This window comes from Phocaeicola dorei, from assembly GCF_013009555.1.
Taxonomy (GTDB): domain Bacteria; phylum Bacteroidota; class Bacteroidia; order Bacteroidales; family Bacteroidaceae; genus Phocaeicola; species Phocaeicola dorei.
The window spans coordinates 931,199-988,869 of sequence record NZ_CP046176.1 but is presented as its reverse complement, the minus strand read 5'-3'; the positions used below and the strand labels follow the sequence as shown (position 1 = coordinate 988,869).

General features: G+C 39.5%; 39 protein-coding genes, 2 tRNA genes and 3 rRNA genes (2 of these 44 running past the window's edge). 8 read left to right on the top strand and 36 right to left on the bottom strand.

What is annotated here, in order from left to right; genetic code table 11:
* From GKD17_RS03835 to GKD17_RS03765, 15 genes are all read right to left on the bottom strand, one after another.
* On the bottom strand, positions 1 to 720 hold the beginning of the coding sequence (locus GKD17_RS03835; protein WP_007836720.1) for a glycoside hydrolase family 127 protein. 1,716 nt of this gene lie to the left of the window's left edge; the window shows 720 of its 2,436 coding nt (coding positions 1-720); the start codon lies at positions 718 to 720; its stop codon lies beyond the left edge, outside the window.
* A gap of 43 nt (positions 721 to 763) precedes the next feature.
* A complete protein-coding gene (locus tag GKD17_RS03830; RefSeq protein WP_007836714.1) occupies positions 764 to 2,392 on the bottom strand; it encodes a RagB/SusD family nutrient uptake outer membrane protein in 1,629 nt (542 codons plus the stop codon).
* Between the two features lie 5 nt (positions 2,393 to 2,397).
* Positions 2,398 to 5,604: a SusC/RagA family TonB-linked outer membrane protein gene (locus GKD17_RS03825; RefSeq protein ID WP_007836712.1), complete on the bottom strand. Its 3,207-nt coding sequence runs from the start codon at positions 5,602 to 5,604 to the stop codon at positions 2,398 to 2,400.
* Between the two features lie 229 nt (positions 5,605 to 5,833).
* Positions 5,834 to 6,850, bottom strand: coding sequence for a FecR family protein (locus GKD17_RS03820; RefSeq protein ID WP_007836710.1), 1,017 nt, complete (start codon positions 6,848 to 6,850; stop codon positions 5,834 to 5,836).
* 71 nt (positions 6,851 to 6,921) lie between these two features.
* A complete protein-coding gene (locus tag GKD17_RS03815) occupies positions 6,922 to 7,512 on the bottom strand; it encodes an RNA polymerase sigma-70 factor (protein WP_007836709.1) in 591 nt (196 codons plus the stop codon).
* A gap of 175 nt (positions 7,513 to 7,687) precedes the next feature.
* On the bottom strand, positions 7,688 to 9,580 hold the full coding sequence (locus tag GKD17_RS03810) for a pectinesterase family protein (protein WP_007853279.1): 1,893 nt from the start codon (positions 9,578 to 9,580) through the stop codon (positions 7,688 to 7,690).
* Between the two features lie 277 nt (positions 9,581 to 9,857).
* Complete coding sequence (locus tag GKD17_RS03805) at positions 9,858 to 10,709, bottom strand: SGNH/GDSL hydrolase family protein (protein WP_007836707.1); 852 nt, start codon at positions 10,707 to 10,709, stop codon at positions 9,858 to 9,860.
* A gap of 600 nt (positions 10,710 to 11,309) precedes the next feature.
* Complete coding sequence (locus tag GKD17_RS03800) at positions 11,310 to 12,818, bottom strand: SusD/RagB family nutrient-binding outer membrane lipoprotein (RefSeq protein ID WP_007836705.1); 1,509 nt, start codon at positions 12,816 to 12,818, stop codon at positions 11,310 to 11,312.
* A 21-nt stretch (positions 12,819 to 12,839) separates the two neighbouring features.
* Complete coding sequence (locus GKD17_RS03795) at positions 12,840 to 16,061, bottom strand: SusC/RagA family TonB-linked outer membrane protein (RefSeq protein ID WP_007836703.1); 3,222 nt, start codon at positions 16,059 to 16,061, stop codon at positions 12,840 to 12,842.
* Positions 16,062 to 16,765: 704 nt separating this feature from the next.
* Positions 16,766 to 17,569 (bottom strand): DUF4373 domain-containing protein, encoded by an 804-nt coding sequence (locus GKD17_RS03790; RefSeq protein ID WP_007836702.1) that lies wholly within the window; start codon positions 17,567 to 17,569, stop codon positions 16,766 to 16,768.
* 300 nt (positions 17,570 to 17,869) lie between these two features.
* Positions 17,870 to 19,141 carry an adenylosuccinate synthase gene (locus GKD17_RS03785; protein ID WP_007836701.1) on the bottom strand — a complete coding sequence of 424 codons (1,272 nt, stop codon included), beginning with the start codon at positions 19,139 to 19,141 and terminating at the stop codon, positions 17,870 to 17,872.
* 16 nt (positions 19,142 to 19,157) lie between these two features.
* Positions 19,158 to 19,649 (bottom strand): Fur family transcriptional regulator, encoded by a 492-nt coding sequence (locus GKD17_RS03780; protein WP_005841116.1) that lies wholly within the window; start codon positions 19,647 to 19,649, stop codon positions 19,158 to 19,160.
* A gap of 30 nt (positions 19,650 to 19,679) precedes the next feature.
* Positions 19,680 to 20,348, bottom strand: coding sequence for a DNA alkylation repair protein (locus tag GKD17_RS03775; protein ID WP_007836698.1), 669 nt, complete (start codon positions 20,346 to 20,348; stop codon positions 19,680 to 19,682).
* An 8-nt stretch (positions 20,349 to 20,356) separates the two neighbouring features.
* The gene (locus tag GKD17_RS03770; protein ID WP_007836696.1) at positions 20,357 to 22,369 is read right to left on the bottom strand and encodes a dipeptidyl-peptidase 3 family protein; all 2,013 of its coding nucleotides are present in this window, start codon (positions 22,367 to 22,369) and stop codon (positions 20,357 to 20,359) included.
* 106 nt (positions 22,370 to 22,475) lie between these two features.
* Entirely contained in the window at positions 22,476 to 22,943 is a 468-nt protein-coding gene (locus GKD17_RS03765) for a helix-turn-helix domain-containing protein (RefSeq protein WP_005841109.1), read from the bottom strand.
* Positions 22,944 to 23,274: 331 nt separating this feature from the next.
* On the opposite strand from GKD17_RS03765, the gene recQ reads away from it, so the two are divergent.
* Positions 23,275 to 25,092 carry a DNA helicase RecQ gene (recQ, locus tag GKD17_RS03760; protein ID WP_007836693.1) on the top strand — a complete coding sequence of 606 codons (1,818 nt, stop codon included), beginning with the start codon at positions 23,275 to 23,277 and terminating at the stop codon, positions 25,090 to 25,092.
* 111 nt (positions 25,093 to 25,203) lie between these two features.
* On the opposite strand, the gene GKD17_RS03755 is transcribed toward recQ, so the two are convergent.
* A complete protein-coding gene (locus GKD17_RS03755; RefSeq protein ID WP_007842235.1) occupies positions 25,204 to 26,058 on the bottom strand; it encodes a tetratricopeptide repeat protein in 855 nt (284 codons plus the stop codon).
* Between the two features lie 117 nt (positions 26,059 to 26,175).
* Between GKD17_RS03755 and msrA the strand changes: the two genes are divergently transcribed.
* Positions 26,176 to 26,661, top strand: coding sequence for a peptide-methionine (S)-S-oxide reductase MsrA (gene msrA, locus GKD17_RS03750; RefSeq protein WP_007836691.1), 486 nt, complete (start codon positions 26,176 to 26,178; stop codon positions 26,659 to 26,661).
* Between the two features lie 68 nt (positions 26,662 to 26,729).
* On the opposite strand, the gene GKD17_RS03745 is transcribed toward msrA, so the two are convergent.
* The 17 genes from GKD17_RS03745 to GKD17_RS03665 all read right to left on the bottom strand — a co-directional run bounded on the left by GKD17_RS03745 (position 26,730) and on the right by GKD17_RS03665 (position 46,722).
* Complete coding sequence (locus tag GKD17_RS03745; RefSeq protein ID WP_007836690.1) at positions 26,730 to 27,875, bottom strand: TlpA disulfide reductase family protein; 1,146 nt, start codon at positions 27,873 to 27,875, stop codon at positions 26,730 to 26,732.
* Between the two features lie 131 nt (positions 27,876 to 28,006).
* The gene (leuB, locus tag GKD17_RS03740; RefSeq protein WP_007836689.1) at positions 28,007 to 29,068 is read right to left on the bottom strand and encodes a 3-isopropylmalate dehydrogenase; all 1,062 of its coding nucleotides are present in this window, start codon (positions 29,066 to 29,068) and stop codon (positions 28,007 to 28,009) included.
* 103 nt (positions 29,069 to 29,171) lie between these two features.
* Positions 29,172 to 30,707 (bottom strand): alpha-isopropylmalate synthase regulatory domain-containing protein, encoded by a 1,536-nt coding sequence (locus tag GKD17_RS03735; RefSeq protein WP_007836687.1) that lies wholly within the window; start codon positions 30,705 to 30,707, stop codon positions 29,172 to 29,174.
* Positions 30,686 to 31,282, bottom strand: coding sequence for a 3-isopropylmalate dehydratase small subunit (leuD, locus tag GKD17_RS03730; RefSeq protein WP_007836685.1), 597 nt, complete (start codon positions 31,280 to 31,282; stop codon positions 30,686 to 30,688). Before leuD ends, GKD17_RS03735 begins: the two co-directional genes overlap by 22 nt.
* Before the next feature lie 13 nt (positions 31,283 to 31,295).
* Positions 31,296 to 32,678: a 3-isopropylmalate dehydratase large subunit gene (gene leuC, locus GKD17_RS03725; RefSeq protein ID WP_007836683.1), complete on the bottom strand. Its 1,383-nt coding sequence runs from the start codon at positions 32,676 to 32,678 to the stop codon at positions 31,296 to 31,298.
* A gap of 11 nt (positions 32,679 to 32,689) precedes the next feature.
* Positions 32,690 to 34,186, bottom strand: a complete 1,497-nt coding sequence (locus tag GKD17_RS03720) for a 2-isopropylmalate synthase (RefSeq protein WP_005840837.1) — start codon at positions 34,184 to 34,186, stop codon at positions 32,690 to 32,692.
* A gap of 605 nt (positions 34,187 to 34,791) precedes the next feature.
* Positions 34,792 to 34,902, bottom strand: a 5S ribosomal RNA gene (rrf, locus tag GKD17_RS03715).
* A 78-nt stretch (positions 34,903 to 34,980) separates the two neighbouring features.
* Positions 34,981 to 37,869: ribosomal RNA gene (locus tag GKD17_RS03710) — 23S ribosomal RNA — on the bottom strand.
* A gap of 129 nt (positions 37,870 to 37,998) precedes the next feature.
* Positions 37,999 to 38,072: transfer RNA gene (locus tag GKD17_RS03705), tRNA-Ala, on the bottom strand.
* Positions 38,073 to 38,087: 15 nt separating this feature from the next.
* Positions 38,088 to 38,161 (bottom strand) — tRNA-Ile (locus GKD17_RS03700).
* A 131-nt stretch (positions 38,162 to 38,292) separates the two neighbouring features.
* Positions 38,293 to 39,824 (bottom strand): 16S ribosomal RNA (locus GKD17_RS03695).
* The 16S, 23S and 5S rRNA genes sit together here with 2 tRNA genes alongside, the layout of an rRNA operon.
* Positions 39,825 to 41,110: 1,286 nt before the next feature.
* Positions 41,111 to 42,667: a carboxypeptidase-like regulatory domain-containing protein gene (locus GKD17_RS03690; protein ID WP_032936366.1), complete on the bottom strand. Its 1,557-nt coding sequence runs from the start codon at positions 42,665 to 42,667 to the stop codon at positions 41,111 to 41,113.
* 9 nt (positions 42,668 to 42,676) lie between these two features.
* On the bottom strand, positions 42,677 to 43,531 hold the full coding sequence (locus GKD17_RS03685) for a FecR family protein (protein WP_007836083.1): 855 nt from the start codon (positions 43,529 to 43,531) through the stop codon (positions 42,677 to 42,679).
* Entirely contained in the window at positions 43,528 to 44,079 is a 552-nt protein-coding gene (locus tag GKD17_RS03680) for an RNA polymerase sigma-70 factor (RefSeq protein WP_007836084.1), read from the bottom strand. The genes GKD17_RS03685 and GKD17_RS03680 overlap by 4 nt, the downstream gene beginning before the upstream one ends.
* A gap of 51 nt (positions 44,080 to 44,130) precedes the next feature.
* Positions 44,131 to 45,408: a carboxypeptidase-like regulatory domain-containing protein gene (locus tag GKD17_RS03675; RefSeq protein ID WP_032936414.1), complete on the bottom strand. Its 1,278-nt coding sequence runs from the start codon at positions 45,406 to 45,408 to the stop codon at positions 44,131 to 44,133.
* 160 nt (positions 45,409 to 45,568) lie between these two features.
* Positions 45,569 to 45,763: a type II toxin-antitoxin system antitoxin gene (locus tag GKD17_RS03670; RefSeq protein WP_007836087.1), complete on the bottom strand. Its 195-nt coding sequence runs from the start codon at positions 45,761 to 45,763 to the stop codon at positions 45,569 to 45,571.
* 8 nt (positions 45,764 to 45,771) lie between these two features.
* Positions 45,772 to 46,722: an SPFH domain-containing protein gene (locus GKD17_RS03665; RefSeq protein WP_007836089.1), complete on the bottom strand. Its 951-nt coding sequence runs from the start codon at positions 46,720 to 46,722 to the stop codon at positions 45,772 to 45,774.
* A gap of 566 nt (positions 46,723 to 47,288) precedes the next feature.
* On the opposite strand from GKD17_RS03665, the gene GKD17_RS03660 reads away from it, so the two are divergent.
* The 3 genes from GKD17_RS03660 to GKD17_RS03650 are packed head-to-tail and all read left to right on the top strand — an operon-like array spanning position 47,289 to position 50,792.
* Positions 47,289 to 49,289: an AAA family ATPase gene (locus tag GKD17_RS03660; protein ID WP_007836100.1), complete on the top strand. Its 2,001-nt coding sequence runs from the start codon at positions 47,289 to 47,291 to the stop codon at positions 49,287 to 49,289.
* Between the two features lie 6 nt (positions 49,290 to 49,295).
* Positions 49,296 to 49,910, top strand: coding sequence for an L-threonylcarbamoyladenylate synthase (locus GKD17_RS03655; protein ID WP_007836102.1), 615 nt, complete (start codon positions 49,296 to 49,298; stop codon positions 49,908 to 49,910).
* 48 nt (positions 49,911 to 49,958) lie between these two features.
* Positions 49,959 to 50,792, top strand: coding sequence for a mechanosensitive ion channel family protein (locus tag GKD17_RS03650; protein ID WP_007836103.1), 834 nt, complete (start codon positions 49,959 to 49,961; stop codon positions 50,790 to 50,792).
* A gap of 95 nt (positions 50,793 to 50,887) precedes the next feature.
* Here the strand turns inward: GKD17_RS03650 and GKD17_RS03645 are convergent, their stop codons facing one another.
* Together GKD17_RS03645 and GKD17_RS03640 are read right to left on the bottom strand one after the other, a co-directional pair.
* Positions 50,888 to 52,075: an FprA family A-type flavoprotein gene (locus tag GKD17_RS03645; RefSeq protein WP_007836106.1), complete on the bottom strand. Its 1,188-nt coding sequence runs from the start codon at positions 52,073 to 52,075 to the stop codon at positions 50,888 to 50,890.
* Between the two features lie 15 nt (positions 52,076 to 52,090).
* The gene (locus tag GKD17_RS03640) at positions 52,091 to 53,017 is read right to left on the bottom strand and encodes a TIGR01212 family radical SAM protein (protein ID WP_007836114.1); all 927 of its coding nucleotides are present in this window, start codon (positions 53,015 to 53,017) and stop codon (positions 52,091 to 52,093) included.
* An 86-nt stretch (positions 53,018 to 53,103) separates the two neighbouring features.
* On the opposite strand from GKD17_RS03640, the gene GKD17_RS03635 reads away from it, so the two are divergent.
* The 3 genes from GKD17_RS03635 (at position 53,104) to GKD17_RS23530 (ending at position 57,304) form a co-directional block, all read left to right on the top strand.
* Complete coding sequence (locus GKD17_RS03635; RefSeq protein WP_007836116.1) at positions 53,104 to 55,305, top strand: S9 family peptidase; 2,202 nt, start codon at positions 53,104 to 53,106, stop codon at positions 55,303 to 55,305.
* A gap of 97 nt (positions 55,306 to 55,402) precedes the next feature.
* A complete protein-coding gene (lipA, locus tag GKD17_RS03630) occupies positions 55,403 to 56,257 on the top strand; it encodes a lipoyl synthase (protein ID WP_007836117.1) in 855 nt (284 codons plus the stop codon).
* Positions 56,258 to 56,314: 57 nt separating this feature from the next.
* Positions 56,315 to 57,304, top strand: coding sequence for a hypothetical protein (locus GKD17_RS23530; protein WP_007836118.1), 990 nt, complete (start codon positions 56,315 to 56,317; stop codon positions 57,302 to 57,304).
* A 15-nt stretch (positions 57,305 to 57,319) separates the two neighbouring features.
* Here GKD17_RS23530 and GKD17_RS03620 read toward each other — a convergent pair whose 3' ends face one another.
* Positions 57,320 to 57,671: the end of an SAM-dependent methyltransferase gene (locus tag GKD17_RS03620; RefSeq protein ID WP_008656313.1), read on the bottom strand. Its footprint extends 353 nt past the window's final position; the window shows 352 of its 705 coding nt (coding positions 354-705); the start codon falls outside the window, past its right edge; its stop codon occupies positions 57,320 to 57,322.

The window sequence follows — 57,671 nt, the reverse complement described above, 5'->3', positions numbered from 1 at the left end:
GTCTATATAAGATTCATTAATAGATCCATGTTCACATACCAACATTTTTTGAATGTTCTCATGATTCAATTTATCTAATACCTCATAACCAAACCAATCTGCCATTCCCATTAATATTCTTTTAGCATCTTGTATATGACATCGCTTATAAACTCCATAAAGTCCTAGCATAATTTTATTCATAATATACACAGGTTCCCAAGTTTGGTTGATTAGAGGATTGGATGTCGTAAAATCTCCATCAATCATATCTTCAAACACTTGCTTACCATTAACAGTAGCTAATAAATAACCATCTCCATGAGCTTTTTGACAAAGCAGTAACTCATTGACAATATAATTTAATCTATCAAGAATCATTTTATCATTTGTTGTCTGATACATCATAGACATGGAGGACATATAAAAACCAAGAATATGTCCAGCTAATGGTCCGCCTCCCCACACATCTTCTGATTCCCAAAAAGGATAGGGTTGAGCTTTAGGAGTCAATCCTGCCTCACGTCTAAACCAAGATAACAATCTATCTGGCTCCAACGTTAAAAGATATTGATGATCTAAATCCTGAATATGCTTAAAGTACTTGTCCGTAATTCGAACCTCACTCAATGAAAAAAGATCTATTCTATTTTTAGATAAAGGCTTAGTAGTTCCCCACATATAAACATTTGATATGCAGGACATCACAATTACAAACAATAATATTTTATATTTTTTCATGTCAATATTTATTATATATTTTCAAGTTGAGAACAAAAATCAATTACTTTTGCAAATAATTCGGATTTTGAGTTAATTTTGGATTTGAAGTTAAAACAACCTCTGGTATAGGGAAAACACTACGGTAATCTCCTTTAGGCTTATGTGACAACCAACTTTTTTTAGTAAACAAACCAAAACGAATCATGTCCCTTCTTCGGTGAGCCTCCCAAACAAATTCCCACCCCAACTCATCATACAATCGTCCGAACTCAACCGGGTCTTGATTACCTGGATCTACAATATGATATTTCTCTACATAACCATATTGATAAATAGAATTAGCTTTAAGTTGCTCATCCGTAACCATTATTTTTTCTGGATGATCTCTAAAAGCTCGTTCCCTAACCTGAGAAACCAAAGCACCAGCCCCCGGCTGCCCCGTTCGCAGTAAACACTCTGCTTTCATCATCAACACCTCAGCAAAACGGAAAAAAGGGAAATCAGTATCAGAAGAAGAAGGAGTCTGAGGAGCGACCTCAAATTTATTCATGCGCCACCCCTCAAATTCTTTTACATAACTAGCATCAGGTATCTCTTTTACAATGATAAAATCCTCACCTATATTATCATAAATCCCCTTTAGTATTTCACCGTTACTACTATATTGTGCTCCTCTAAGCCATGTATCATCTATACGACTATCATCTTCATCATAAGTATCAGCAAACTGAGTTATTGCCATTGTTGTTCCACTTCCCCAAGGAGTTGCTTCCAAATTAAATTTATCTTTTAACTGAGCTTGCCAAGAACGCATATGCATATCATTTCCTGTTGCAATAATTTTATCATAAGGTACTGCTAAAATAATTTCTTTTGAAGACTCAACTCCAGATGATCTGAATGAATCTTTAAAATTTTGAGAGAGCATACAAGGGCTATTATTGATTATATCGTTACATTGTACAATACAATCCTCCCAATGAGCCGTTCCTGTATACACTTCAGCGTTCAAATACACATTCGCCAACAATGTCTTTGCCGCCCATTTATTAAATCGTCCATACATAGCACCTCCTTGCTCCTCGCTTAAATAAGGTATAACTTCAATCAGTTCTTTTACTATAAAATCAAAGATTTCCTTACGAGAACTTTTTTCTGGCATTTCATCTGATGTAGTAATTACCAAAGGAGCATCTCCAAAATTATCACATATCAACCAATAATAAAAAGCTCTAGCTGCTCTTAGTTCCATTATTCCTTGTTCCTTTGCCTCCAAAGAAGGAGCGGGTACTTTACCACTCTCAATCAATTCTATAGAATAATTAGCAAATAAAGCTCCCCGATACATCCAATCCCAAAATTCTTTAATATTAGCCAGCTCAGAATTCCAATCATGATAATGAAAATGCATATATTGGCCACCATCATACCAACCTGTGGCAGTAGGAGGAGATACTATTGCATCTCCAGTCACTTCATTCGCTGTCCAAAATCCCGTATGGCTAAACACTCCACGTAAAGGTGAATATACACTTGAAACCACAGATTTAAAATCTTTTACCGTATATTCATAACTATCCTGTGTTATTGAAGAATATACTTTTTCTGTTAAATCATTACTACAACATGACATTATTCCCGCCAAGCTTATAGAAGTAACTATACCTACTATCTTATTTATTGTTTTCATAATATTTAGAATTTAAATGACATACCAATTGTATAAGTTCTAGCCGAAGGATATCTATAACGATTATCTATACCTGGATACATTCCGTTTACAGGAGTTTCCGGATCTATACCACTATATCCAGTAATAACAGCAAGATTAGAAACAGAACCAAAAAAACGAATATTTTTCAACCAATTCCATCTTGTATTCCAAGTATAGCCTAAAGTCAGATTATCAATCTTCCAATAGTCACCATTTTCAATATGATAACTTACGTAAGCCAGTGGTTGATCTACAGCAAGAGGACGTTTCCCAAAGACAGGATCAAAAGCTTTCTCCATTACATTCCATCCTGCAGTAAACATAGCAGGTACCCCATGAAAAGCAGCAGCCGAATTCCATATTTGAAAACCAAAAGCCCCACGCATTGTAAGACTTAAATCAAAATTTTTATATCCAAAAGTGTTATTCCAATTCACATAATGTTTCGGCAAGCCATTACCTAATACTTTTTTATCAGAAGGAAGCGCATCATTTATAGATTTTGGGGTTCCATCTTCACCCTCTATTATCCAATGCCCATCATCATCTATATCAATAGACTTATATCCCCAAAAATTACCGAAAGGTTGCCCCTCTTGTATTCTGTGTGTTGCCTGCCACATAGGAGATCCCGTTGTCCCCGTATCTAAATATGTACTTGCAACAAATTTACCAGAAAGTGTCACTAATTTATTTGCATTACTAGAATAGTTTATATTTGTTACCCATTGAAAATCTTTTGTTGAAACAGGCGTTACCTGTATAGAAACTTCTACCCCTGTATTACGTATAGACCCTCCGTTAGCTTGTATTGTAGGAAATAAATATGGAGGTGAAGGAACATTATATTCCCAAATCAAATCCTTAGTCGTTCTTCTATAAAAGTCAATGCTTCCGGTTAACCGATTATCAAAAAAGCCAACATCTAGGCCAACATTAAGTTCCTCTTTCTTTTCCCAACGGAGATCTGGATTCGTATTGGAACTAGGATGAACAGACTTAATCCAAGTGCCATCATAATATGCATAATCATTAAAATTAATCGAACGAAGAGACATATAAGGAGAATATGGTTCCGTACCTGTAATACCAAATCCCGCACGTATTTTCAATGCAGAAAGAGATGACACATCCTTTAGAAAATTCTCTTCCACTATATTCCATGCTACAGATACAGCTGGAAAAGTTCCCCACTTATAATTCTTACCAAATTTAGTAGATCCCTCCTGTCTTATACTAGCAGATAAAATGTATTTTCCTTTATAATTATAATTCAAACGAGCAAAATAAGCAATCAACAAATTCTCCCTTTTCTCCGAATCTTCATTAGCTTTTCCATCACGTAAAGCTTGACCTTCACTCATATTATTATATGTATAATCATCTGAAGGAAAATCCCAATTTTGCATCCAATAATCTTCATACCCACTTTTCATCCAACTATACCCTCCCAACAAAGTAAAATTATGATCTTTAAATAATGTCTTATTGTATTGAACTGTCAATTCAGATAATGTTTCATATGTAGATTGTGTACCACGAGATGCATATCCATTCTTACCATTTTTAGTAGTTGAAGAATGTTGCTTCGTTTCATAATATCCTCGGATCTGATTAAAAATATTTTTAGATGCAGTATATTTAATATTTAATCCTGCAATAGGAGTAAATGCCAAATTAGCAAACATTCTTAAAGCAGTTTCCTTATTCTCTCCCTCTGTTTCCCATAAAAGAGCCAACGGATTTAAATAATCATTAATAGGTCTCTCTTTCCAATTTCCATTTTCATCTCTAACAGGATCTGTAGGATTAAATTGAATCGCTCCTGCATAAACATCTGTTTTATATCCACCACCATCTGCACCATCAAAATATTTTTTTAGAGAACCATTCAACCCTGCATTAATACGCAATTTATCATTAAACATGCGATGAGTAACCTCAATGCGTGGATAAATGATCTGGTTGTCCGAACGTTGAATTATACCCTCCAAACTCCTATATTCAAGACTTGCCAAATAATTAGTTGTCTGACTTCCTCCTCTTAAACTTACATTATATACTTGTGAAATAGGAGTACGAGTTATTTCATCCAACCAATCCACATCACCACCATAATCAGTCGCACCACCATACCCTCCTTGAGCTACTTTCTCACGATATTGACCTGCTGTCATCATTGGCAACTTTTTCACGATCTGTTGAATAGAAATATAAGCATTCACATCTACTGTTGTTGGCATTTCCCCATTTACATGTTTTGTAGTAATAAGAATAACTCCATTAGTACCACGTGTACCATAAATAGCTGCTGCCGAACCATCTTTTAATACATCTATTTGTGCTATCTCATCAGGAGAAACAGAATTTAATGCTCCAGGAATTCCATCTATGAGAATTAACGGAGTGGTGTTTTGCCCTAATGTTGTGATACCACGCAAAGATAATTGGGAAGAAGAAAGAGGATTGGCATCTGGGGTTATAACAGCTAGTCCCGGAACTTGTCCACGAATCATCTGAGCAGCATCTGGAGAAGGGACCTTCAAAAAATTCTCTGATTTTACAGTGGCAATAGAACTAGCGACCTCCCCTTTCCGCTGTGTTCCATAACCAATAACAACAACTTCATCTAATAATTCAGAATCTTCTTTCAAAATAACTGATAAAGCCTTACCTCCCTTCTGTACTTTCAACTGTTGAGATTTAAATCCAATATATGATATATCTAATAAGGCATTTTCCTGAACTTCCAGCATAAAAATTCCATCAATATCTGTAATAGTACCATTTGAAGTCCCTTTTTCTTTAACTGTTGCTCCAACCACAGGGGCTCCATTTACATCTTTTACAATACCACTAATTTTAATTTTTTGTTCATTCGCTACTTTTAGTTCCTGAATTCTTTTAATAACAATATTCTTCCCTTGTATTTCATAAGAAACATTTTGTCCTTTCAAAATCTGATTAATAGCTTCATCCAATTGATTAGCATCTATTGTTACCATCTTCCGAATATCCAAATCTCCAGCAATATACACAAATGAGAAACCACTTTTAGTTTGTAATTCCATCATCGCCTTTTTCACTGAAACATCATTCATTTTCAACGATATAAGTTGAGAGTACACACTTAAATTTAGGCATAATACAGCCCCGACCATCAAGATGGCCCTCCTTTTGTAATTCATAAATTTAGAATTTAAAAAATTAAAAACTTTTGTAGGAAGGCGATTTTAAGAAATATTTTTATTACTTTTGTCACATTCCTCAAAAAAGATCTCACATTTGACATTTTGAGGGAATAATATGGAAGCCGGGAGATTTCGCAGATCTTCCGACTTTTTTATATCCAGTCTTCCCACCCTTATTTTACGTACTTCTATTCATAGTTCTTTTTATTTAAGATTAGACAAATAGTTAATATAAAATTATTTCTTTATCATTTAAAGTATAATGTACCTTTTCCGTTGCTGATAATGCCTCCAGAATATCTCTAACACTTTGACCGTTTTTATTAAAATTTCCATAAAAACGAATTTTTTTTAAAGCATCATTAGCAAATTTAATTCGAACGCCATAATTACGTTCCAATATTTGTGCTACTTCTGGTAAAGGTATTTCATCAAAGAAAAGTCTACCGGTTATCCATTCTATATTTATTCCATCCCTTTTCCATTCTTTTTTCATAGTCTTTACTCTTTTATCTAATATCACCTGTTCATTAGGTAATAATAATAATTCCTCCTCTCTCTGAAGCTGATTATTTAAAACAATTCTTCCTTCTAACAGAGACACAACAACTTCTTTATCTTCAGGATAATCTCTAAAATTAAATTTAGTTCCAAGTACTCTTACTTGTAACTCTTTTGTTTTCACATAAAAAGGCATTTCAATATTACGAGCAACCTCAAAATAACCTTCACCTTGTAACTCAACATCACGATTGTATACTCCAAAATTTTGTGGATAAATAATACGTGATCCAGCATTAAGTATCACTATAGTACCATCTGGCAAACGGAGTCTTGTTTGTGATCCTATAGGTGTTTCCACCTCTATCCCCGTTTCCGTTAAAACATTTTTAAGATTACTTTTACCCCTCCAATACGAGAAATAAGAGATAAAACCTATTATTGATATAAAAGCCACATATTTATAGACTATTTTCCATCTTAGCCTCTTCCTCATCATCTTGTTCTTTTGATATGTATCCACCCGTTTCCTAAATAACTGGAAAGCCTCATCTTTATTATATATAGAGTTTTTCATATCACTTATGGCAGAAAACCAAATTTCTTGCCGCTGCATAAAATACTTTTCATTTTCCACAGACGCAGCTATCCACTCCTTCAGTTCATGCACAGCATTTCCATCCAACTCATTACTTAAATAGGATACTATTAATTCATCAATATGTTCTTTTTCTGCTTTCATCTTTGTTGTTTCTAAAATGAAGACGATTTATTTTAAATACAGGGTAGTCCTAAAAGAAACTTTTTTCTGTTTCAACACGAAAAAAATAAAATCAAAGCAATTAAATATTTGCTCAATTCAGTCTGAAGGAAAGATAATGCATTCTTTATATGATACTTAACCGTATTTATAGAAATACCTAATTCCTGAGAAATTTCTTCATATTTTTTCTCCTCAAATCTGCTTTTTTCAAAAACACATCTACATTCAATCGGTAGTTTGTCTATTGCCATACGGATTTCATGCTCCAATTCACGTTCCAATAATATTCCCAAAGGATAATTATCTGACTGCAAATACTTTTCTTCAGACATCTCTTCCGGTACTAGAACTGAAAATGAAATTTCCTTTTTTTCAGATCCAGATTTCAGATAGTCTATACAACGATTACGAACGGCCTTTATCAGATAACTTCTAATAGAAATAGTAATGTTTAAAGTTTCTCTGATTTCCCAAAGGTGAAAAATTACATCTCCGACTATAGTTTCCGATAAAAAATTATCGTTCAAATATTGATTTGCTACATGACATAAAAGAACATAATGATAATCATAGATGTATTTATAAGCATCTTCGTTGCCATTTTTCAGTTGTTCTACTATCAGTTTCTCTGTGTTTTCCATTTTATTTCTTTTGGAAAAGGAATAAAGTTAACGGGAACAAATTTAGAAATTAATTCTGAGTAACCTTATAAAAGTGCAAAAAACAAATCCGTTAATCTTATTATCACACCTTAAATGGTTACAATAAAGACTAACGGATTTCCCTATTCTAGTTTTACAAACTATATCCAACACCTCAGATAAAACGAATCTGAATCATCCCTCCATAAGGATTAAAATCGAAAAGAATCTTATCAGCATCCTTCTTTAGAAAAAGCTTTTTCCCATCTTGCCTAATCTCCGAAACTCTATTTCCCACAGATTTCAATACCATAGTCAGTGGTTCCGTAAATAATTGTGCATTCATATCCAAATGAGGAGTTATGTTATAGCCGTTTTCTTTTTCTAGCACATTCAAGCGAATTTTTTCTCGTTCTTTTGTATAGGCAGCCACCTCTCTAAATGTACCCACCCATATTTTATTTTCCAGAGCCTTTACCTTACTAAAATGTTCCCACAATATTTCGGGATTCAGAAAAGCATCATATCCTTGCGATATTCCATGTATCATTGCCACTCCCCATCTACCGGAGTTTACCAAGCTTTCCACCCATTTATCTAAAGACTCAGGAGTTGATTTCGATTTATCTCCCCCGATGGGATATTGTTCGGTACGTGTACCTACCCTGTTCTTTGAAGTTATTTTTAATATATCACTATTAACAGCATTGAAAGGATAACAGAATGTACGCGGTATTTTTCCTGTTTTCTCATAAAGTATACTGTCATTCTTCTCTACTTCCATTTTTACTTCCTCCAAAGAAACACGCTTTAAATTCGTATGTGACCAGCTATGACTGGATATTTCTTGCCCTTTGTCACTCATCTCTTTAATTTGCGCCCACGACATTCTCGGTTTTCCCTGCATAGCACTTTCATTCTCTATACATTTACCCCATATCCAGAAAGTACCTTTAAAGCCATATTTTTCCAATTTAGGGAAAAGCAACGTATAGTGTTCCTGTAAACCATCATCAAATGTATAACTAATAGCACATACTCTGTCACCCTTATAAGGTGCCACATAAACATCTTGTGTGAACCCGTTATCCCTGATCTCAGCCCCTGTCTGTTTCACCAATTCTATTCGAGGCGATGATTCCGGCATAGAAACATACTCTTCATATACTCCCGGACGGACAAGTATAGATATTGTTTTCTTGCCACCACCAACTGCCGCATTCACTGCTTCCTGAACTGTAAAGAAATCCCCACTCCCATCTTTCGCCACCACATAATCATAACGTCGCACATATTTTGCCAAAGCCGGCACTTCTTCCATCAAAGCGTCCACAACCAACCCGGCAACTATACGTCCACCATATATATTCAAGTGAGTATTGTCAATTTTCCCTTCCGGACAAAATTCATATTGTCCTGCTGGAATCCACATAAACAATTTTCTTGAATTCTCGACTCCCATACCGGTAACCAAGTCATGGGTCAATTTATTCAAATCAATAAAAGGTACATTCATTTCTCCGGCCACCCGACGGGGAGATTCCAGATATTCCCCATGGGTATCAACCAATACCGGACCTTCTTTTTCATAACTACCCTTTATCTCCGTCACACCTTTAGGAGGGAAATTACGACGGACTATAGAATTGAACAGTACAGGATTTCCTCCCTTAGCACGTGTTTCATTCACAAAACGTCTTAAATTATCATCAAAGGTACTTCCGGGTTCTGTATGTAATGTAGCTCTAGGTTTCTCATCATTATGCCCGAACTGAATAAATACATAATCACCTTTATGAATTTTAGAAAGCACTACATCCCAACGTCCTTCATTGATAAAACTGAGTGAACTTCTTCCATTCATAGCGTGATTATCCACCACAACCTCTTCCGTAAAATATCCGGGAAACATTTGTCCCCAACCACGCTCTATATTACCATTCTTCAGACTTTTATTCGCCATAGTGGAATCACCAATCATAAAAATAGTAATGGGTTCTTTTCTCTCAGCAATAAAAGCCGATAACAGGAGTAAAGCACATAAAGCAAGTAATACTTTTAATTTCATGTTTTTCATATACATTTTATAAGTTAAAAGATTCAGGCAAAAGTAAACAAGAACAAGAAAAGAAACCATAAAAAATGATACAAGAATATAGAAATTTGTTCAAAATCAATAGCTCAATTACTCTTTCAGTAAATAAGAACTAATAAAAAAATGTTCAAATAACATTTATTTGCCATTTGAACATTTTTTCAATCCTTCAAAGTTCACATCGAAACATAGGAGGTTCTCCCAAATAAACAAACTCTTCCAAAAAGACAAAAAAATGAATGTCCAACTGTCAGAATGATGCAGGCAAAGAAAGTAATTGATACATCAATGTATGTGCCATACGTTCTTGACCATTGGTATTAGGATGCAAACGATCATACCCCGAATCATAGAAATAAATAAGTTGTTCTTCAATCATCGGATTCATACCTGTAACCGAATTAAAATCTATTACAGGAACTCCCCACAAATTACCTGCTTCCTTAATGGCCTGTACATAAGCATCCACATATTCTCCGCATTTATTCTGATAGCTTTCATCCGGTTGTACATTCTTTTCACCGAATTCCGCTAAAGAACGATGCAATGGGGTCAACAAAACAATTTGTTTATCGGGAAACAATTTTTTCAAATGACTCAAACCAATATTAATACGGCCTTTATACGTATCATTCGTCATTATAGGAACACGCCTTTTACGCGTTTCCAGTTTTTTAGTTTCACCACGGGCAGCCATCACTTGCTCTTCTTTCTCTGCAAACCAAGTCCCGACAGGTACGCTGCTATTAAAATCATTTGTCCCCATCAAAACCACGATGGCATCAACCTCTTCTCCATGCTCCTTTTTCAATTGTTCTGCCTGACGGGGTACATCATTCCATTGACGTCCACTCACTCCATACACATAAGGAGTGATATCCAACCATTCTTTCAAAAAATCCCAATACTTTTTTATGTTATCTCCATAACAATTGGGATCAGTTATCGAGTCTCCTATATAACCAACCTTTTTTCCATACCATGGATGCCGGATATAACCTTTATTACATGATTCTTTTCCACAGAGAGACGTTTCCTGTCCGTGTAACAGCAACGGACACGCTAATAAAAGAGCAAATACAATAAACTGTCTGTTTTTCATAAGCAACTATTATTTTTTCAATCAGTAAAGTGCCATCAAAGATATAAAATAAGAAATAGAAAATAACCATCACAGACTTTTATTTTCGTTTGTCCTCCTCTATCATTCATAAGACAAGAAGTTCGAAAGGTTATAATAAACAAAACTTTACACTTTTAGATCCATTTGTTAACAAGACACGACATATTTATAAAGCATGTTATAAAACGGCGAAATACAGACTAGAAACTTGCTATTATAAATAAAGTCCGTATCTTTGTAGTGTGTTTTTCATAGTATTAGATTTAAGGTTAACAAAAGATTGGCTGTCTGGGATAGATAGCCTTTTTTTATGCTTTAAAACAGGAGAATTTCTTCATAAAAAATTCAATATCCCAACAATCGCTTCTTCAAATTCTACCCAACCGAACACAACAAAAGTCAATAAGAAAAAGCAATACGTATATCTATCCATCGAGGCAATTTATGAACTACCTAGTCTTAACTAACGTTTATCCTATATATTTTTGGATTTATTTCAATAAAAGAAGACACTCTCATCACTGAGAATGTCCCCTATATTTAAACGAAACTTTAAAGAGAATTTATATATTTCAAATCTTATCTTCTATTCCACCATACTCGTTGCTCACGGCTATCATCACCATTCAAATCTGCTTTCACGGCAGCTTCATAATTTTCAAGATTACCTTGATAAATTTCGCTATCAAATTGATGGCGATAAGGAATATGATCAATCGTTGTACAAACCGGACCGACTTCTAGTTTCGGAATATCAAAACGACGCCAGTCAGACCATGCCTCAAAACCATCAGCCATAAAGCCACTAATCCAGCGTTGAAGAGCAATTTTGTTAATTTTATCAGCATCAGTACCTGTATAGGCAACTGCTTCCTGTGCCAAATATTCATCAACACCTTCGGCCCCCCATTGTTCGAACGATGCCTTCACACCAGCTGCATAAAGCTGGGCAGGATCAGCCTGAATCCAGCCACGTTGAGCAGCCTCAGCCTCGATAAGCAACATACGAGCAGCAGTAATAATGGGAAAAGTAGAGGTTACCTGTGTGAGCGAAGGATTATAAAAACAGCAGACTTTGTTCCACGTATTCACATCTGCAGACTCAATACCCAAAGGCATACCTTGGTATTTATCAAAATTCTTCAAGTCTTCATCCGTTACGCCCGCCTCTGCCTGTGTCTTACCGAAAGGAATCAGTGAACAAGTAGAGAACAGACGGTTATCTTTCAACTCCTTCAGCTGATCTACATAATACTTATTAGGGACAAAATTATAATTATTGTTTACACCATTATAATATAAATATCCCACAGTATTGGCCTCAAAAGTATAATTCAAATTATAGGCATTTTCTTCAATACCGCCATCGGCGTAAGCTTGAGCAAAACGCGAGCGTCCTTCGGCAGGATCCACATCTGCCAGTTTTATAGCAAGCATCATACGGGTAGAAGCATTCAGTTTCTTCCATGCACGAATGTCACCATCGAACAGGATGTCGGCTGTACTCAACGAGCCACTTTCATTAAACTGATTATACGCTTCCCTCAAATCGGCATCTAACTTAGCATAAATCGTTTCCTGTGAATCAAATACCGGAGTAAAATTTTCCTCACCTGCCTGAAACGCTTCTGTATAAGGAAGTGGCCCTAGAGCATCTGTAAGGTGCATATAGATGAATCCCATCAATGTACGTGCAACCGCAATCTGATTGGCATTATCACCAAACTGTACAATGGCAGGTTTACCTTTTTCAGCCTCATCACTATTAAAGTCAATAATCTTCTCGCAGTTCTTCAACGGATAAAGATAATAAGAACTTGTACTCATAGTAGGTCCGCCAAACGCACCATACTGATTATTATTTTTCTCGGACATATACCCCGGATACATTTGCGTCCACGGGTAATAATAATTTGAGTTCATAGAGAAGTATTTCACATAAGTACAAGCGTATGTAAACAACATACCAGTATTAGCCTCCGACGGTTCATTGGGATCTTTGTTAATATCGCCAAAGTCAGTCATATCACATGCTGTGAATGTTGCTGCAAAACTCAGAGATAAAAATAATAATTTAATATATTTCATAATGATTCTTCGTTTTATGGTTTAAAAAGCAAGATTAACGGTAAAACCTATCGAACGGGTTGCAGCGGCATTACCACCCTCAAAATATCCCATACCAATTTCAGACACATCCACATTAGGACAAGCTGAATAGATCAACCATGGATTGGAAGCATTAATTGCCACACTGGCACGACTCAAACCGATATTTAGTTTCTTCAAAGTTTGTGACGGGAACACATACGACAATGACACTTCGCGAAGTTTCACGTAAGTACGGTCATACACCCATTCTTCCCATACACGGGAAGCTGTGGTATAATACAGTTTGGCATTGACATAGGTATCTACCTTATTACCATCCTGATCCACACCAGTCATGTGGATACCACCACCTTTGCTTACCGGTTCACGAACATTGACGCCACGGTCATTAAGTTCAGCTGTTTTATCAAGAATACCGCTACTGCTACCCCACATATTAGTATAGGATACAATCTGACCGCCTACAGAGAAATCAATATTAGCCGACAGACGGAAATTCTTAAAACTGATACTAGTATTAAAACCACCTGTGAAATCCGGATGGAAGTTACCCAGTTCATCTAGTGTATTCTGATTGTAAGTAGGTACATATTCACCACCATACAACGCCTTCTGCGAGGCACTCAGTTCATGGAAAATTATATTGCCATTGTCATCACGTTCCCATGTATTACCGGTTATCACACCAAGTGATTTACCAACCATAGCATAATTATACAAACGAGTTGTGAATGAAGTCCAATAAATAGAGTAAGAATCCACCCCATCAGCTAGTTCCACCAGTTTATTGCTATTCTTCGCTATATTGAAATTCATTTCCCATTTCCAGTTCTTAGTGGAAACGGGCATCCCGCCCAAACTCAATTCAACACCCCGATTACGAATTAAACCAGCATTCATCTTACGAGTGGAGTACCCCGATTGTGGAGCAGAGGTTACAGAGATTATCTGATCTTTGTCATCCCGAGTATAATAGTTGAAATCACCCCATAAACGATTATTGAACAAACGGAATTCCGTACCTATTTCATACGAAGTGGAAATAGACGGCTCAATATTATAATTTTTCTGAGAAGAAGGTTCATACATTGTAACATGTGAACCATAACTGGTATCTAGAGAATAAGTAGGATAAATATTATAAGCATCAAGCGTAGTACCTACCTGAGCCGCACTAGCACGCAGTTTCCAGAAATTCAGCCATTCTGCATTCACCCATTTATGAGCAAGGACAGAAGCGGAAAGGCCACCATACCAATAGCTATTGTGATTAGGACTCAACGTAGATGACATATCGTTACGGACAGAAGCATCAAGAAAATAAGTATCATCCCAGCCCATAGTAGCTGTGGCATAAACACTACGTTCCTTGTAATGTGTCTTCTTATTATAGGCCAAGGCAATAGTACCCGATGAAGCAGCCAAATTATAATAATTATCCAAAGACAAGTCATAATTTGTATTGGTATATGCATATAAATTATCGTATGTATAGTCACGTACTTCTGCAAAAAGAGCCGCATCTACCGTTAGTTTGTCTTTAAAGAATGATTGTCCCCAAGTCAAACGTCCTTGTACGGTCAAATCAATTAAACTGCTTTGATCCTGACGATAATTTGACCGGAAATTAATAGATCCTGAAGGGCGTTCGCGTTCCAATTTGTAACCACGTATGTTACCATTTACGCGTACCCCTGCTTTCAAGTTATAAGGAAGGTCCACAGACACATCACCACTGAATACATTCCATTGATAAATGGTGCGATGATTATATTCATGAAACAAAGCATACGGATTATCATGGAATGCAGCACTTTGGTTATTCACACTGTTGATATTCCAAGTCCTCCATGATCCGTCCGGACGTTTATAGTCCTTATAATCTTTTAAATTGACATTGGTCTGTCCCCATTGGGTATATTCCTGCAAAACGGTACGTGAACCGTTATATCCACTTTCGGCAGCATTATGATCTTGACGATAAGTATATTTATAATCCAATGACACATTCATCCACGGTGTGGGTTTGAAATTAGTCTTGAACCCTAAGAAACGGCGAATAGCATCCGAATTGGGTTGCACACCAGTACGATAGCTATTGGTGAAAGAAACACGGGTATTAAAATCTTTCACACTCTTTGAAAACGAAACGTTGGTTGTATTGGTTACACCAGTCCGATAAAGATCTCTCAAATCCAACCCATGTTGCCAAGTGGCTGGTTTTCCATAATAATCACTGGTTTCGTCCAATGATAATGGAGTGACATATTTCACAGCCGGATCGTATGCAGCTCCCCAAGAAGTGTCCTCATTATAATCGTACACATAAGCACCTTGCAAACCGGGAATATCACCACTATACAAATCATAAATATCCTGAGCCCTGTTACCTTTTTCCGTACCTCCATATCCTCCGCCACCATACAGCTTCTGCATATTGAAATGATTATAGTAAGTTTCGGCCTGCAATGTATGACTTACTTCAAGCAACCCTTTCTCACTTTGTCCCGCCTTAGTAGTTATGATGATAGCACCTGCACCACCACGCGAACCATAAAGGGCAGTAGCCGCGGGACCTTTCAATACGTTTATGCTTTCTACATCATCCATATTGATAGAGTTTTTGTTGGTGATAGCACCATCTACCACATAAATAGGTTCATTGGCCGGATTATCCGACTGGGACGAAGAAGGAATGGAACCTGCACCACGCAAAATAATAGTACCTGCATCAAAACCTGAACTAGCACCACCTATAAAACGTGCTCCCGACACTTTACCAGCCATAGCATTACCCAAATCAGTCTGTCGTGAAATAGTCAAATCCTCACCTGCTACCTTTTGTGTAGAATAACCCAACGCTTTTTGTTTACGGTTCAATCCTTGAGCAGTTACAACCACTTCATCCAACACTTTTGTGTCCGACTTCATTGTTACAGTAATAGTACCACGCTGAATTCCAACTCGCTGAGTAATCATACCCAAATAAGAAACAATCAGCGCTTTAGCATCTGCAGGAACATTATTGATAGCAAACTTGCCATCCACATCCGTAATCGCTCCCATAGTAGTCCCTTCCACTAAAACAGACGCACCTATTATCGGCTCACCATCATCCGCTGAAGTTACAACTCCTGCAACTGTTTTAGGCGCTTGAGCCATAGAGAAGCCGATACCCAACCACAGACAAGCTAGTAACATTAACACTTTTTCTTTCATACTCACTCTCTTTTAATTAAACATTATCCAAGTTCTTTTGGAACTCAGTTCTACAAAAGAGGAAAATACAAGAATCCATTTCTTATAAAAAACGTCTAAATCTTAGTCGTTCCAAAGATATTCAACTGTTAAAAGAGTAATTTCACACAGGGAGCTAATAGTTAAAGAAATAAAAAGTAGCAGACTACTTTATTGGGAACAAGATATATAAAGAAGAAAATGATTACCAAAGAAAAAAAGTGATTTTCTTGACAATTTTCATGTATTTTACATCATTTCATACTCAAAATAAAATAAATACCCTACTTTTAACAAATATCGCAACTAAATAATACTTATGAATAAAAAATATTATAGACAAAAATAATAGCCTTATTCTTTTATTTTTAATAAAATTTTATATCTTTGCAATGTTATTGATAAACTGAGTTCCAAAAGAACTTATGCTTACCGTTCCCCCTCTATTCATTCAGTCCACCATACTTATATTATTTCTCCCTTTTACTTGATACACAATATATTATAACTATTTTTTTAGTCACTTTCTACTTATACTCTACCATTAGCATAATCAGCACTCTAAAAATCAGGCTATTATCTATTTAATATTCTATTTATTTTCTACTTATATGAACCATAAAACTATCAATCGTTTTTTTTATTACACAATTACAGTATTTATCAATCTACTAAATCCTAATCGGTCAAACTCGCAGGCGCGACCAAATAAAGGCTAACGGTTGATGTATCCTTCCACCTGACATACGCATATCAGCTAATATTTTCCATATCGGATGCCCTATCACACCATAATCACAGTACCCCACTATTTTATATAAATTATCATCTCCTATCCCCCACTGCTGCAAAGCTTCAACCAGTCCGGAAGTATTTCTGCGTTTTCCATCTACAGGAATAGAAGAAAAGGTCTCTTTCTCCGCAAAAATCCTCTTCTTTTCTGGAGAACAAAAAGAGGAGGAGTCCTTTTCATTTTTTTGCTCTGCTTTACTTTCCTCTGCTTTACTTTGTGACTTCATGTTTACATTTCCGGTTTTCATGTCCACATTTTCCGTTGAAATGCCTACGTTACTGCCGTCTACATACAAATTCTTGTATTTTGAAATCTCTATCAACAAGTAATCAGCCCGCACCTCTACACGCTTCCGTCGTTGTGCCGCCTCAAAATAATGGCCCTGTATGCTTTCCGAAGTAAGAATTCCAAATCTTTCGTATTGGACTTTACTAAAAAAGCCACGTTCCAATAGTGCATCCACCACTTGCTGTACATAATCGGCCGTACAGCCTTCGGGCAATCTGCGGGTAAAAAGCAGACACTCATCCTTTCCCCAACGGCAAAAATATCCTTTGTGGTAAATACGTGCCAACAAGCGCAATACAAGCAATGTAGCCCGACTGCCCAACTCTTGTTCCACCAACAATATTTTATCATTCTCGAAGAAATCCACACTCAGGTAGAAAAATTCCAATCCGGTTGTTTGTAATGCCATATCAATATTTTTTTATTTATGGCAAATATAGAAAGAAGCCCGGACGGAATGACGCGATTTGACGCGATTTGGCACAATAATACGCAATAATGCACAATTGATGCTCCACACACATCTTGAATAGCAACCGGAAAGATATAGACGATAAAGACGAAAGATATATTATCTTACATGGGTATCATTATAGATGTTACAATTTTATCAAATATACATAGAAACAGATAGATGTATACAAAAAAAAGAGAAACTGCCTCCAAAAGAAAACAGTATCTCTTTTTTATCTTATAAGATTCTTCCCTATTATTCTTCCGTATAACGTTCAATAGTCTGACCACGATCAGGACCTACCGAAACAATCTTGATCGGGGTTTCCAGCTGTTCTTCCAAGAAAGTGACATACGCATTGAATTCTTCCGGGAATTCATCCTCACTGGTCATCTTGGTCATATCAGTCTTCCATCCGGGAAGCTCCGCATATACAGGTTCCAACCCCTCGCTAATATCATAAGGAAAGTAATCAATTTCCTCACCATTTACTTTATAAGCCACACATGCTTTGATAGTTTCGAAATCATCCAACACATCGCTCTTCATCATAATTAACTGGGTCACCCCGTTTACCATGATAGAATACTTCAAAGCCACAAGATCAATCCAGCCACAACGACGTTCACGACCTGTCACCGCACCATATTCATGACCTAAATCACGGATTTTCTTACCAGTTTCGTCAAACAGCTCGGTAGGAAAAGGACCTGATCCCACACGGGTACAATACGCTTTCATGATACCGTATACATTACCAATTTTATTAGGACCGATACCTAAACCGGTACAAGCACCGGCACAAATGGTATTTGAAGAAGTGACAAAAGGATAAGAACCGAAATCAACATCAAGCATCGTTCCCTGCGCACCTTCACAAAGCACACTCTTACCCGACTTCAGAAGATTGTTGATTTCATGTTCACTGTCCACCAAATGGAACTGTTTCAGGTATTCAATACCCTCCAACCATTGTTTTTCCAGCTCGGTTATATTATATTCATAGTTCAGACTTTTCAAGATCTGTTCGTGGCGTGCCTTTGCTTTTCCATACACTTCTTCAAAATTATGAAGGATATCACCTACACGTACGCCGTTACGACTCACTTTATCAGTATAAGTAGGGCCTATACCTTTTCCGGTAGTTCCCACTTTGGCATCTCCTTTAGCAGCTTCATAGGCTGCATCCAGAATGCGGTGAGTAGGCAAAATCAAATGAGCTTTCTTTGAAATGTGCAAACGTTCTTTCAGGGGGTGTCCGCTAGCTTCCAAAGCTTCAGCCTCAGCCTTGAATAAAGCCGGATCCAGTACCACACCATTACCAATAATGTTTACTTTATTTCCTTGAAATATTCCGGAAGGAATGGAACGGAGCACATATTTCTGGCCTTCGAATTCCAGTGTATGGCCTGCATTCGGACCTCCCTGGAAACGAGCTACTACATCATAACGGGGAGTCAGAACATCGACAACCTTTCCTTTGCCTTCATCACCCCATTGCAAACCTAACAAGACATCTACTTTCATGTTTCTTCGTTTTATGTTACTTATCTTTTTTCTTCCTACGCTTGGCCCAAGTACACTTGCTGCATACACCATAGATATATAAGGAATAGTGCGAGGCATGAAATTTCTTCAGCTTCGTATTGGCAATGGCTTGTTTCAGATTCTCATCCTGAAATTCGGTCACTTTGCCACATTCCGTACATATCATGTGATGATGGGTTTCATTGTTGTACGCACGCTCGTACTGGGAAGAATTGCCGAACTGATGTTTAATAACCAATTTTGCATCGATAAAAAGAATGATGGTATTATAAAGAGTAGCCCGGCTTACCCGGAATTTCCCTTCATTTGCCATATAATTATAAAGCGTATCAATGTCAAAATGACCTTTAATGGAATAGATAGTATCGAGTATAGCATATCGTTCAGGTGTCTTCCGATGCCCGTTAACCTGCAGATATTCTGTCAAGATCTGCTTTACCTTATCTTTCACATTCTCTTCCATCACAGATTTCAGTTCCGCCGTCAAAGTTAAGCCTTTTTATGATAACATGAAAGTTTAATGCCAATATTCTGTTTCTAATTTTATTTCTCCAGCCAAAGAAGCTATTTCTACCTTATCTGATTTGGCTAATGGAGCCAACAATCGGTTCACCTTTTTGCCATTTTCTTTGCTTTGAACGGCAAACTTCTTCAAAGCAGTAGCAGCTGCTTTGCGGGGCAACACTCCCTCGCTTTGTAAAGTGGCCATTGCCTGATCCAAAAATTCAGCTTCCGAACGCTCAGTCAGCTGATTACCCTTCATCAATAGTCTTGCCATCAGCATAAAGCCGCATAACTGAAAATATTCACGATCATCGGCCATCCATTCGAAAGCCTTCTCCGAAGCATAAGGCAAATATTGGAACAAACTCATGCAAGTCAGTTCCGCTATTTCCGGATAGCGCATATCTTCTACCCATATATCAGCTATTTCCGGATAAAATGTTTCTACCGGCTGTAACATCCCCGCCAGAATTTTACATTCACGGATATTTTCTTTCCATAAAGCCTGCGCCACTTCATGATTTTTTTCATAACGAGCAGCTATTTCTTTCAAACGCGGAAGTTCGATGCCAAAATTCAGTTTATAGTCTAATCCCTTCTCGCGCATACTTTGGGAAGCCACCCCATTCATAAACAAACGGAATTGCCCCTTTATGTCTTTTATTGTTTCATGTACATCCATATTTTTTCTTATTCATTTCTATAAGGAAGATTCGCAAATTCTTTGCTATAACGTAACATCTGCTCCGCGTAACCTTCATTATAAGATACTTTTACATCTATAATATTTCCATCTTTATCTGTCACAGCCTCATATACAGGATTTACAAAACCTTTGTAAGGAGCCAAATGAAGTTTTTCATAACGTGCCAATATCTCGGCGTGCAAAACCGGATCTATTTTCACCGCATACTTTTCGACCAATTTACGGGCAGCCTCAAAATCGCCTTCACTTTTAATGCGTTGTATCTCAGCCAGCAACTGTCCGAACAGAGTGCGCAATTTTTGATAATCGTTTATCTTCACATACGTTTTTCCATCCTTCTTAACCATTTCAACCACCTTATCTGCAGCACCTTTCTCAAATGTCCACCGCGCAATGAGCTGGCGGTTACGCATGTGTGCTTCCTCTACCATATTACCTAACTCGATGCGGACTAACTGGGTCATCAGACCATTCATCATATAAGTATAATATTCTGCTTTAAAGGCATCTCCATCCGGTGTAAGCCCCAATTCTATCATTTTGTCATCCGGCAGATAGTACAAACCGAATAAATCGGCACGTGCCTCTTCTATCGTAGATCCATACGCTTTCAAAGCATCCTGATCTACTCCCGGTAACAACTGCCCAGAACCGTGTCCCAAACATTCATGCAAATCAGTATGTAAATCCCCTGTAAGATCTGCATATTTCTTTATCCATTCTTTCTCTTCGGCACCGCAAACAAATTCATCTGCAAATCCATTACCATGAGCCGCTTTATTATAGGCATCTGTCAGATTTCCGATGGTTACAGACTTAGAACCATGCACACTACGAATCCAGTTGGAATTAGGGAGATTAATCCCAATCGCCGTAGCAGGATACAAATCCCCCCCCAGCATAGCGGCTGTAATCACCTTGGCCGACACACCTTTCACTTCCTTTTTTTTAAACCGATGATCTACAGGTGAGTGATCTTCAAACCATTGGGCATTAGCGCTGATGATTTCCGTGCGCTTGGTTGCTTCCAGATCTTTAAAATTCACAATGGACTCCCAACTAGCTTTCAATCCTAACGGATCTCCATAACTTTCAATAAAGCCGTTAACAAAATCCACGCGTGAATCCAAATCCTTCACCCACGCAATAGAATATTCATCAAAATCCTTCAAGTCCCCGTTCTTATAAAATCGAATTAATTTTTCGATAACTATTTTTTGTTGTGCATCTTCTGCCACACCAAGAGCCTTATCCAACCAATAAATGATCTTATCAATGGCTTGCCCATACAATCCGCCAGATCTCCAGACCTTTTCTTGTACTTTTCCGTCCTCTTTCACTAAACGGCTGTTCATACCAAACATTACCGGCATCATATCATCCGGATTCTTCAAATTATGATAAAAATCTTCCGCTTCTTTCTGGGTTACCCCTTCGTAATAATTTGCAGCCGAAGTCAGGACCAAATCTTCCCCGTCTGCCTGATTCACACGTTTAGGCATCATTTCAGGATCAAAAATCACCGGAAAGACTTCTTCACAAAGTTCTTCCACTGTTTCCCCTTTACCCAAAGGCAACTTCAATGCATCCACACTATTCAATGCGTCTCTAAGAAATTCCGGAGTGAAACCTGGTACGAACTTATCCGAAGCATAATGATGATGAATTCCGTTAGAAAACCATATACGTTTCAGATAAGTTTCCAAATTGACGAAATTCACATCTGTACGATCTCCCTGATACTCTGTATATACGGTTTCCAACATTTTACGAATAAGCAAATTGTATTTGCCATTCTGATCAAACAAAATATCACGACCTTGCAAAGCAGCTTGTGACAAATAGTAAATCAACTCTTTTTGTTTCAAACTCAGTTCTTCAAATCCATACACTTTATATCGAAGTAACTGTAAGTCGGCAAATTGTTCAACCGTGTAATTAAATTCCTCCATTTTATTCATGCTCTTGTCTATTTCATTGCAACCAGCCTGTTTCATTTCTACAATCAACTTTTTTTCATAGATACATAATTCATGAGCCGAAATAAAAAAAGGAAAACAATTGTTTTCCTTTTTCTAAATTATAATGTAGCAAATTATGCTCTTACTTCTTTTCTTGATTTCTCTTACGATAGCCATTAGGAGTCTCACCCACATTCTTATAAAATGCAGCATAAAAAGATTGGCGATTAGCAAAACCTACCATTGCACTAATCTCTTCCACATTCTTATCCATATAGCGTTTATCAACTAAAAGATGCAAAGCATCTTTAATACGATATTCATTCAGCAAACAAGAATAATTCATTCCGAAGCGGGAATTCACTACAGCTGACAAATAACGAGTATTTGTCTTTAATTCTTTCGCCAAGTCTTTTGCTGAATAATTAGGATCTTTGTACTTTTTCTGAACAACTACAATGTTCAAAATCTTATCATACAATTCATCGGCAAGTTCTGCTCTAATCAGAGATCTGTAAGCAGCCTTTTTCTCTTTCTTTTCTCTCAGGTTATACGGCTTTTTCTTAGGAGCCGCTTCCTGGGTTTCTGATTTTTTTTCCACGTCGCTCATCAGTTAATTTTTCTTTTAATTTTTCGTTGTTTGGTTAGTTATATAAATGCAAACATCTAATTTTGGACAAATGTGGGAAAAGTTTTTTTCATATGCAACTTTTTTTGCCTAATTTATTTCTTAAATAATCACAACACTTTGTTTTTTAAGTGGCAAAAAAGTTTATTTGTCCGATCTACAATAACCGGCTTCTCTTTCAAGTAGTAATTTCCAACCAAATGAGTTACGAATAAAAGTATATCTTATTTATTATTATCAGGCAGAGATCCCGACCAAATCTAAAGATTTTACTACCTTTGTAGCCGATTACGTTTTAAAATAATAAACAGATATGTTCCAAACTCTAAAAAATTACTTCGGATACGATAGTTTCCGTCCTTTACAGCAAGATATTATTCAAAATATATTAGCTCAAAAGGATACTTTGGTATTAATGCCTACAGGAGGAGGGAAATCCATCTGTTATCAATTACCGGCTTTACTGATGGAAGGTACGGCCATTGTCGTTTCACCTCTTATTTCTTTAATGAAAGACCAGGTGGAAAGTTTACAAGCAAACGGAATTGCAGCACGGGCACTGAACAGCAGCAATAATGAAACAGAAAATATAAACCTACGTCGCGAATGTCTTCAAGGAAAAATCAAATTGCTTTATATTTCACCTGAACGATTACTTATAGAAACAAATTTCCTGTTGAAAGATATCCAAATATCTTTATTTGCCATTGATGAAGCTCATTGCATCTCACAATGGGGACATGATTTCCGGCCTGAATATACCCAATTAAAGGTACTACGTAATCAGTTTCCCAAAGTACCGATTGTAGCATTAACTGCTACAGCTGACAAAATAACCCGAAAAGACATTGCACAACAATTGGTCTTGAAAGATCCTAAAATATTCATATCTTCCTTTGATCGTCCCAATCTGAGTTTGGAAGTAAAAAGAGGCTACCAACAAAAGGATAAGGCACGGACTATCCTTGAATTTATAGAAAAACACAAAAATGAATGTGGTATCATTTATTGCATGAGCCGCAGCAAAACAGAAAATGTGGCCGCAATGCTGATGAAACAAGGTATCCGTGCAACCGTTTATCATGCAGGATTAAGCAGTGATATGCGTGATAAAGCACAAAATGATTTCATAAACGATCGTGTACAGGTAGTGTGTGCCACTATTGCTTTCGGGATGGGAATTGATAAATCCAATGTACGCTGGGTTATTCATTATAACCTTCCTAAAAGCATAGAAAGTTTCTATCAAGAAATAGGACGTGCCGGACGTGATGGTATGGAAAGTGATACTTTGCTGTTCTATTCACTGGGAGACTTGGTTATGCTTTCCAAATTCGCTACAGAAAGCAGCCAGCAGGAAATTAACTTAGAGAAATTACACCGAATGCAACAATATGCTGAATCGGATATCTGTCGGAGGCGTATTCTGCTGAACTATTTTGGTGAGACAATGGACCATGATTGCGGCAACTGTGATGTGTGCCGTAATCCCCCCGAGCGCTTTGACGGAACAATCATTGTACAAAAAGCTTTAAGTGCAATAGCCCGAACTAACCAACAAATAGGCACCCACATGTTAATAGACATATTGAAAGGGTCAGCGAACCAAGAACTGATTGACAAAGGTTATGACAAACTGAAAACATATGCTGCAGGAAGAGATATTCCTGCACGCGACTGGCAAGATTATCTGCTGCAAATGCTGAATCTAGGCTATTTCGAAATAGCCTATAATGAAAACAATCACCTCAAAATAACTGAAAGCGGGCAAAAAGTATTGTTCGGCAAAGAACCCGCCATGCTGGTAGTCATCAAACGGGAAGAATTCATACCTGCTAAGGAAAAACGTAAAAAGAAAGCCAAGGAAGAGGTACTCTTTCCCACTCCGGTTACTTTTGGTAATGAAAACAAGGACTTGTTCGAGGAGTTACGTGTACTGCGTAAAAAACTGGCAGACCAGCAAGCTATACCTGCCTATATTGTTCTATCCGACAAGACTTTGCACCTGATCGCCACCCAACAACCTACAACTATAGAAGCATTCGGCAACATCAATGGTATCGGCGAATATAAGAAAGAAAAATACGGAAAAGATTTTATAGAGTTGATAAAAAAGGTATTGCAGGAATGAAAATACCTTTTTTAAAAGCTATTGCCCTCATATACCAACAATAGGAACAGATAAATTCTGTTCCTATTGTAAAAGCACGATGATTGTCTGACAATAATCCTGTTCGCATTTTTACTTACTCGCTTTCAGCTTATCCTGCAACTCCGGTCGGGGCACTCCCAACTCTATTGCTTTTTCAAAAGCAACATACGCTTCTCTTTTCTTTTTCTGACTTAAATAAATCTCACCACACATCACATAAATTTCCGCATCGTCCGGTGCCAGTTTGGCGGCCTCCTCCAAATCCAATAAAGCCAGATCAGGCGTATTCATTTCTACAGCCAATGTAGCACGAGCTTTCAAATAAGAGACATCTCTGGGATTATCGGAAACCAATCTGTTGAAATCTTCTAAAGATTCACGATACTTCAACTCCTTCTGATTTAAAAGTGCCCTGCCCAAACGTGCAGTATTATTTCCCGGTTCCTCCTGTAATAAAGTGTTATAATCTATTCTCGCTCCTTTATAATCCCTACGTTGCATATAAATATAAGCCCGGAAAAGTAATGCTTCCTTATTTTTCTTGTCTATATCGATCACATTACAATAATCCACATAAGCCCTGTCAAACAAATTTTTCTCCAAATAGAGTGAAGCACGATTGAGCAATGTAACAACAGAATATGGAGTAATATTCAAGGATAACGTGTACGAGTCAATAGCATCATCTATTTTCCCCAATCTCCGCTGGACCGTTCCTAGATTAGTAAACAATAAAGCATTACGCATATTGGCAGGATCCATCTTCAATGCCTGTCTGAACAATATTTCTGATTTTGTCAAACTGTCTTTTTTTGCCGCATCCAACGCACTGGTTATCAGTTCATCGTAAGTTTGCGCCTGCAACTGCATACATGCACATAGCAACATAAGATAACATACGATCTGTTTCATCCGATTTTCTATATTAATTAATTCCGGTTGCAAAGGTAGAGGAATCTTTAACGATATTCCTTTAGTTTAATTAAAAAAAGCATAAGGTAGGTTTCTCGTTTTAAAGGGTATTCCGTATATTTGGCATACAATTTTAAAAGAATAAAGAACATGAAAGTAGAAAAAGCGATATTCGCCGCCGGATGCTTCTGGGGCGTACAACATCAGTTCGAACGTATTCCGGGTGTACTAAACACTACAGTCGGTTATACAGGTGGTCCGGAAGCCAACCCCGCATATACTCAGGTAAAAGCCCACATGACACACCATGTAGAAGCTATTTTTGTAGATTATGACGCCGACATGGTTTCTTATGTGGATTTGTGCAAACTTTTTTTTGAAATACATGATCCCTCACAAACCGATGGAATAGGTCCCGACCTTGGGCCGCAATATCGGAGTATGATTTTCTACATGGATGAAAAACAAAAATCCGAAGCTGAAGAGGTCATCGAACTGCTTCGCTCGAAAGGTCATAGAGTCAATACCAGATTACGCCCTGCCGAGAAATTTTGGGAAGCAGAAGGCTATCATCAGCACTATTACGATAAAATGGGAGGAGAACCTTACTGTCATATACGCGTAAAAAAATTCTAAATTAAACAACAGAGATGTGTTCAAATAATAGCACACCTCTGTTATTCATAATTATCCGAAACCTTTCATCATTTCATCAATGCCTCCAGATACATATAAAATTCGGGGTCCTCGCCAACTACCTGTTTAGCAATTTTCCCTTCAGGATCAATCACATATTTAGTGGGATAACCACTTACTCCATACATCACCGCCACATCCGGTTCACCTATATTGCGTACATTAATCCACGGCAATTGATGCTCAGCTACTGCTTTTTTCCATTTATCCTCTGTATCATTGCAGTCAATCCCTACAAATTCTATTTTTCCCTTGTATTTTTCATATGCCTTTTTCATTTCGGGAATTCCTTTTATGCACCATCCACACCAGCTTCCCCAGAAATCAAGCACTACATATTTACCTCTCAGAGAAGATAAGTCAAAATTCTTTCCATCCAAATCCTTCAAAGTAAATTCTGGAGCGAGATTACCTGGTTTCATTGCTTCTTTTGCTTTATCGCGAGCCAGTTCTTTCTCATATCCTTCTCTCATTCTCTGATATAAAGGAGCCATCATTCCTTCCTTTACCCGATCAGTCAAAACATTAAAAGCATCCCCCAACTGATCCCTTGACAACTGTGACATTACATATACTGATACATCTTTATCCGGATTCTGCCTAACATAGTCACTTTTTATTTTTAAAATATTTCCATACCATTCTTTTGCTGGAGCATAAACTTTACGGATAGAATCTCCGGGTATTCCTTTTTTCTCCATATCCATACAGACTACGTTCAATGAATCTATTTTATGACTATATGTTTTACAGTCCTCCACCACTTCATTATAATCGTCATAAAAGGAACCTCCCTCCAATTTATATTCATCCAATGAACCTGAAATTTTTATAGGCTGGCCAGGCAACAGCAAAAAACTTACAGCTTTCATCGATATGGCAGGTATACTGCCATCCTCATTGGGTTTCACTGACGGTTTACCATAAATATAAACCTGTTTCAATACACTATTACCTAAATTAAAGGCAAAACTTCCATTTTGCATGGCAACCGTATCTGTCCTACGACTATCACGATCATTTACAGGAAAAGATTGTACCAATAATGTATCACTCTCGATACCAGTCAGCGTACCGCTGATTTCCGGTCGGCTCAAAGGCTGGCAGGCAATCATAAAACCAGCTCCTACCAAAGCATAAACTAAATTCTTCATTTAAATGTCTTTCAATTATTATCTTTGTTTTATTTGCAGCATCAAATATACTTTTTCTTATCCAATAAAAATAAAGAATCAGAAGTAAAATGCCATTCACTTCTGATTCCCCGTAAAAGACCTATAAATTTCTATGCTTTCTTGATATAATCCACAATCCAAGCACCCACTTCCCTGGTACCATACTTGGCCCCACCTTCAACCTGAATTTCCGGAGTACGCACATTTTCATCCAAAGAAGCATCTACAGCCTTACGAATCAAGGCGCCTTCCTCCTTAAGGTCAAAATACTCAAACAGCATGGCTACCGATAGGATTTGAGCCAATGGATTGGCTATATTCAATCCTTTAGCCTGTGGCCATGAACCGTGAATAGGTTCGAATACCGGAGTGCTTTCACCCGTAGAAGCAGAAGGAAGCAATCCCATAGAGCCGCTGATAACAGAGCCTTCATCTGTCAGAATATCACCAAATGTATTCTCAGTCACCATCACATCAAAGAAACAAGGATCCTGAAGCATCTTCATGGCAGCATTATCCACAAACATATAGTCTGTAGTCACTTCCGGATACTGAGGAGCCATCTCTTGTGCAATCTGTCTCCACAGACGTGAAGATGCCAACACATTGGCTTTATCAACTACAGTAAGATGCTTACGGCGCTTCATAGCATATTCAAAAGCCACTTTTAAGATACGCTCAATCTCCGGACGAGTGTACATATTGGTATCGTATGCCTTATCATTATCCTGATATTTTTCTCCGAAATACATACCTCCGGTCAATTCACGGATACAGATAAAATCTGCATTTTCCACCAGTTCAGCCCGTAACGGAGATTTATGAACCAGACATTTAAAAGTCTGCACAGGACGAATATTAGCAAACAAACCCAATTTTTTACGCATAGCAAGCAAACCTTGTTCCGGACGAACTTTTGCTGTGGGATCATTATCAAATTTAGGATCACCTACAGCAGAAAACAACACTGCATCCGCATTCTTACAAGCCTGAAAAGTCATTTCAGGAAACGGATCACCTACTTTATCGATCGCATCCGCACCACAGATCGCATATTCATAACTTACTTTATGACCAAATTTCTCGCAAACAGCATTCATCACATCAACGCCTTGCACTGAAATCTCCGGTCCGATACCGTCACCGGCTAAAACTGCAATTTTAAAATCCATTTTTTTAGTGATTAATGGTTAGCGGTCAGTGATTAATAGTTGGCGGTTAATGAAATCTGACAACACTGTTCATTAACCACTAACCATTAATCACTAACCATTATTATTCATATTCATTTTCTATTATATTCAGCATTTTCATGGTAGCCTTAATAGCAGCCTCCGTCTGGTCAGCATCCAGCCCACGAGTACGAAATACTTTTTCTTCAAAACTCCAAGTTATTACTGTTTGTACAAATGCATCTGTACGGCCCCCAGGAGGAATACTTACCGCATAGTTGGTCAACATAGGGAATTTACGCCCCAGTGTCACTTTATAAATTTTACGCAATGCACGCACAAAAGCATCATACTGACCGTCGCCGCTGGAATTCTCCTCAAACTCTTTTCCATTAATCTCTATTTTCACAGTAGCCATCGGCTTCAGTCCATGCGCCAGTGTCACAATATAACTTTTCAATTTTACACTTTCGCTTACCACCCCATGCTTCAGCACATCGGAAACAATATAAGGCAAATCCTCCTGAGTAACCAGTTCCTTCTTGTCACCCAATTCGATAATACGTTCCGTTACCTTACGCATGGATTCTTCATCTAAATCAAGACCCAAATCCTCCAGATTTTTACGAATATTGGCTTTGCCACTAGTCTTGCCCAACGCATACTCACGTTTACGCCCGAATCGTTCCGGCAGCAAATCATTGCAATAAAGATTATTCTTGTTATCACCGTCGGCATGAACGCCGGCCACTTGCGTAAACACATTCTCACCCACAATCGGCTTGTTGGCAGGAATAACAATACCTGAATAAGATTCCACCACTCGGCTCACATCATTCAGACGGCTTTCGTCAATATTGGTCAAAGCATTAAAATGATCCTTCAGAATAGCTTGAACACTGGCAAGTGGTGCATTTCCTGCACGTTCCCCTAATCCATTGATAGTAGTATGAAGCCCTTTAACCCCACTCAGCACAGCAGCAAGTACATTACTCACAGCCAAGTCATAATCATTATGCGCATGGAAATCAAAATGGGTATGAGGATAACGTTTTTTCATCTTCCGCATAAATTCTATCACTTGCAAAGGATTCAAGATACCTAATGTATCGGGTAACATATATCGCTTGATGCTAGTATCCTTCAATCCGTCCATCAACTGGAATACATAGTCAGAAGAGTCTTTCATACCGTTACTCCAATCTTCCAGATATACATTAACGGCAATATCCAGTTCATCAGCATAACGCACCACATTCACAATATCTTCAATATGTTCTTCAGGCATTTTCTTCAACTGCTGTGTACAATGTTTCAACGAACCTTTACACAATAAGTTTATTACCCTGCATCCTGTACGTTGTATCCAGTCTACAGAAGTACGGCCATCCACAAATCCGAGCACCTCCACTTTGTGAAGCAAATTCCGGCGGGCAGCCCAGTCACATATCATTTTAACGGCTTCAAATTCGCCATCCGATACACGGGCCGAGGCAACCTCTACCCTGTCTACCTTTAAATCTTCCAATAGCAATCGAGCAATCATCAATTTTTCATGGGGTACAAAAGATACTCCGCTGGTTTGTTCACCATCGCGGAGTGTTGTGTCCATGATTTCTATTTTGACGCTTTTTCCCATGCTTCTATCTTGTCTTTGTTGGTCAGCAAAAAGTCGATATCATCCAACCCGTTCATCAAACAATGTTTCTTATATGCATTGATTTCAAAATGTTCGCTTTTACCTGTAGCCTTGTTGGTTATAGTCTGTTCAGGCAAATTTACTTCCACCTCTATTTTTGGATCTGCATGAATTGAATCAAAAAGTTCCTTCAAGAATCCTTCACTCACCACCACCGGAAGTACAAAATTATTTAATTCATTATTCTTATGAATATCAGCAAAGAAGCTGGACACAACTACCCGGAAACCATATCCGGCGATAGCCCATGCAGCATGTTCACGGCTGGAACCAGAACCGAAATTCTTTCCCGCCACAAGGATTTGTCCACCGTAAGTAGGATTATTCAATACAAAATCCTTGTTAAGAGAACCATCTGGATTGTAACGCCAGTCACGGAACAGATTATCACCAAAGAATTTCTCTTCACGAGTTGTCGCCTTTAAGAAACGGGCCGGAATAATTTGGTCTGTGTCCACATTCTCTAAAGGAAGGGGTACGCAAGTGCTTGTTATGATATTGAATTTCTGTTTCATTGTCTTCGCATTTTTAAATTAGTTCTCTAGGATCTGTTATTACACCGGTCACTGCCGCAGCAGCAGCTACCAGCGGACTGGCAAGCAACGTGCGAGCACCTGGTCCCTGGCGTCCTTCAAAATTACGGTTACTAGTAGATACCGAATATTTTCCGGCCGGAATCTTATCATCATTCATAGCCAGACAAGCAGAACATCCCGGTTGACGGATAGAAAATCCTGCTTCCTCCAAAATTTTGTCCAAACCTTCTTCACGAATCTGTGCATCTACCATCCATGATCCTGGAACCAGCCATGCAATCACATGATCTGCTTTCTTTTTCCCTCTCACTAAAGAGGTAAAGGCACGGAAATCCTCAATTCGTCCGTTAGTGCAAGCACCCAAAAATACATAATCAATTTTCTTACCTAGCAAGTATTCTCCCGGCTGAAAGCCCATATAGTCCAAAGACTTTTTAAAAGAAGCACTTTTATCATCTACCGGAATATGTTCAGTGATTCCCATACCCATTCCTGGATTCGTTCCGTATGTAATCATCGGCTGAATATCTGCTGCATCAAAACGAACCTCTTTATCAAATACAGCATCATCATCACTCTTTAATGTTTTCCAATGAGACACCGCTTTATCCCAATCCGCACCCTTCGGAGCATGTTCCCTGCCTTTTATATATTCAAAAGTCACTTCATCAGGAGCAACCATGCCACCACGTGCCCCCATTTCAATACTCAGATTACATAAAGTCAGACGCCCTTCCATACTCAAGTTACGGACAGCTGAACCGGCATATTCCACGAAGTATCCAGTAGCACCACTGGTTGTCATCTTAGACATCATATAAAGAGCCATGTCTTTTGCCGTCACTCCTTTACCCAGTTCGCCATCAATAGTGATACGCATGGTTTTCGGACGAGATTGTAAGATACATTGTGAAGCCAACACCATTTCTACTTCACTGGTTCCAATACCGAAAGCAACAGCTCCCATCGCACCATGGGTAGAAGTATGCGAGTCACCACAAACAATTGTCATCCCCGGCAAAGTCAGCCCTCTTTCCGGACCTACTACATGAATAATACCATTTCTTTTATCCATCATACCGAAATGAGCCAAACCGAAATCTTTGGCATTCTTTGCCAAAGTATCCACCTGCGTTTTAGAAACCGGATCCTCAATCGGTTTGTCCTGGTCATGTGTCGGAGTATTGTGATCCGGCATACAATATACATGATCCGGACGAAAGACTTTCACCCCGCGTGCGCGCAGTCCCGCAAAAGCCTGCGGACTAGTTACTTCATGACAATAAAGCCTGTCTATATAAAGCTGAGTAGGTCCGTCCTCAACCTTTTGTACCACATGGGCATCCCAAATCTTATCAAATAATGTGTTAGCCATTTTACGTATTATTATCTTTTAAACTTGTTGATACAATCAATATATGCTTCTACTGATGCAGCGATAATATCTGTATTCGCTCCGAAACCATAGTACATCTGTCCGTCATATTCCACCTGCATGTGTACTTTACCCATATCATCACTACCTTTACTGATAGCCTGGATCGTAAATTCCTTCAACACCATGTGGCGGTCAATAATTTTTTTCAAAGCCTTGATAGCAGCATCTACCGGTCCATTTCCACTGGCAGCAGCTTCAAAGTGCTCTCCTGCAATATTCAGCCCTAAACTTGCCACCGAACGAACTCCCACTCCGCTTGTTACCTGCAAGTAATCCAGTTTAATATGGTTATTAACACTTCTATCGGCACCTGCCAATACCAGAATATCATCATCTGTGATATCTTTCTTCTTATCAGCCAGTTTTAAGAAATCCTCATATACCTTATCCAATTTGTCCTGCTCCAGTTCGACTCCCAAAACATGAAGACGATGTTTTAACGCAGCACGTCCGCTACGAGCAGTCAAAACAATAGCATTATCATCAATGCCCACATCCTTCGGGTCAATAATTTCGTATGTTTGTACGTTCTTCAAAACACCATCTTGATGGATACCGGATGAATGTGCAAAAGCATTGCGTCCCACAATTGCCTTGTTCGGCTGAACCGGCATATTCATCAAACTTGACACCATACGGCTAGTCGGATAAATCTTCTGAGTATTGATATTTGTCTGAATATTAATATCATTATGGCATTTGACAATCATTGCCACCTCTTCCAAGGAAGTATTACCAGCACGTTCTCCAATACCATTGATAGTCACTTCTACCTGACGTGCTCCATTTAACACACCACTAATCGTATTAGCAGTAGCCATACCCAAATCATTATGACAATGAGTAGAAATAATAGCCTTATCAATACCATCTACATGATCTACCAAATATTTAATTTTCGCCCCATACTCTTCAGGCAAGCAATAACCTGTAGTATCAGGTATATTCACTACTGTCGCTCCCGCTTTAATAACAGCTTCTACCACACGAGCCAAATATTCATTATCCGTACGTCCTGCGTCTTCCGCATAAAATTCCACATCATCTACATAGCGACGTGCATATTTCACAGCAGCCACCGCACGTTCAATAATTTCTTCACGAGTAGAATTGAATTTATATTTGATATGAGAATCTGAAGTTCCAATGCCAGTATGAATACGTTTGTGCTTGGCAAACTTCAATGCGTCAGCAGCTACATCGATATCTTTTTCAACTGCACGAGTCAGCGCGCAAATGGTTGGCCAAGTAACAGCCTTAGAAATTTCAATTACTGAATTGAAGTCCCCCGGACTTGAAATAGGAAATCCTGCCTCAATCACATCCACTCCCAAAGCCTCCAACTGCTTAGCCACCTGAATCTTTTCCACTGTATTCAACTGACATCCCGGAACCTGTTCGCCATCACGAAGAGTGGTATCAAAAATAAATAATCTGTCACTCATAAATTTCAATTTTATACATTATTACATTCATAAAAAAAACCTTTCACACAAGGAAGTGAGAAAGGCTTTCGTATATCATTATTCACACATACTTTTATGCACAACACTCACTTCCTGCTGACTTTGCCAGTAGAATAATAATGCCGCATAGCAAAATATGTATAAATCCTTGGTTCATTGTTTATCTCTTATTTTATCTAAAACGTTGCAAAGGTAGAGATTATTTTCTAAACACAAAATAAAAATGAAAGTTTTTTCATAATATAAACTACGATTTTTTATTTATTCTATTTTTAGAGTAACAGTTTATAGGAAGATATACATCTACAAGTATCTCTATAGAAGTGTATCTCCAAAGTTATAGATCACTTTAGATATAGAGGCCCAATTGAATTGACACAAATTAAACTCACTTTATGACATAGACATGAACATTGCCCGCTACAGGGCAAAACTTCCGGGGTTGCTTCCCGCCGGAGAAGGAGCATGGCGGAGCCAGCCGGGCAGGCCCGGGGAAACAGAGCCAGCCACACGTGGATGTAAATTCACACGTGGATGCAAAAAAAAGCCTCCGGAACTTCTTCAAGTCCGGAGGCTTCAATCAAAAACGGCAGCTACCTACTCTCCCACTGTGACGCAGTACCATCGGCGTGACAAGGCTTAACTTCTCTGTTCGGAATGGGAAGAGGTGGAACCCTTGTGCTATAGCCACCTGAATAAGGGCGACATATCGACAAGCCATCAGCGTTATCTTATCCTGTAGTAATAACCGAACGTATACACCATCCTAAATATAAGGAAAGTGGACGGGCAATTAGTAATGCTCGGCTTTGGTATCTCTACCTTTACACCTGCATCCTATCAACGTCGTAGTCTACAACGACCCTCAGAAATCTAATCTTGTGGCCGGCTTCGTACTTAGATGCTTTCAGCACTTATCCGATCCAGACTTAGATACCCGGCAATGCACCTGGCGGCACAACCGGTAAACCAGAGGTCTGTCCAACACGGTCCTCTCGTACTAGTGTCAGAGCCACGCAAATTTCATACGCCCACGATAGATAGAGACCGAACTGTCTCACGACGTTCTGAACCCAGCTCGCGTGCCACTTTAATGGGCGAACAGCCCAACCCTTGGGACCTTCTCCAGCCCCAGGATGTGACGAGCCGACATCGAGGTGCCAAACCACTCCGTCGATATGAGCTCTTGGGAGGGATCAGCCTGTTATCCCCGGAGTACCTTTTATCCTTTGAGCGATGTCCCTTCCATACGGAAACACCGGATCACTATGCTCTAGTTTCCTACCTGATCGACTTGTCAGTCTCCCAGTCAAGCGCCCTTATGCCATTACACTCTAACGGCGGTTACCAATCGCCGTGAGGGCACCTTTAGAAGCCTCCGTTACGCTTTTGGAGGCGACCACCCCAGTCAAACTACCCACCAATCAGTGTCCCCATATACACGGGTTAGAATCCAAACAAATGAAGGGTCGTATTTCAACAGCGGCTCCAAGGATACTGGCGTACCCCCTTCAAAGCCTCCGACCTATCCTACACATCACGTGCCCAGATTCAATGATAAGCTATAGTAAAGGTTCACGGGGTCTTTTCGTCCCATCGCGGGTAATCGGCATCTTCACCGATACTACAATTTCACTGAGCTCACGGTTGAGACAGCGTCCAGATCATTACACCATTCGTGCAGGTCGGAACTTACCCGACAAGGAATTTCGCTACCTTAGGACCGTTATAGTTACGGCCGCCGTTTACTGGGGCTTCAATTCAACGCTTCTCTCAACGATGACGTCTCCTCTTAACCTTCCAGCACCGGGCAGGTGTCAGGCTGTATACAGGATCTTTCGATTTAGCACAGCCCTGTGTTTTTGTTAAACAGTTGCCTGGACCTATTCTCTGCGCCCTCCCGTCACCGGGTAGGGACCCTTTATCCCGAAGTTACAGGGTCAGTTTGCCTAGTTCCTTAACCGTGAATCACTCAAGCGCCTTAGAATATTCATCCCGACTACGTGTGTCCGTTTACGGTACGGGTACCTACAGGATTTAGTTTAGCGGATTTTCTTGGCAGCATGATTACATGCACTATTGCCTTGTCCCGAGGGACGCGGCATACTATCAGGTTCGATTCTCATGGTGGATTTGCCTGCCAAGATCAACATCTACACCCTTCAACCATCTATTCCGTCAGATGGCGGCATTGTCACTACTGCGTCTCCACATCACTCCTGGAGGTAGTAACGGAATATTAACCGTTTCTGCCATCGGCATCGCCCTTCGGCTGAGCCTTAGGACCCGACTTACCCTGATCCGATTAGCGTTGATCAGGAAACCTTAGTCTTTCGGCGAGGGGGTTTCCCGCCCCCTTTATCGTTACTTATACCTACATTTGCTTTTCCAGACGCTCCAGAATACCTCGCGGTACGCCTTCGACGCTGACTGGAATGCTCCCCTACCGATCATTTCAATGATCCCACTGCTTCGGTAGACAACTTAATACCCGATTATTATCCACGCCAGACTCCTCGACTAGTGAGCTGTTACGCACTCTTTAAATGAATGGCTGCTTCCAAGCCAACATCCTAGCTGTCTTAGCAGTCAGACTTCGTTAGTTTAACTTAGCTGTCATTTCGGGACCTTAGCAGGTGGTCCGGATTCTTCTCCTCTCGGGCACGGACCTTAGCACCCATGCCCTCACTCCTGAGGTAAAACTGATGCGCATTCGGAGTTTGTCAAGACTTGATAGGCGGTGAAGCCCTCGCATCTTATCAGTCGCTCTACCTCACATCAGTAACCCACAAGGCTGCACCTAAATGCATTTCGGGGAGTACGAGCTATCTCCAAGTTTGATTAGCCTTTCACCCCTACCCTCAGCTCATCCAGAAGCTTTTCAACGCTTATTGGTGCGGTCCTCCAGCTGGTGTTACCCAGCCTTCAACCTGGCCAAGGGTAGATCACTTGGTTTCGCGTCTGCCACTGCCGACTATACGCCCTCTTCAGACTCGCTTTCGCTTCGGATACGTGTGTCGTCACACTTAACCTTGCCGGCAAAGGCAACTCGTAGGTTCATTATGCAAAAGGCACGCCGTCACTGCTTTAAGCAGCTCCGACCGCTTGTAGGCGCACGGTTTCAGGAACTATTTCACTCTTCTGTTCGAAGTGCTTTTCACCTTTCCCTCACGGTACTGGTTCGCTATCGGTCTCTCGGGAGTATTTAGCCTTACCGGATGGTCCCGGCAGATTCACGCAGAATTCCTCGTGCTCCGCGCTACTCAGGATACTACTATGCTTCGACAACATACGAATACGCAACTGTCATGCTCTATGGTCTTTCTTTCCAGAAAGTTCTTCTCCGATGTCTTCATGCAACGACGTAGTCCTACAACCCCGATCATGCCGTAACATGAACGGTTTGGGCTATTCCCCGTTCGCTCGCCACTACTGGGGGAATCATTGTTATTTTCTTTTCCTGCAGGTACTAAGATGTTTCAGTTCCCTGCGTTAGCTCCTGAAATGATCAGGTGGCGTGTCTTCAACACGCCGGGTTGTCCCATTCGGAAATCCCCGGATCAAAGGTTATTTGCACCTCCCCGGAGCTTATCGCAGCTTATCACGTCCTTCATCGCCTCCGAGAGCCAAGGCATCCGCCATGCGCCCTTCTTTACTTTCCTTATTCATTCGCCCACACTTGCGTGCCAGCGGGATGATATATACTTTCAGCTCTTTACTACTAAAATTACTGTTTGCTTGTACAATATGTCATAGATCGGTCATCTTCGTATCTTACGTCTCTGATGGAGTGGAGAATAACGGATTCGAACCGTTGACCCTCTGCGTGCAAGGCAGATGCTCTAGCCAGCTGAGCTAATCCCCCGAATCTCAAGATTCGTAGTCCCAGGCAGAGTTGAACTGCCGACCTCTACATTATCAGTGTAGCGCTCTAACCAACTGAGCTATAGGACTAAGTTCAACCTAGTCTGTTTCATTAGACCCGGCTTCTTACTTTCTCTCTTCCGTCTTAATACGGAATCATATCTTGAATAAACAACAACAGCAGTACAAAAACAAAAACCTTTACTTTGGATCCTCTCCAGAAAGGAGGTGTTCCAGCCGCACCTTCCGGTACGGCTACCTTGTTACGACTTAGCCCCAGTCACCAGTTTTACCCTAGGGCGATCCTCGCGGTTACGCACTTCAGGTACCCCCGGCTCCCATGGCTTGACGGGCGGTGTGTACAAGGCCCGGGAACGTATTCACCGCGCCGTGGCTGATGCGCGATTACTAGCGAATCCAGCTTCGTGGAGTCGGGTTGCAGACTCCAGTCCGAACTGAGAGGGGTTTTAGGGATTGGCATCCACTCGCGTGGTAGCGGCCCTCTGTACCCCCCATTGTAACACGTGTGTAGCCCCGGACGTAAGGGCCGTGCTGATTTGACGTCATCCCCACCTTCCTCACATCTTACGATGGCAGTCTTGTCAGAGTCCTCAGCATCACCTGTTAGTAACTGACAACAAGGGTTGCGCTCGTTATGGCACTTAAGCCGACACCTCACGGCACGAGCTGACGACAACCATGCAGCACCTTCACACTCGCTATTGCTAGCTGAACCGTTTCCGGATCATTCGAGTGCAATTTAAGCCCGGGTAAGGTTCCTCGCGTATCATCGAATTAAACCACATGTTCCTCCGCTTGTGCGGGCCCCCGTCAATTCCTTTGAGTTTCACCGTTGCCGGCGTACTCCCCAGGTGGAATACTTAACGCTTTCGCTTGGCCGCTTGCCGTATATCGCAAACAGCGAGTATTCATCGTTTACCGTGTGGACTACCAGGGTATCTAATCCTGTTTGATACCCACACTTTCGAGCCTCAATGTCAGTTGCAGCTTAGCAGGCTGCCTTCGCAATCGGAGTTCTTCGTGATATCTAAGCATTTCACCGCTACACCACGAATTCCGCCTGCCTCAACTGCACTCAAGACATCCAGTATCAACTGCAATTTTACGGTTGAGCCGCAAACTTTCACAACTGACTTAAACATCCATCTACGCTCCCTTTAAACCCAATAAATCCGGATAACGCTCGGATCCTCCGTATTACCGCGGCTGCTGGCACGGAGTTAGCCGATCCTTATTCATAAAGTACATGCAAACGGGTATGCATACCCGACTTTATTCCTTTATAAAAGAAGTTTACAACCCATAGGGCAGTCATCCTTCACGCTACTTGGCTGGTTCAGGCCATCGCCCATTGACCAATATTCCTCACTGCTGCCTCCCGTAGGAGTTTGGACCGTGTCTCAGTTCCAATGTGGGGGACCTTCCTCTCAGAACCCCTATCCATCGTTGACTAGGTGGGCCGTTACCCCGCCTACTATCTAATGGAACGCATCCCCATCGTCTACCGGAAAATACCTTTAATCATGCGGACATGTGAACTCATGATCCCATCCTGGATTAATCTTCCTTTCAGAAGGCTGGCCAAGAGTAGACGGCAGGTTGGATACGTGTTACTCACCCGTGCGCCGGTCGCCATCAGCCTTAGCAAGCTAAGACCATGCTGCCCCTCGACTTGCATGTGTTAAGCCTGTAGCTAGCGTTCATCCTGAGCCAGGATCAAACTCTTCATTGTAAAAATATTCTTTCAACACTTAAGTTGACTTTACGCTCAAGGACTCCAAATCTATCAATACAATAAAAATATTGACGGTTCTTGTTTTTCCGTACACCATATATATACGGTGCACCGGCTTGTACTACTTGTTTGTTTATCTTAAATCTTTCAAAGAACTCTTATTCCTGTTTATCTCCGTTTTACCCGGAAATGTTTTGCAAAGATAAAGTGTTTATTTTAAACCACCAAAAAAAATCGAACTTTTTTTAAAACTTTTTTGTTTCATCTATGTTATTCAAATCATCTTGTCAGTTTTAAACTTACCTCTCTTGCTAAGCGGATGCAAAAGTAGTTGATTTCATTTCTTTATCCAAATATATCTATTGTTTTTTCTATTTTTTTTATGATTATACTTATAAATAACTGATTTACAGATTATCTATAATGTTTATTTCGATAATCCATTTTGCAATATCAAAAAGTACACACCATATTATATATCGCGCGCGATAGACTAAAATGAATATTGGATAAACATCGGCTCACCTGCAAAATCATAGGGAAGGATTTTAGCTCTTAAAGGATCATTTTATTCTTCGGACAATTTCCGAAAGTCTTCTTGACGCATCATTCTTTCTCATTAGGAAGTTCGGACCTTTATGCCCTCATGCCCTCACTTTGTGTACAACAAACTCATTATAAACAACTTATGTAGTTAGAGTAAAAATTATCACCCTCACTTACAACCCATGCCCTCACTGTGTTTTGAAGCATATTTCTGTATAACATGCTTGCTTTCAATTATATATACTTCTTTTTATAGACTATTCCAATTTAATGTAAAATAGAGCGTTCTCGGGCCTTTTTCCCGCAAAAAGTGTGCATACCTCCACGGAATATGATAGCCCCCCCGGCAGCAGTAAAAAGACCAAGACACTTTTAAGAAAGCTCGTTATCTTTTGGAAGTGAATGATTTCACAGATGTGTACTAGGATTTAGTTAACAACTTCTATTGTTATTACTATATCAGATTTGCATAGTTGTTTTTAGGCCTAATGTAGTTGTTATATGGGAGATTCCACATACATCCGCATAAGTCCGCACATACAATATGTGTAGCCCTATGCAGACATACGTGTAAAAGCATGCTTTCTGACACGGGTAAAATATTGACCGGACAGCCGAATCGATTTTAAACTAAAGACTGATGAATATACAAACTTACAAACATCAGGCTAACACATTCTATGTCACATATCATGACAAAAGATGCTAAGTACAATGCTCCGTATCCAACTTTTATTTTAATATTCTATCTGTTCTATTTTAGGAGACAACTTTTCAATGACAGTACCCAGTTCTTCCTCCCACGGAATAACATTAAACTCTCCCCAAAAGTCAGCATCATATTTAAAATGTGTATCCGAAAATATAGTGCGTGTAGGCATCCGTTCTTTACGCTGGAAACGGGTCACATTATCTACATCCACCTTACAGGTAACCATTTCAAACCATGTATGCAAGGAAGAAGCACTGAACCATTGCCGTTTAAGTTTCACTTTAAAATAGAGATCGCCACGAATATGATTCATGTAATAAATGCCATTCCACTGTCTGTAAGAAATGGTATAAACCACCTCTTGCGCGGTTATTTTCCACTTCCGTGTCTTTCGTTCTATAAACATATCCGTAGCTTGCCTCACATAAGCAGGATTAATTTCAAGACGTGCCTGAACCAACGCATTGTTTTCAGCATCAATATATAATTCGCCACAATAAAGAGGTTCTTTTATTCCTTTATTTTGCCGAAAGGAAATCACATTAACCAAACGATTGTCTATCACCGTCATATCACAGGAGGCATAAGAATACACATTACCCTTACCGTCAGGCAACAGAAAATCCGGCAAGTTCTTGACAATATCCAGTTGCAAACAAGCATCAATTCCCGCACTCATCTTGGCTATCAGTGTATCCCGTTCCTGACTATCGACTATGCGACTCATTTTTAATAGTTTTACATGATCCTGAGAATGATTCAACAAAGAAGAAGGTTTGTAGATTTTAAAAACAGCCTCTGTCAGATTACGAAATTTTTGTTTATACCGAACCCCTTCCCTATAAAATGTAGTGAGATAAACAGGAACCGACGCATAATTTGTTTTTTTAGCTTTCAACATCTCACGCAACAACCGTATAGGATTGACAGCACGAATCACCACTTCTTGAATAGGAATCACCCGAGGTTCCAGAGACCACACCGCGTGTTGAGCCTCTAATAAAGACATATCCATCTCCTGTCCCACATACCCCACATGAGAAACCCCGATGCGACCCTGTCTCAACGAATCGGGCAATCGTAAACGGAATTCGCCATCCTGATTGGTAATACTGCCTATAGAAGTACCGACTACCCCTACCGTGCCGTAAGCAATGGGAGCCCCTGACTGATTATCCTGCAATTTGCCCTCTAAAGTAAAATAGGCCAAAGTATCTTTAGAAGTGGTAACAACCGGACATTGCACCTGCAACTGATTGATCAAAATATGATTCTCCACAATGCGCAGACTGATATCCTGCCGACCGATAATTTCGTAAACAGCCTGACGAATAGTGCGCTGTCCTGCCTCCAACTTCACCATACGATCATTGTCCACCACCTTGCTGTCATAAACAAAAAGAAAACCAGACTGTTCGGACACCTTGCCCAGTAAAGTATAGACAGTACCCTTACTCTTAGCAAGATAAATGACTCGCTCCAACACATCTCTATCCGCCGCTTTCGTAAATTCTGCCATGCAAACCAGCAAACTGAAAAAGAAGATATGCCAATAATAATGATATGTACGAATATGATTCATCTTCCCACTTTATTCGGATAAAACACCTATATCACCTTCACGAGTATATTTTAAATTCATAGCCAAACAGATAAGCTCTGCCATAGACTCCGGAGCTTCCCCGGAAAATGCAACCGTAAGCCGACGCTCCCCTAAGGAGGGAGAAGTCTTAAGCTGCAAACCGGAAGAATGCATATTAATAACTCTAAGGATATTCATCAAAGATTCGTCTTTGAAACGCATACTTTTCCAATAATGAGCTATCCGGGTATCGTCCCTATAATCAGTGAAACGCAATTGATGTGTTTTAAGCGTCACCGCTTCACCTGCATTGACATACATCTCTTGATTTTTATTTTTCAATGCCACTTTGACCTTGCCACGCTGTACGGACAGTTCGAAAGTACTCCCTACATCACTCTTCACATGAAACATCGTTCCCAAGACCTCAATTCTGACCTCCTCTGTTTCAATCAGAAAAGGACGTTCCCGGTTACCGGTCACATCAAACAGAGCGTTTCCCTGCAAACTAACCTCACGCTTGTCCATAGAGAAATGTTCAGGATATTGCAAAGAGGTTTCCCCACCCATATAGACAATAGATCCATCCTCGAGTGTGGTCACCAAAGTAGATTGCTCCGTGTTCTCCTGCATAATTAAAGCCTGGGCTTCTACCGATTCGCCCACTTTTCGATAAGTAACAGTCAAAAAGACACATATTCCGACCCATATAGCAGCCACAGCCCCCCACTTCCACAACATGGATGCAGACAAACGTTTCCTATCCTGCCGGCCTGATAACAAAAGTCCGTCAGCATCCAAACGGTCATACAATTTATTCCATGCCCGATCCACTCTTTCCTTTTTTCTTTTTGTTTCACTCATGTCCTTATAATATAATTCTCAATTTCTTTTTTTAATGCTTTAAGAGCTTTTGTCATCTCAGCCTCTACAGTCTTCACCGACAAAGAAAGCTGCGAAGCTATTTCCGCATACTTTTTACCTTCCATACGATGCATCCGGAATATGCGCAACCTTCGTTCCGGCATCCGAGCAAGCGTAGTATCTATCAAATGTCTTAATTCCTGGTATTCTATCTCTTCTTGAGGACTGCTATCCTGTGTCCGCCCCTTCCGCGAGAGAACAAACTCCCGATATTTGTTTCTCACCTCCAGATGCTCGCAATATTGAAAAGACTGATTGCGCACCGCAACATAAAGATAGCTTTTCATAGAACGGAACAACGGCAGCCTCTCCCGATCTCTCCAAAACCCATAAAACAACTCCTCTACGATTTCCTCCGCAGCCTCCATACTGCCGGTGATACTCATGGCATACCAACAGAGAGGGGAATAATAACGGCGAAACACATCTTCAAACGCCTTTATATCTCCCTCCCTTATTTTGGTCAGTGTTAACAAATCATTCAGCATCCACTCCTTTTTTGGTAATTCTTTTCAACCATGCAAGCTTCATCCGAGGCCTTAACGCGATTGTTTCTTTAACTTATGGACTGCATTTTCCAATGATTCCGTAGGTTCAATAATATTATAGGAGCCCCAGAAATCCTCGCTCCAATATTCATCCACTTTATCATGAAAAGCATCTTTCTGATGAAAAGCCATCTTTCCGGGAATTATCGCCACATTATTTTCCTCCCTATCCGTTGCCACCATCTCTGAAAGCACAGTATAACCGGTAGAGAAAAGCTTGCGCTTCCAATCACACTTAAACCGAATACGGTTACGGATATAGTTCAGAAAGGTTTTCCCATCCACATCTTTATAGGTAACAAGGAAAGAAAGTTCCTGTGGTTTAAAACGTAAGCCATAAGGTTTCTTGGCAAGAATAGCCTGTACCGCCTTGACTTTATTATCCATAGACAAGCTAAATTCCGCACGGGTAAACGACAACTTGTCACGATCAATATACAATTTGCCATAATACAAGGCATAAGGCAAAACGACACGGGGACGGAAACTGATCACATATTGCTGACGATTGTCTATCTGTACCGGTTCTTCCATAAAGAAATCATAATAGTTCAACGTTTCCACATCCAACAACGCATCCTGATTTTTCACAATGTCCACATAGATAGATAAAGTAGGACCGCCAGCCAGTTTCACCCCCAACGTATCACTGGCTCTCTGACTAAGCAGCCGACGTCCTTTCAAAACCTGTACCCGGTCTCGAGTAGTTGTCATATCCTCATAAGAAGTCTTGTAAACATCAATAATAGCTTCCGAAATATTGATATAACGACGCCCTTTCTGAACAGTTTCCCTGTAAAAACCGGTAAGCATATTGTTTTTATTACTGTAATTGACAGGAATCTTGCGAATGGCCTCTTCCACTATAAAACGAGGGTTGTGGGCATAAACCACAATCTCATTCAACATATTGGCATGAGGGGTAAGGTAAATCTTTAAATCCGATAAATGTTCTTTATCTAAACGTACTCTATTGTTATGATAACCGATATGTGAAATTTCTAAAGCAAAAACCATCTCCGCATCTTCTATCTTCAAAGAAAATTCACCATCCGCATTTGTCACCGTCCCCACACTGCTGCCCGGAACAGATACATTGACATACTCTAAAGTCCTTCTATTTTGTTTGTCCTTTACTACACCGCTGACTATAATATAAGTATTCTCTTCAGCAAACGGTACCTCCTCTTGGCTCCATCCCGGAATGGCACTCAGCCAAAGAACAATGAGCAGTGTCCATTCAATAAATTGTTTTTTATGCGCTCTCATATTCATTAAGGTATTAAAAAAGTAAATACTAATCCTGTTTCTACTTATAAGATCACCCAGGATTAAAATACCCTATGAAAATAAGAAAAATAATTTGTTTTATCGATATTGATGCCCTTTTTACAGACCCAAAACAGTATAAACAATCAAAATAACTGTATCATTCTGTTTCTTCTTTTTTGATTATTGTCTTCTTTTTCTTCATTCTGCCACTCTTGCGCAAAGCTTCCGCTATAATCCATTGAAGCTGTCCATTCGTAGAACGGAATTCATCTGCCGCCCATTTCTCGATAGCTTCCATAGTTTCTGCGTCCACTCTGAGCACAAAGCTTTTTATCATCTCTTTCTTTGCCATTTCCTACATTAATGATTCAACGTTCCGGAATTAATTACCGGCTGTGCTGGCTCGTCCGCACAAAGCACTACCAACAAATTACTGACCATAGCGGCTTTCTTTTCTTCATCCAGTTCTACAATTCCATCCTCGGCTAATTTATCCAAAGCCATCTTAACCATAGAAACAGCCCCTTCCACTATTTTTTCGCGCGCGGTAATAATAGCACTTGCCTGCTGACGACGAAGCATCACCGCTGCAATCTCTGGGGCATAAGCCAAATAATTGATTCTGGCCTCTACTATTTCCATACCGGCCATAGCCAGACGCTCATTAAGCTGACGTTCCAGCTGGTCATTAATTTCTTCACCTCCGCCACGCAAGGTCAGTTCATTAGTATCATGCTCATTGTCATCGTAAGCATACTGTCCGGCCACCTGGCGAAGAGCCGCATCACTCTGCACACGTACAAAATCTTCAAAAGCATTCATACGCCCTGCCACGCTAACACTTGCCGTCCCAGTCCCTTTACTGTCCGCCATCGTCTGCGCATCAATCTCAAACATCGCCTTATAGGTATCTTTCAATTTCCAAACCAAAACCAGCCCTATCAGAATAGGATTACCAATCTTATCATTCACCTTTATCGGCTCCACATCCAGATTACGGGCGCGAAGAGACAACTTTTTCTTGTTCATGAAAGGGTTTACCCAAAAGAAGCCTGTGTTTTTAAAAGTGCCTTTATATTCACCGAAAAACACCATCACACGTGCCTCATTAGGTTCTTGAGAAAAATATCCCGGAAGCATCAGCACAAACAACAATACCAGCACAAATAAAACAGGAATAGATAACCAAGGTAGTTGTCCAAAAATCAAAAAGTTCAGGAATACTAGTGCAGGCAACATAACCAAGTTAAAGAACAAAGCCATAAATCCATTGATTACCAGCTCATTGTAAGACATTTCTTTTGTTTCCATAATGATTTATTTTGATATTATTATGATATCACAAATCAAACAATATTTCTTGAGGTAAGCAAACTGATTTATATGTTATACGGCAGAAACGAACAAAATATTCACCAAAATGCAACAAGAAGCTCCTACTTTGTTGACCTAAATCAATAAAATTGGGATATTGATTAAAAATATGCTGCAAAATACATATTATAACGAACAAAAGCTTTATCTTTGTGTTGTAAAACATAAAAAGATATTTTTTAGTAGCTACTAAGGTAAAAAGAAAGATTGTTTAAAGAAGGCTAACCGGGAGGTATGCCTGCTATTTATGAGTGTTTTTAGGTATTAATTAAAAAAGAAAGGATAACATTATGAAAAAGGTAAAAAACATTTTTCACAAAATCGCTAACGCTGATCCTATGATTTGGGGTTACGTTATGTTGAACGAAACAAAGTAAATTAGAACCAATACAGAGCAACACCCTGTAGGACTATAAAAAAGGACGGTTATTTAACCGTCTTTTTTATGCCCTTTTACGGGATTTCCACTATCTTTGTTCATTCATTTTTAAACGTATGGACAAATGCAAGTAGATACCCATAATAAAGAGTTTCAAGATGCCTTGAATCTTATCCAATATACACGTCAGTCAGTATTCCTCACTGGAAAGGCGGGTACAGGTAAATCTACTTTTCTAAAATATGTCTGCGAAGTAACCAAAAAGAAACATATAGTACTGGCTCCCACAGGTATCGCAGCTATCAATGCCGGTGGAAGCACACTGCATAGTTTTTTTAAATTACCATTCTATCCACTTTTGCCGGATGATCCTAAATTCAGTTTGAAAGATGGAAAGTTACATAGCTTTCTAAGATATACTTCCGCCCATCGCAAACTGATAAAAGAAATAGAATTAGTGATCATCGATGAAATTTCCATGGTTCGGGCAGACATTATTGACTTTATAGACAAAATATTGCGGGTATATTCACAAAATATGCGTGAACCATTCGGAGGCAAACAAATTTTGCTGGTAGGAGATATTTTTCAGCTTGAACCAGTCATTAAAAATGACGAACGTGAGATAATCAACCGCTTCTATCCCACCCCTTATTTCTTTTCGGCACGAGTCTTTCAGGAAATGGAGTTGGTATCCATAGAACTGACAAAAGTATACCGCCAGTCGGACAAAGTTTTTGTTAATGTATTGGATCATATCCGGACCAATACTGCCGGAGCAGCTGACTTACAACTACTAAACACCCGTTACAACACTCAAATAGAAGAAAATGAAAGTGATATGTATATCACACTTGCTACCCGGAGAGATACCGTAGACTTTATCAATGAAAAGAAATTATCTGAACTGCCTGGAGAATCAACGATTCTGACCGGTGAGATACATGGAGAGTTTCCAGAAAGCAGCCTTCCCACCCAAATGGAACTGGAAGTAAAACCAGGAGCACAAATTATTTTTATAAAAAACGATTACGACCGCCGTTGGGTGAACGGTACGATTGGCACCATTTCAGGTATAGACGAAGAGGATACATTATATGTTATCACAGAAGACGGGCAGGAATTTGACGTTAAAAAAGACAGTTGGCGCAATATACGATATAGGTACAATGAACTAGAAAAAAAAATAGAAGAAGAAGAGTTAGGAGTATTTATACAATATCCTATCCGTTTGGCATGGGCCATCACTATACACAAAAGCCAAGGATTGACTTTCAGCAGGGTCGTTATTGATTTTACAGGAGGGGTGTTTGCCGGTGGACAAGCCTACGTAGCATTGAGCCGCTGTACTTCACTAAACGGCATCCAACTAAAAAAGCAAATTACACGTGGAGATATCTTTGTCCGTCCGGAAATAGTAAAGTTCTCTCAACGATTCAACAACCGCCAGTCCATTGAAAAAGCATTGAAGCAGGCACAAGCTGATGTACAATATGTAGAAGCAGTACAACACTTCGACAAAGGTGATTTTGAAAGATTTCTAGAACAATTCTTTCTTGCCATCCATTCACGTTATGACATCGAAAAACCTTTGATTAAAAGATTTATACGTAAGAAACTGGGAATCATCAACAATTTGAAGGTCGAAAACAAACGGCTAAAAGACCAATTCCATGTACAACGTAAAAATCTTGAAAAATATGCCCGCGAATATTATTTAATGGGAAATGAATGTATTATCCAAGCACATGATTCACGTGCTGCTATTGCCAATTATGACAAAGCGATTGAATTGAATCCTTCTTATACGGACGCTTGGGTGCGTAAAGGTATCACATTACATAATGACAAGGAATATTACGAAGCCGAAGTTTGTCTGAATGAAGCAGTACGCCTTAGTCCCGCTTTATTCAAAGCTATTTATAATCGAGGAAAAAACAGACTAGCACTAGATAATATAGAAGGAGCTTTGGGAGATTTTGACCGGGCTGTTTCTTTAAAACCGGAACATCCAAAGGCCCATGAATATTTCGGAGACGTATTGATGAAAGTAGGAAAAGAAGAGGAAGCCGCCCTACAATGGGCTATTGCGGAACGCTTGCGTGAAAAAAATTCTAAAAATTAAAATAACATGCTTTTAAGACTTTATAATAAGAATAATAATCCCAAAGATCTGGAAGAAGTAATCCGGATATTGGAAGAGGGCGGGTTAATTATTTACCCTACCGATACGATGTATGCCATAGGATGTCATGGCCTGAAAGAACGTGCAATAGAACGTATCTGCAAACTGAAAAACATTGATCCACGTAAAAACAATTTATCCATTATCTGTTACGACTTAAGCAATATCAGCGAATATGCCAAAGTAGATAACAGCACATTCAAGCTAATGAAACGAAATCTTCCCGGACCGTTTACTTTTATCCTGAATACGGGAAACCGTCTGCCCAAAATATTCAAGAACCGTAAAGAAGTAGGTATACGCGTACCTGACAACAACATCATCAGAGAAATATGCCATATACTAAAAGCACCGATCATGACCACCACGTTGCCTCTGAAAGATGGTGAAGACATAGAATATATTACCACTCCAGAACTAATAGAAGAAAAATTCGGGAAAGAGGTAGAACTAATTATTGACGGAGGTATCGGAAACATAGAACCTTCTACCATTGTGAACTGTACAAGCGGAGAAGCAGAAATTGTACGCCAAGGCAAAGGTATTCTGAACGATTTTTAATCTGAATTGTTTTATATATTAGAAATGTCAAATTAAAGTAAATTTATCATGTTATTAGCATCTGAAACAAGTATTCAATTAACCAATGCATTAGAGAAACTGATCGACTCCGGTATTCAATTAGGAGAAAGAGTATTAGGAGCACTTATTATTTTTATAATCGGAAAGTTCCTCATAAATTGGCTGAACAGACTTTTTGCACGTATTTTGGAAAAAAGAAAAGTGGACCCGAGTATCCAGTCATTCCTAAAGAGTATGGTGAATATCTTACTGCTCATCATGCTGATTCTTGCTGTGATAGGGAAATTAGGTATCGAACTGACAGGATTCGCCGCACTTCTCGCTTCTGCCGGTGTTGCCATCGGTATGGCACTGTCTGGTAACTTACAAAATTTTGCCGGAGGACTGATTATCTTATTGTTCAGGCCTTATAAAGTGGGGGACTTTATCGAAGCTTCTACCGGTGCCTCGGGAACAGTAAAAGAAATACAGATTTTTCATACTATTCTTATCACTGCAGACAACAAGATGATATATGTACCTAATGGAGCCATGAGTAGTGGGGTCATTACAAATTACAGTAAACTGGACACCCGCCGTATAGAATGGAATTTTGGCGTGGACTACGGAGAAGACTATAATAAAGTAGAAAAAGTATTGCGCGAAATCATAGCCAATGATAAACGTATTCTTACCAGTCCGCCCCCTTTTATTGAATTAGGAGAACTTGCTGCCAGCAGTGTAAATATAAAAATCCGCGTATGGGTGAATAGTTCGGATTATTGGAACGTATTTTTCAGTATGAATCAGACTGTTTATACTACTTTTAATAAAGAAGGAATTAACTTCCCATTCCCGCAGCTTACTGTACATCAAGCCTAACGTCAGAAATTTTTAGAACACGAATGACGCAATTGTCACAAGCTTGATCTTACCAATCATGTGTCATTTGCGTCATTTATGTTCTATCACAAGATTTATTTTCTATCCGCTTTCAAACGATCAGCCATAGCCTTAGCCAACTCCTTTGCCTGAGTGTTAGTTTCGGCCTTCATGCTATGTTTCATTTCTACAGGATTTCCGACAGGCTCAAATTTCAACTTATCATTAAACTCTGCAATTTTCTTCACAGCAGCGCTAGCCCATGTAAATGAGCCAAAATATCCCAGATAACGTCCCTTTATCTCGCGAGAAGCCAGCTTGCTCAGCAGAGCTTCCATTTCCGGATACATCTGAGTATTATAAGTGGGGCATCCCACAATCAGTCCTTTATATTTGAATACATCCGCAATAATAAAAGAATGACTGGTATGAGAAACATTATGCATCACGATATTACGAATTCCCTGCTTGCTCAGTTCTTCTGCAATAACTTCTGCCACTTCTTCTGTATTACCATACATCGAGCCATAAGCTATTACAACCCCTTCTTCAGCCTCATAACGACTCAAACGGTCATAAATACGTACCACGCGAGGAATTTCTTCCGTCCATACCGGACCATGAGTAGAACAAACAGTCGTTATTTTCAAGTTTTGCAATTTCTGTAAGGCCTTCTGTACCGGCGCACCATATTTGCCTACAATATTAGAATAATAGCGCACCATTTCATTCCAATAAATATCTGTATTAATATTTGTATCAACCACACCACCATTCAATGCACCAAAACAACCGAAAGCGTCACCGGAAAACAAAATACCTTCCGTTTCATCAAAAGTAACCATCGTTTCGGGCCAGTGAACCATTGGAATCAATGAAAAACGCAGTCTGTGGTGTCCCAAAGCTAAAAAATCTCCTTCACCCACTACATAACGCTCACCGCCTACACCATAAAATCCTTCAATCATTTCGAAAGTCTTCTTATTACCGACAATCACAATGTTAGGATAATATTGCTTGATCAAACTAATAGAACCGGAATGGTCTGGTTCCATATGATTTATAATCAAATAATTGATAGGTTTATCACCGATAATACTACGAATTTTCTTTAAATAAACCTCAAAATAGCATACATCTACTGTATCCACCAAGGCGACCATCTCGTCGTCAATCAAATAAGAGTTATAAGACACACCGTAAGGTAACGGCCACAAGTTCTCAAACAAAGCCTTGTTACGGTCATTCACTCCCACATAATGTACTTTTCCTTTGATTTCCATATCTGTTTCCTTCTTTTAATATTTATAGTATTTGCCTTGCCAGGCATCTTTTTCTCTCATCCGCTTTTTCACCTTATTCGTAAATTCATAATTTTTCAATCCCCAATCAGGAGCTATCAACAATTCTTTGGGTGATTGGGAAACAAAACGCTCCAGTACGATGTCCGGACGAAGATGTTCTATATAATCAATGACTAAATCAACATATTCATCAGCTGTATAAAGATGGAAAGCTTCAGGATCTTTCACATATTCACTCGCCATACGCGTACCTTTAATAAGTTGTAACTGATGCAGCTTTAAAGTAGTCAGAGGTAATTGTGAAAGTACTCCGGCCTGTCCGATTAACATTTCTCTTTTTTCTCCGGGCAAACCAAGGATTATATGCCCTCCTACCAAAATCCCTCTCTCTGCAGTCTTCCGAACAGCCTCTGCAGAAACGGCAAAAGTATGTCCCCGGTTTATCCTGCGCAACGTTTCATCATCCGTACTTTCAATGCCATACTCCACTAATACAAAAATGTGTTTACCAAGCTCTTCCAAATAATCCAGTAATGATATCGGCATACAGTCCGGACGAGTCCCTATCACCAGCCCTACCACATCCTCTACCATCAGCGCCTCTTCGTATTTTCTTTTCAACTCTTCCAGTTCCCCATACGTATTGGTATAAGCCTGAAAATAGGCCAGATATTTCATTTCCGGGTATTTACGTACAAAGAACCGCTTTCCTTCTTCCAACTGCTGAGTAACAGACTTTCCCGTATGGCAATAGGCCGGATTAAATGTTTGATTATTACAATAAGTGCAACCTCCGTATCCTACCGAGCCGTCACGGTTAGGACAAGTAAATCCGGCATTAATAGAAATCTTCTGCACTTTGCAAGGAAAGTGCATGGCTAAAAAGCCGGATAAGTCGTTATAAAGCATCTCTCTGTTCATGAACTTATTTTGCGGGACAAAGATACGTATTTTCAAACAAAAGTTTTACCTTTGTCTTTGATTATCATTTAAAGAATTTATCTATTATGAGAAAATTAAGCATATTTATTATTTTATTCTTCTGCCTGCTGACAGTCGGAGCCCAACAAGTAAGCTTGCAAGACGTAGCAAACAGAACGTATCGTGCCGAAGGAATCAGAGGTATCAAACCGATGTTGGATGGAGAACATTACACCCAAATGAGTACTGATGGCAAAAAAATCATGCAGTATTCTTTCAAGACCGGCAAAGAAACAGGTACCATCTTCGATGTAAATACGGCCCGTGACTGTAGCATCAAGTCATTTGATGACTATATCATGTCACCCGATGAGAAACTGATTCTAATACAGACTGATACCAAACCGATTTATCGTCGTTCGTTTACTGCCAATTATTATATTTTCAACGTAAAAAACAATAAAATGGAACCGCTCTCAGAAAACGGCCCACAACAGGTTCCTTTATTCTCACCGGATGGCAATCAGATAGCTTTTGTACGTGATAATAACATCTATCTGGTAAAATTATTGTTTGGCAACAGTGAATCACAAGTAACCAAAGACGGCAAATTCAACGAAGTACTAAATGGTATTCCCGACTGGGTATATGAGGAGGAATTCGGTTTCAACCGTGCTTTCGACTTCAGTGCAGACAGCCAGATGCTTGCCTATATCCGTTTTGATGAGAGTCAAGTACCTATGTATTCTTTTCCACTATACAAAGGTATGGTTCCCGCATTAGAGAAATTCAGCACTTATCCGGGAGAATATGAATACAAATACCCTATGCCAGGAATTGACAACTCCAAAGTAACCGTTCATACTTTTGATATAAAAAGTAAGGTAACCCGCAAGATGGACTTGCCTCTAGACGCAGACGGTTATATCCCTCGCATCAAGTTTACGGATGATGAGAATGCGTTGGCAATCATGACTTTGAACCGTCATCAAAACCGTTTCGACCTCTATTTTGCCAATCCACGAAGTACATTGTGTAAACTGATGGTACGTGATGAAGCTCCCCAATACATTAAAGAAGAAGCATACTCCAACATCGTTTTCTATCCAAAAAATTTTGTGGTGATGAGTGAAAAAGACGGTTATAACCATCTCTATCTTTACACTAGCGGAGGAAACCTGGTTAAGCAACTCACAAAAGGAAACTTCGAAGTGAAAGATTTCCTGGGATGGGATGAAGCTACCAACACATTCTATTTTGAGAGCAATGAAGGCAGTCCGCTACGCACCGCTATCTACAAAGTGGATGGCAAAGGTAAAAAGACCAAACTGTCCAAGCAGGAAGGAACTCATAAAGCTATTTTCAGTAACAATATGAAGTATTACATCAATACTTTCTCTAATATCAACACCCCTCCTGTCATTACCCTTAATGACAATAATGGTAAAGAGTTGGCAACCTTAGTAGATAATAACAAATTGAAACACCAAGTTTCACGTCTGAATATGCCAAGTAAAGAACTATTTAGTTTCAAGACCAATGACGGTGTGGAATTGAATGGTTGGATAATGAAACCCGCAAATTTCAATCCAAACAAAAAATATCCTGTTATCATGCACCAATACAGTGGACCGGGTTCACAAGAAGTTGCAGACAAATGGGGAATTGGAGCCCGTAGAGATGGCGGCATGTTCGAAGCTTATATGGCCGGTCAAGGTTTCATCATGGCTTGTGTAGACGGACGCGGAACTGGTGGCCGGGGTTCTGATTTTGAAAAATGTACCTACTTGAACTTAGGAGTAAAAGAATCGAAAGATCAAGTAGAAGCCGCCAAATACTTAAGTACACTACCTTACGTGGATGGTAACCGTATCGGTATATGGGGATGGAGCTATGGAGGTTACAATACATTAATGTCCATGAGTGAAGGAACACCGATATTCAAAGCAGGAGTCGCTGTTGCAGCTCCTACAGACTGGCGTTTCTACGATTCGGTATATACAGAGCGCTTCATGCGTACCCCCAAAGAAAACATGGAAGGTTACAATGCTGCATCTGCTATTAACCGTGCCAACAAACTGAACGGTGAATTGTTGCTGATCCACGGCACAGCAGATGATAATGTACACTTACGTAACAACGCAGAATATAGTGAAGCATTGGTACAGGCCGACAAGCAATTTGACATGCAAATCTATACCAACCGCAACCATGGAATCAGTGGAGGCAACACAACTAGACATTTACTGACTCGCGTAGCTAATTTCTTTATTGATAATTTAAAATAAAAACCATTCATCACAGATTATACAGTTTTACATAAAAACCGAATGAGAACAATTTACATTGGTATAATCTGTGGTGAATTATAAATCTAATATCATCATGAATCATGTTAAAAAACCAGACTGGCTTAAAATAAACATAGGGGCAAACGCTCGATATACCGAGACCAAACATATTGTAGATTCTCATAAACTACATACCATTTGTAGTAGCGGACGATGTCCCAATATGGGAGAATGCTGGGGAAAAGGTACTGCCACTTTTATGATAGGTGGCGAAATTTGTACCCGTTCCTGCAAATTTTGCAACACACAGACCGGACGACCTCTTCCGTTAGACCCTGAAGAACCGACCCATGTAGCAGAGTCCATTCAACTCATGAAATTATCCCATGCCGTTATTACTTCTGTAGACCGTGATGATCTAAATGATTTGGGTGCTGCCCATTGGGCTAAAACGATTTCAGAAATCAAACGATTGAATCCGGAAACCACGTCCGAAGTTTTAATTCCTGATTTTCAAGGAAGAAGCGAACTGATTCAGCTAGTCATTGACGCCAAACCAGACATCATTTCACACAATATGGAAACCGTACGCCGCATCAGTCCCTTGGTACGAAGTGCAGCCAACTATGCAACCAGTTTAAAGGTCATCAAACAAATAGCCAATAATGGTATTACAGCTAAATCCGGTATTATGGTAGGTTTGGGAGAACGGCCGGAAGAAGTGGAAGAAGTCATGGACGATTTATTGGCACAAGGTTGCAAAATACTTACTATTGGCCAATATCTACAACCCACCCACCGCCATTATCCGGTAGCGGAATATATTACCCCCGATCAATTCAAACAGTATAGAACAATTGGATTAAAGAAAGGATTCCGAGAAGTGGAAAGCGCACCTTTGGTACGTTCCTCCTATCATGCAGAAAAACATATAAAATTTAAAGGGTAACGAGTAAACCAACTTTATATCTTTTTTGTTATAAAGATATAAATAGAGATAGAGAGAATGAAATCGTTACTGGAATACAAGAATTTAATCATGTCTACAGGGTTAATTCCAACCATCGTATGTATGATTTTCTGCATTTTCTTTCAAGATGCAGCTGTTTTGTATGTCTGTAGTTTGGCTAGCATTATTTATATCCTATACAGACTTGTCAAACCTCCTGTTTATCAGCCAAACCTAGTATTACTACATGGAACTTTGGCATTAATCATTGCATCCATCATAAAAGGTATAAGCGGAGATATGCTTATTCCGGACCGAACAGTTCCCATTACGTTAGAAATACTGATACTCTGTTTTTCACTACTCTACCTCATGGTCCCCAATTTTTATGCAAAACTATTCTCCTACTTTCATTATAAGATATCTATTCTGAACTGTTGGGCCACACAGGTTATAGCTGTTTTATCCGGCATTCACTTGTTTGCTTCCTGTATAATTTATTTATTTTTCAGTCCACTTTCTTATAATACCCTTTACGCTATGACCCACATCATCCCTCCTTTGATATATGTCATTTGCATTATTGTCAATCATGCTTTTGTGAAAACAATCAGTTTAACTTATAAAAAAATGCCTTTCTTACGTATCGCCCCTATTTGCAATGGAAAGATTTATGTTGCCCCCCGCAGTTATCAAGGTGAAGAACCCGGCAAGCTGGACATACCTATGGAAGACTACATTTATGCCTGCAAGACAGATACGGATAAATATGCCAAAGAAGTAGAAAATAAATATAGCAACCATATTACCGGACAACCGGAGCCACGCTTCAGTCTGAAACATTTGGTAAAAGAAACCAATGGAGTAAAAAAAACCATCATGCTATATATTCTTCCTTTAAATGACGAAGAACAGATACATTTTACTGGAGGGAAATTTGTTACTCCCGAAGAAATAGAAATGAATTCTGCCCAATATAGTTCTTTTCTAAAAGAAGAAGTAGATCATCTGAACATAGTGGCACAAATGTGGGAGGAATTTAAATGAATATCTGTTATCGCACTACTTATAAATCAAGAATATGCAGGGAATCTTCGATAAGTCCGGCAATTTCCCCTGCCACTCCTTTATTGTCTTAGTCTTGATATATTCTCCTTCACACGTAATATTGGCAGCAATACAAAGTTTGGTTTGCGGACGGCAATTCTTAAGAATATCTTCCACCATCTTATTATTACGATAAGGAGTTTCAATAAAAAGCTGCGTCTGATCTTCTGCATAAACACGCTGCTCCAATACCTTAATACGTTTTGCACGCTCACCAGACTCAATAGGCAAATAACCATGAAAAGCAAAACTTTGTCCATTAAAACCCGACCCCATAACAGACATAATAATAGAGGAAGGTCCTACC

Coding starts and splice junctions, on each gene's coding strand:
- GKD17_RS03830 (WP_007836714.1), bottom strand. CDS start 2,392: ATGAAAACAATAAATAAGATAGTAGGTATAGTTACTTCTATAAGCTTG.
- GKD17_RS03825 (WP_007836712.1), bottom strand. CDS start 5,604: ATGAATTACAAAAGGAGGGCCATCTTGATGGTCGGGGCTGTATTATGC.
- GKD17_RS03820 (WP_007836710.1), bottom strand. CDS start 6,850: ATGAAAGCAGAAAAAGAACATATTGATGAATTAATAGTATCCTATTTA.
- GKD17_RS03815 (WP_007836709.1), bottom strand. CDS start 7,512: ATGGAAAACACAGAGAAACTGATAGTAGAACAACTGAAAAATGGCAAC.
- GKD17_RS03810 (WP_007853279.1), bottom strand. CDS start 9,580: ATGAAATTAAAAGTATTACTTGCTTTATGTGCTTTACTCCTGTTATCG.
- GKD17_RS03805 (WP_007836707.1), bottom strand. CDS start 10,709: ATGAAAAACAGACAGTTTATTGTATTTGCTCTTTTATTAGCGTGTCCG.
- GKD17_RS03800 (WP_007836705.1), bottom strand. CDS start 12,818: ATGAAATATATTAAATTATTATTTTTATCTCTGAGTTTTGCAGCAACA.
- GKD17_RS03795 (WP_007836703.1), bottom strand. CDS start 16,061: ATGAAAGAAAAAGTGTTAATGTTACTAGCTTGTCTGTGGTTGGGTATC.
- GKD17_RS03790 (WP_007836702.1), bottom strand. CDS start 17,569: ATGGCATTACAAACAACCGGATTGGAATTTTTCTACCTGAGTGTGGAT.
- GKD17_RS03785 (WP_007836701.1), bottom strand. CDS start 19,141: ATGAAAGTAGATGTCTTGTTAGGTTTGCAATGGGGTGATGAAGGCAAA.
- GKD17_RS03775 (WP_007836698.1), bottom strand. CDS start 20,348: ATGGATGTACATGAAACAATAAAAGACATAAAGGGGCAATTCCGTTTG.
- GKD17_RS03770 (WP_007836696.1), bottom strand. CDS start 22,369: ATGAAACAGGCTGGTTGCAATGAAATAGACAAGAGCATGAATAAAATG.
- GKD17_RS03765 (WP_005841109.1), bottom strand. CDS start 22,943: ATGAGCGACGTGGAAAAAAAATCAGAAACCCAGGAAGCGGCTCCTAAG.
- recQ (WP_007836693.1), top strand. CDS start 23,275: ATGTTCCAAACTCTAAAAAATTACTTCGGATACGATAGTTTCCGTCCT.
- msrA (WP_007836691.1), top strand. CDS start 26,176: ATGAAAGTAGAAAAAGCGATATTCGCCGCCGGATGCTTCTGGGGCGTA.
- GKD17_RS03745 (WP_007836690.1), bottom strand. CDS start 27,875: ATGAAGAATTTAGTTTATGCTTTGGTAGGAGCTGGTTTTATGATTGCC.
- leuB (WP_007836689.1), bottom strand. CDS start 29,068: ATGGATTTTAAAATTGCAGTTTTAGCCGGTGACGGTATCGGACCGGAG.
- GKD17_RS03735 (WP_007836687.1), bottom strand. CDS start 30,707: ATGGGAAAAAGCGTCAAAATAGAAATCATGGACACAACACTCCGCGAT.
- leuD (WP_007836685.1), bottom strand. CDS start 31,282: ATGAAACAGAAATTCAATATCATAACAAGCACTTGCGTACCCCTTCCT.
- leuC (WP_007836683.1), bottom strand. CDS start 32,678: ATGGCTAACACATTATTTGATAAGATTTGGGATGCCCATGTGGTACAA.
- GKD17_RS03720 (WP_005840837.1), bottom strand. CDS start 34,186: ATGAGTGACAGATTATTTATTTTTGATACCACTCTTCGTGATGGCGAA.
- GKD17_RS03690 (WP_032936366.1), bottom strand. CDS start 42,667: ATGAATCATATTCGTACATATCATTATTATTGGCATATCTTCTTTTTC.
- GKD17_RS03685 (WP_007836083.1), bottom strand. CDS start 43,531: ATGAGTGAAACAAAAAGAAAAAAGGAAAGAGTGGATCGGGCATGGAAT.
- GKD17_RS03680 (WP_007836084.1), bottom strand. CDS start 44,079: ATGCTGAATGATTTGTTAACACTGACCAAAATAAGGGAGGGAGATATA.
- GKD17_RS03675 (WP_032936414.1), bottom strand. CDS start 45,408: ATGAGAGCGCATAAAAAACAATTTATTGAATGGACACTGCTCATTGTT.
- GKD17_RS03670 (WP_007836087.1), bottom strand. CDS start 45,763: ATGGCAAAGAAAGAGATGATAAAAAGCTTTGTGCTCAGAGTGGACGCA.
- GKD17_RS03665 (WP_007836089.1), bottom strand. CDS start 46,722: ATGGAAACAAAAGAAATGTCTTACAATGAGCTGGTAATCAATGGATTT.
- GKD17_RS03660 (WP_007836100.1), top strand. CDS start 47,289: ATGCAAGTAGATACCCATAATAAAGAGTTTCAAGATGCCTTGAATCTT.
- GKD17_RS03655 (WP_007836102.1), top strand. CDS start 49,296: ATGCTTTTAAGACTTTATAATAAGAATAATAATCCCAAAGATCTGGAA.
- GKD17_RS03650 (WP_007836103.1), top strand. CDS start 49,959: ATGTTATTAGCATCTGAAACAAGTATTCAATTAACCAATGCATTAGAG.
- GKD17_RS03645 (WP_007836106.1), bottom strand. CDS start 52,075: ATGGAAATCAAAGGAAAAGTACATTATGTGGGAGTGAATGACCGTAAC.
- GKD17_RS03640 (WP_007836114.1), bottom strand. CDS start 53,017: ATGAACAGAGAGATGCTTTATAACGACTTATCCGGCTTTTTAGCCATG.
- GKD17_RS03635 (WP_007836116.1), top strand. CDS start 53,104: ATGAGAAAATTAAGCATATTTATTATTTTATTCTTCTGCCTGCTGACA.
- lipA (WP_007836117.1), top strand. CDS start 55,403: ATGAATCATGTTAAAAAACCAGACTGGCTTAAAATAAACATAGGGGCA.
- GKD17_RS23530 (WP_007836118.1), top strand. CDS start 56,315: ATGAAATCGTTACTGGAATACAAGAATTTAATCATGTCTACAGGGTTA.